Annotated in this window: 48 protein-coding genes (2 of these 48 cut by a window edge); 15 read left to right on the top strand and 33 right to left on the bottom strand. The window is 59.5% G+C overall.

Annotation, left to right across the window (positions count from 1 at the left end):
• The 19 genes from LOY67_RS08190 to mtnA form a co-directional block, all read right to left on the bottom strand.
• A protein-coding gene (locus tag LOY67_RS08190) for a hypothetical protein (protein ID WP_265066718.1) crosses the window boundary here: on the bottom strand, positions 1-557 show its 5' portion. 235 nt of this gene lie to the left of the window's left edge; 557 of the gene's 792 nt are visible here — the first part of the coding sequence; the start codon lies at positions 555-557; the stop codon falls past the left edge of the window.
• Entirely contained in the window at positions 503-1087 is a 585-nt protein-coding gene (locus tag LOY67_RS08185; RefSeq protein WP_265066717.1) for a hypothetical protein, read from the bottom strand. Before LOY67_RS08185 ends, LOY67_RS08190 begins: the two co-directional genes overlap by 55 nt.
• A gap of 4 nt (positions 1088-1091) precedes the next feature.
• Positions 1092-2174, bottom strand: a complete 1083-nt coding sequence (locus LOY67_RS08180) for a DegT/DnrJ/EryC1/StrS family aminotransferase (protein ID WP_265066716.1) — start codon at positions 2172-2174, stop codon at positions 1092-1094.
• 2 nt (positions 2175-2176) lie between these two features.
• Positions 2177-2752, bottom strand: coding sequence for a UDP-2-acetamido-3-amino-2,3-dideoxy-D-glucuronate N-acetyltransferase (gene wbpD / locus LOY67_RS08175; RefSeq protein ID WP_047701581.1), 576 nt, complete (start codon positions 2750-2752; stop codon positions 2177-2179).
• The gene (locus LOY67_RS08170) at positions 2749-4599 is read right to left on the bottom strand and encodes an acyltransferase family protein (RefSeq protein ID WP_265067721.1); all 1851 of its coding nucleotides are present in this window, start codon (positions 4597-4599) and stop codon (positions 2749-2751) included. Before LOY67_RS08170 ends, wbpD begins: the two co-directional genes overlap by 4 nt.
• A gap of 112 nt (positions 4600-4711) precedes the next feature.
• Entirely contained in the window at positions 4712-5662 is a 951-nt protein-coding gene (wbpB, locus tag LOY67_RS08165; protein ID WP_265066715.1) for a UDP-N-acetyl-2-amino-2-deoxy-D-glucuronate oxidase, read from the bottom strand.
• 73 nt (positions 5663-5735) lie between these two features.
• Positions 5736-7049, bottom strand: coding sequence for a UDP-N-acetyl-D-glucosamine 6-dehydrogenase (gene wbpA, locus LOY67_RS08160; RefSeq protein ID WP_265066714.1), 1314 nt, complete (start codon positions 7047-7049; stop codon positions 5736-5738).
• A 606-nt stretch (positions 7050-7655) separates the two neighbouring features.
• Complete coding sequence (locus LOY67_RS08155; RefSeq protein ID WP_265066713.1) at positions 7656-8717, bottom strand: LPS O-antigen chain length determinant protein WzzB; 1062 nt, start codon at positions 8715-8717, stop codon at positions 7656-7658.
• Positions 8718-8910: 193 nt separating this feature from the next.
• Entirely contained in the window at positions 8911-9135 is a 225-nt protein-coding gene (locus LOY67_RS08150; protein ID WP_265066712.1) for a LapA family protein, read from the bottom strand.
• Between the two features lie 26 nt (positions 9136-9161).
• Positions 9162-9458, bottom strand: a complete 297-nt coding sequence (gene ihfB, locus LOY67_RS08145) for an integration host factor subunit beta (RefSeq protein ID WP_003183877.1) — start codon at positions 9456-9458, stop codon at positions 9162-9164.
• A 134-nt stretch (positions 9459-9592) separates the two neighbouring features.
• On the bottom strand, positions 9593-9871 hold the full coding sequence (locus LOY67_RS08140) for a hypothetical protein (protein ID WP_265066711.1): 279 nt from the start codon (positions 9869-9871) through the stop codon (positions 9593-9595).
• Between the two features lie 223 nt (positions 9872-10094).
• Entirely contained in the window at positions 10095-11789 is a 1695-nt protein-coding gene (gene rpsA / locus LOY67_RS08135; protein ID WP_024778729.1) for a 30S ribosomal protein S1, read from the bottom strand.
• Positions 11790-11909: 120 nt separating this feature from the next.
• Entirely contained in the window at positions 11910-12599 is a 690-nt protein-coding gene (cmk, locus tag LOY67_RS08130) for a (d)CMP kinase (protein ID WP_265066710.1), read from the bottom strand.
• Entirely contained in the window at positions 12596-14803 is a 2208-nt protein-coding gene (locus tag LOY67_RS08125) for a bifunctional prephenate dehydrogenase/3-phosphoshikimate 1-carboxyvinyltransferase (protein ID WP_265067720.1), read from the bottom strand. Before LOY67_RS08125 ends, cmk begins: the two co-directional genes overlap by 4 nt.
• A 28-nt stretch (positions 14804-14831) precedes the next feature.
• Positions 14832-15944 (bottom strand): histidinol-phosphate transaminase, encoded by a 1113-nt coding sequence (gene hisC, locus LOY67_RS08120; protein WP_265066709.1) that lies wholly within the window; start codon positions 15942-15944, stop codon positions 14832-14834.
• Positions 15945-15958: 14 nt separating this feature from the next.
• On the bottom strand, positions 15959-17053 hold the full coding sequence (pheA, locus tag LOY67_RS08115; RefSeq protein ID WP_024778725.1) for a prephenate dehydratase: 1095 nt from the start codon (positions 17051-17053) through the stop codon (positions 15959-15961).
• A complete protein-coding gene (gene serC, locus LOY67_RS08110) occupies positions 17053-18138 on the bottom strand; it encodes a 3-phosphoserine/phosphohydroxythreonine transaminase (RefSeq protein WP_265066708.1) in 1086 nt (361 codons plus the stop codon). Before serC ends, pheA begins: the two co-directional genes overlap by 1 nt.
• Positions 18139-18366: 228 nt before the next feature.
• Positions 18367-21048 carry a DNA gyrase subunit A gene (gene gyrA / locus LOY67_RS08105; RefSeq protein WP_265066707.1) on the bottom strand — a complete coding sequence of 894 codons (2682 nt, stop codon included), beginning with the start codon at positions 21046-21048 and terminating at the stop codon, positions 18367-18369.
• Between the two features lie 446 nt (positions 21049-21494).
• Positions 21495-22571 carry an S-methyl-5-thioribose-1-phosphate isomerase gene (gene mtnA, locus LOY67_RS08100; RefSeq protein WP_265066706.1) on the bottom strand — a complete coding sequence of 359 codons (1077 nt, stop codon included), beginning with the start codon at positions 22569-22571 and terminating at the stop codon, positions 21495-21497.
• Positions 22572-22676: 105 nt separating this feature from the next.
• Here mtnA and LOY67_RS08095 point away from each other — a divergent pair, with 105 nt between their 5' ends.
• From LOY67_RS08095 to LOY67_RS08075, 5 genes are all read left to right on the top strand, one after another.
• Positions 22677-24008 carry a TRZ/ATZ family hydrolase gene (locus LOY67_RS08095; RefSeq protein WP_265066705.1) on the top strand — a complete coding sequence of 444 codons (1332 nt, stop codon included), beginning with the start codon at positions 22677-22679 and terminating at the stop codon, positions 24006-24008.
• A 62-nt stretch (positions 24009-24070) separates the two neighbouring features.
• Entirely contained in the window at positions 24071-24769 is a 699-nt protein-coding gene (gene ubiG, locus LOY67_RS08090; RefSeq protein WP_003183893.1) for a bifunctional 2-polyprenyl-6-hydroxyphenol methylase/3-demethylubiquinol 3-O-methyltransferase UbiG, read from the top strand.
• 4 nt (positions 24770-24773) lie between these two features.
• Positions 24774-25445, top strand: a complete 672-nt coding sequence (gene mupP, locus LOY67_RS08085; RefSeq protein ID WP_265066704.1) for an N-acetylmuramic acid 6-phosphate phosphatase MupP — start codon at positions 24774-24776, stop codon at positions 25443-25445.
• A 226-nt stretch (positions 25446-25671) separates the two neighbouring features.
• On the top strand, positions 25672-26412 hold the full coding sequence (locus LOY67_RS08080) for a YciK family oxidoreductase (RefSeq protein WP_265066703.1): 741 nt from the start codon (positions 25672-25674) through the stop codon (positions 26410-26412).
• 363 nt (positions 26413-26775) lie between these two features.
• Entirely contained in the window at positions 26776-27702 is a 927-nt protein-coding gene (locus LOY67_RS08075) for a GGDEF domain-containing protein (RefSeq protein ID WP_265066702.1), read from the top strand.
• A gap of 275 nt (positions 27703-27977) precedes the next feature.
• Here LOY67_RS08075 and LOY67_RS08070 read toward each other — a convergent pair whose 3' ends face one another.
• Together LOY67_RS08070 and LOY67_RS08065 are read right to left on the bottom strand one after the other, a co-directional pair.
• A complete protein-coding gene (locus LOY67_RS08070; RefSeq protein ID WP_413776167.1) occupies positions 27978-28748 on the bottom strand; it encodes a TenA family transcriptional regulator in 771 nt (256 codons plus the stop codon).
• A gap of 79 nt (positions 28749-28827) precedes the next feature.
• On the bottom strand, positions 28828-31287 hold the full coding sequence (locus tag LOY67_RS08065) for an EAL domain-containing protein (protein WP_265066700.1): 2460 nt from the start codon (positions 31285-31287) through the stop codon (positions 28828-28830).
• 293 nt (positions 31288-31580) lie between these two features.
• Here LOY67_RS08065 and LOY67_RS08060 point away from each other — a divergent pair, with 293 nt between their 5' ends.
• Positions 31581-33293: a hypothetical protein gene (locus tag LOY67_RS08060; protein WP_265066699.1), complete on the top strand. Its 1713-nt coding sequence runs from the start codon at positions 31581-31583 to the stop codon at positions 33291-33293.
• Positions 33290-36280 (top strand): deaminase domain-containing protein, encoded by a 2991-nt coding sequence (locus LOY67_RS08055; RefSeq protein WP_265066698.1) that lies wholly within the window; start codon positions 33290-33292, stop codon positions 36278-36280. The genes LOY67_RS08060 and LOY67_RS08055 overlap by 4 nt, the downstream gene beginning before the upstream one ends.
• A gap of 10 nt (positions 36281-36290) precedes the next feature.
• Here LOY67_RS08055 and LOY67_RS08050 read toward each other — a convergent pair whose 3' ends face one another.
• The 5 genes from LOY67_RS08050 to LOY67_RS08030 all read right to left on the bottom strand — a co-directional run bounded on the left by LOY67_RS08050 (position 36291) and on the right by LOY67_RS08030 (position 40815).
• A complete protein-coding gene (locus LOY67_RS08050) occupies positions 36291-38108 on the bottom strand; it encodes an ABC transporter ATP-binding protein (protein ID WP_265066697.1) in 1818 nt (605 codons plus the stop codon).
• The gene (locus LOY67_RS08045; RefSeq protein WP_265067719.1) at positions 38101-38703 is read right to left on the bottom strand and encodes a DsbA family protein; all 603 of its coding nucleotides are present in this window, start codon (positions 38701-38703) and stop codon (positions 38101-38103) included. Before LOY67_RS08045 ends, LOY67_RS08050 begins: the two co-directional genes overlap by 8 nt.
• A gap of 36 nt (positions 38704-38739) precedes the next feature.
• Positions 38740-39681 (bottom strand): rhodanese-related sulfurtransferase, encoded by a 942-nt coding sequence (locus LOY67_RS08040; protein WP_265066696.1) that lies wholly within the window; start codon positions 39679-39681, stop codon positions 38740-38742.
• Between the two features lie 294 nt (positions 39682-39975).
• The gene (locus LOY67_RS08035; RefSeq protein WP_041024552.1) at positions 39976-40275 is read right to left on the bottom strand and encodes a BolA family protein; all 300 of its coding nucleotides are present in this window, start codon (positions 40273-40275) and stop codon (positions 39976-39978) included.
• 12 nt (positions 40276-40287) lie between these two features.
• The gene (locus tag LOY67_RS08030) at positions 40288-40815 is read right to left on the bottom strand and encodes a DUF2059 domain-containing protein (RefSeq protein WP_265066695.1); all 528 of its coding nucleotides are present in this window, start codon (positions 40813-40815) and stop codon (positions 40288-40290) included.
• A 193-nt stretch (positions 40816-41008) separates the two neighbouring features.
• On the opposite strand from LOY67_RS08030, the gene LOY67_RS08025 reads away from it, so the two are divergent.
• Positions 41009-42403: a class II fumarate hydratase gene (locus LOY67_RS08025; RefSeq protein ID WP_265066694.1), complete on the top strand. Its 1395-nt coding sequence runs from the start codon at positions 41009-41011 to the stop codon at positions 42401-42403.
• Between the two features lie 109 nt (positions 42404-42512).
• Here the strand turns inward: LOY67_RS08025 and LOY67_RS08020 are convergent, their stop codons facing one another.
• Positions 42513-43475 carry a DMT family transporter gene (locus tag LOY67_RS08020; protein ID WP_265066693.1) on the bottom strand — a complete coding sequence of 321 codons (963 nt, stop codon included), beginning with the start codon at positions 43473-43475 and terminating at the stop codon, positions 42513-42515.
• A 202-nt stretch (positions 43476-43677) separates the two neighbouring features.
• Here LOY67_RS08020 and LOY67_RS08015 point away from each other — a divergent pair, with 202 nt between their 5' ends.
• Positions 43678-43875: a DUF6316 family protein gene (locus tag LOY67_RS08015; protein WP_258631903.1), complete on the top strand. Its 198-nt coding sequence runs from the start codon at positions 43678-43680 to the stop codon at positions 43873-43875.
• 160 nt (positions 43876-44035) lie between these two features.
• On the opposite strand, the gene LOY67_RS08010 is transcribed toward LOY67_RS08015, so the two are convergent.
• Together LOY67_RS08010 and pap are read right to left on the bottom strand one after the other, a co-directional pair.
• Complete coding sequence (locus tag LOY67_RS08010; RefSeq protein WP_265066692.1) at positions 44036-45220, bottom strand: thiolase family protein; 1185 nt, start codon at positions 45218-45220, stop codon at positions 44036-44038.
• A gap of 105 nt (positions 45221-45325) precedes the next feature.
• The gene (gene pap / locus LOY67_RS08005; RefSeq protein ID WP_265066691.1) at positions 45326-46834 is read right to left on the bottom strand and encodes a polyphosphate:AMP phosphotransferase; all 1509 of its coding nucleotides are present in this window, start codon (positions 46832-46834) and stop codon (positions 45326-45328) included.
• Positions 46835-46961: 127 nt separating this feature from the next.
• On the opposite strand from pap, the gene mnmC reads away from it, so the two are divergent.
• The 5 genes from mnmC (at position 46962) to LOY67_RS07980 (ending at position 54488) form a co-directional block, all read left to right on the top strand.
• The gene (mnmC, locus tag LOY67_RS08000; RefSeq protein WP_265066690.1) at positions 46962-48950 is read left to right on the top strand and encodes a bifunctional tRNA (5-methylaminomethyl-2-thiouridine)(34)-methyltransferase MnmD/FAD-dependent 5-carboxymethylaminomethyl-2-thiouridine(34) oxidoreductase MnmC; all 1989 of its coding nucleotides are present in this window, start codon (positions 46962-46964) and stop codon (positions 48948-48950) included.
• A 263-nt stretch (positions 48951-49213) separates the two neighbouring features.
• A complete protein-coding gene (locus LOY67_RS07995) occupies positions 49214-50986 on the top strand; it encodes an N-acetylglutaminylglutamine amidotransferase (RefSeq protein ID WP_265066689.1) in 1773 nt (590 codons plus the stop codon).
• A 3-nt stretch (positions 50987-50989) separates the two neighbouring features.
• Positions 50990-52735 carry an N-acetylglutaminylglutamine synthetase gene (gene ngg / locus LOY67_RS07990; protein WP_265066688.1) on the top strand — a complete coding sequence of 582 codons (1746 nt, stop codon included), beginning with the start codon at positions 50990-50992 and terminating at the stop codon, positions 52733-52735.
• Between the two features lie 147 nt (positions 52736-52882).
• A complete protein-coding gene (locus LOY67_RS07985; RefSeq protein WP_413776166.1) occupies positions 52883-54073 on the top strand; it encodes an osmoprotectant NAGGN system M42 family peptidase in 1191 nt (396 codons plus the stop codon).
• Between the two features lie 187 nt (positions 54074-54260).
• The gene (locus LOY67_RS07980) at positions 54261-54488 is read left to right on the top strand and encodes a YheU family protein (protein WP_047226285.1); all 228 of its coding nucleotides are present in this window, start codon (positions 54261-54263) and stop codon (positions 54486-54488) included.
• On the opposite strand, the gene csrA is transcribed toward LOY67_RS07980, so the two are convergent.
• The 3 genes from csrA to LOY67_RS07965 all read right to left on the bottom strand — a co-directional run bounded on the left by csrA (position 54477) and on the right by LOY67_RS07965 (position 56033).
• Positions 54477-54677 carry a carbon storage regulator CsrA gene (gene csrA / locus LOY67_RS07975; RefSeq protein WP_265066687.1) on the bottom strand — a complete coding sequence of 67 codons (201 nt, stop codon included), beginning with the start codon at positions 54675-54677 and terminating at the stop codon, positions 54477-54479. The genes LOY67_RS07980 and csrA overlap by 12 nt on opposite strands.
• Positions 54678-54826: 149 nt before the next feature.
• The gene (locus tag LOY67_RS07970) at positions 54827-55159 is read right to left on the bottom strand and encodes a YnfA family protein (protein WP_265067717.1); all 333 of its coding nucleotides are present in this window, start codon (positions 55157-55159) and stop codon (positions 54827-54829) included.
• A gap of 58 nt (positions 55160-55217) precedes the next feature.
• Positions 55218-56033 carry an SDR family oxidoreductase gene (locus LOY67_RS07965; protein WP_265066686.1) on the bottom strand — a complete coding sequence of 272 codons (816 nt, stop codon included), beginning with the start codon at positions 56031-56033 and terminating at the stop codon, positions 55218-55220.
• Between the two features lie 288 nt (positions 56034-56321).
• On the opposite strand from LOY67_RS07965, the gene LOY67_RS07960 reads away from it, so the two are divergent.
• Positions 56322-56474 (top strand): DUF3309 family protein, encoded by a 153-nt coding sequence (locus tag LOY67_RS07960; protein ID WP_018606531.1) that lies wholly within the window; start codon positions 56322-56324, stop codon positions 56472-56474.
• A 59-nt stretch (positions 56475-56533) separates the two neighbouring features.
• On the opposite strand, the gene LOY67_RS07955 is transcribed toward LOY67_RS07960, so the two are convergent.
• On the bottom strand, positions 56534-57671 hold the 3' portion of the coding sequence (locus tag LOY67_RS07955) for an LTA synthase family protein (RefSeq protein WP_265066685.1). It continues 956 nt past the right edge of the window; only the last 1138 of its 2094 coding nucleotides appear in the window; the start codon falls outside the window, past its right edge; the stop codon is at positions 56534-56536.

Raw genomic sequence — 57671 nt, 5'->3', positions numbered from 1 at the left:
ACATACTTAGCCTGCAAATAAGCGATAGCGAAAAAATTTACGTTGGCATTCAAGTTCGGATTATCGAAAATTTCTTGGCCAATTCGAAAAGTCAATGGTTCCGACTTCGCCACACCCATTATAGAACTAAGCAAGGTATCACTATAGAAATTATAACCAAACAATAAAACAAAATTATCCACAGCCCCTAACAACGTTGAGGGGACGATGAAAGCACGACGCACGAAATAGTCATTAAGATATGAATAGCCAAACAGCTCAAACTCAAGCGCCCCCGCCAACAAAAAAACGACTGCACCAGATAACAACCAAGAAATTTTTACATTTCCGTAGCGCCTAAAGTACTGCATCAGAAAATAGATAAGCAGTAGTACCATAAAAGGATATTTCTGGCCAAACGCCCCCCACAACACAAAGGCATTTGCCAAACCTAGTAGTATATATATATGCGATTTCCGGTAGACACCCCAAGCAAAAAGCACAGGGAAAAATGCCTGCGTGCCTATGGATGCGAGATAGCCACCCCCCGAGCCAGCTTGGAATACATCGCGCGCCAAGGCTCTTCGTACGTACTGATCAGGAAAACTAAAAGAAAAATAACTTGCGCTTTTAAAAAAAATAAAAAAAGCACCAAAATATTGGCAAACGCTAGAATCGCCAAACATTTTCGACTCAGTGCATCACTTTGCCTACTTTGACTTTCGTAAAATCTAATTTTATTCGCTAAAGCGATTATCACCACCCCAAACATTACACCCAGTGACACCCCTTCCCATGGCTTCGTATCGGGTGAAAAGTTGTTTGCGGCATTTAGAACAAGAGCATGGGGTACTACCACGAGAAAAAGTAGACAGACAATAAGATCTCCAGGCCTTTCCACGCGCCCCCCACACAGCAACGCACAAATCGAAGCCAGAACCGCCAGGTAAACTATCAGCCCGAAATCGATATGCTTTGCTGCCGCCCCCATGTACTCATGAAGTATATAAACATAGCTATTGTTCACCCATACTAAAGTCAGGAAATAGGCGAAAAACAGCAAAGCATTCAACAATACCGACCTATCGAGACGAGCTGATAAATACATAATATTATCCCGCGATAGCCGCGGCAATTTTCATTACAGACGTCTCATCCAAATAAGGATGCATAGGCAGGCTCATCACTTGCGTCGCGACTTCATCACCAACCGGCAGGGATACCGAAGAATCAGCTACTGCGGGTTGTTTGTTGAGCGGGATTGGATAGTGAACTACACTTGGAATACCTGCTGCTTTCAATTTTTCCTGAACAATGTCGCGATCTTGCACGCGAACCGTGTATTGAGCGTAAGCACTCACATTCTGCTCAGCGATGTATGGAATGCTGTTTAATCCTGCCGTACTCAACGCAACGTCATACCATTTAGCCACTTGCTGACGCAGCGCAATCTCCTCTTCGAAGATTTCAAGCTTGGGCAGTAGAATAGCTGCTTGCAGGGTATCCAGCCGGCTATTCACCCCAACCCGGATGTGATGATAACGGCGGTCCTGACCATGCCGGGCAATCTGGCGAATAACGGTGGCCAACGCTTCATCATTGGTAAAGATCGCGCCACCATCGCCATAGCAACCCAACGGCTTGCTAGGAAAGAAGCTGGTGCAGGAAACTGTTGTAAGGTTGCACGAGCGCTTGCCTTTGTACGAAGCGCCAAAGCTCTGCGCCGCGTCCTCGATCACAGGAATGCCGTATTTGGCAGCAATAGCGTTGATCGCATCAAAGTCAGCGCATTGCCCGTATAGTGATACTGGAATAATCGCCTTCGTACGCGGCGTAATCGCCGCTTCGAGCAACTGCGGATCAAGGTTGTAGGTACGTGGGTCGATGTCCACATATACAGGCTTGGCCCCCAGCAGAGCGACTGTTTCGGCAGTAGCAATGTAGGTGAAGCCCGGAGTGATCACCTCGTCGCCTGGGCCAATGCCCAGGGCCATCTGTACGATCTGCAGAGCATCGGTGCCGTTGGCGCAACTGATGCAGAACTTGGTGCCGGCGAAGGCGGCGAGGCGCTCCTCCAGTTCCTGTACTTCCGGGCCAAGAATGTACTGGCCGTGGCTCAAGACACGCTGGATGCCGGCATCTATCTTGTCCTTGATACGTGCTTGCTGGCTCTTCAGGTCAATGAATTCAATCATGCTCAGGCATCCATCTTGTTCAAAAATTTTCCGTTCAGCACATAACGCGCCCCCGTATGCGAGCAGAAGGCCTCGCCCTGCTCGTTCAACTGCAGTTGCTCGCCAAATTCGCTCATCCAGCCAATCTGCCGTGCGGGTACGCCCACCATCAATGCATAGGCCGGTACATCCTTGTTGATGACCGCGCCAGCACCGACGAAGGCATATTCACCAATGGTAACGCCGCAAACGATGGTGCAATTGGCGCCAAGCGTCGCGCCCTTCTTTACCAGCGTATCGAGGTACTGGTCCTTGCGCTCGATCAGCGAACGAGGGTTATAGACATTGGTGAAGACCATGCTGGGGCCACAGAACACGCCCTCTTCCAGCGTGACATTATCGTAGACTGATACATTGTTCTGGACCTTGCAGCGGTCGCCGATCACAACCTTGTTGCCTACAAACACATTCTGGCCGAGCGAAACGCCGGCACCGATCCGGGCCCCCCCGCAAACATGGACAAAGTGCCAGACACGGGAGTTTTCACCGATCTGTGCGCCCTCATCGACAATCGCGCTTGGGTGCTGATAGTAATTCATTGCTTCAGACTCACATTGGACTGAGGTTGATCGAAAGCACGTTGCAATTGCTCGGCAGCATAGTGCCCATAACGACTTGCACCTACCTCGTTGAGGTGGTGGCTGTCACGGTAGATGAGCAAGCCTTGCTGATAAGGCGCAGCGGCAAAGAAGCTGCTGTTGGAAAAGTCCAGGAAGCGCACGCCAGGCGTACGGTCGACAATGGCCTGAACTTGCTGGTTGGCAACCTGCCACTCGCTATTGAATGTCAATGGTGCCGGCAGGCCAATCTCGGTAAAGCGCCTTGCTCGCTGTACATCTGTTTCAAACATTGGTATCTGGGCAAGCACCACGATGTGTTTATGGGCTCCTGCAGCATCGACGAGAAACTCAGCAAACGCCTTGGCGAATGCTTGGCTCTGCATCTGGTACTGCCACATGCCTGCGATGATCACCCGCTCCACCTTAGGCAACTCACGGACGACGGCCTCAATCTGCGCGCGGCAAGGTTTTTGCGCCCAGGCTGGCAGGCGTTCAAAGTCGAAGCCGGGAATAGGCACGCAACTGCTGGCGGTGAGCACACGGTAAGCGACGCCCTTCTCTTCTCCCACCCGGTCGAAGAAGTAGTTCAACTGGGCAGCATGACTATCGCCAATTACCAGGACGGACACTTCGGCATCTGCCTTGCCTCGCTTGCACGCGCCCACCTGGGTGCCATGGCAAATCAGTTCTGGAGCAGCATAACGGGTGAGCTCCACAGGCAACGGAGCGACCAGCGAGGCGTTCACACGTTGCCCCCCCCACACCACCAGCACGACCACAGCACCGCCTACAGCCCACTTGGGCACCTGGCGCATCATACCGGAAGCGTTTCTGGCGGGTGTTTCGACCAAGCGATAGGAAAGCCATGCCAGCAGTACAGAGCTGACCACGAAAACCGGTAACCAAGCGTCCGTCAGCTCGTACTGCCCTGTGTAATAGCGAATGAACGCCAGCACCGGCCAGTGCCACAGATATAACGAATAGGAAATGCCGCCGAGCCAGACCATCGGCCGAGTGGCCAGCAACGCGCTGACCGGACCACGCCGGGCGGCGATGAGCAGCCCTGCCCCGACACAAGGCAGGCTGGACCAGAAGCCTGGGAAGTGTTGCTTATCGATAGCCAGCACTGCCCAAGCCAGCAGGGTTGCGCCCAGCCCACCGAATACGCTTGCAAGTAACATGGATAGCTCGCGCTGGCGCATCAGCAAGGCAACGATGGCACCGACCATGAACTCGGGAATCCGTGCCGACAGGGCAAAGTACAACCCTTCTTGCGATTCACCCAGTACACGGTAGCCGCTCCAGGCAAACAGGCTGACGGCTAGCAAGGCAAATGCCATGAGACGCCATTGCTTTGGCAAGCAAATGACCAGTACTGGGAAGAACAGGTAGAACTGCATCTCGATGGCCAAGGACCAGGTATGCAGAAGCGGCAGCTCATCGGCCCGCGGCGCGAAATAGCTACCGAAGTCAGCGAAGTACTGGTTGCTGGTAAACAGCGCCGAGGATTTCAGGCTGGCGAGAAAGAATGCGAAGTCATTAGGCAGAAACAAAATCGCGGATACTGCACATACCACCACCAGCATGACGAAATACGCCGGCAGAATACGTTTGATACGGCTGGCATAGAATGAAACGAGATCGATCTTATCGCTTCGCTCGGTCAACAATGCCGTTATGATGAAGCCAGAGATAACAAAAAAAATATCGACGCCAACATAGCCGGCTTTCAGCCAGCCACTATTGGCGTGATAAAGCATGACCGCCAGAACTGCGATTGCACGCAAGCCCTGAATATCGAAACGAATGCTGCGCGCGTGGCGCATCGCACCCGCTTCGTTTGGCTTGTTGAAATTATCGTTCGACACGCTGGTTCGAGATCCTGCTTGGGAAGTATGAAAACAGGTGGCGCAAGGCCACCCGTGCTGCCTCGCCCTGTCAGCGAGAAAGAGCTTGGACGAACGGATGCGCTTCGTTGTCCGCTGCCACGACGATGGCCGCACTGCGAATGGTATTGACAGTCTCCACGCAATGGCGAGCATCCTCGATGCCATAGCCACGACCAGCCAGGACTTCCTCGTAGCTGGTGGTGTGCAGGTCAGTGAAGCCTTCGGAGAACTCCATTTCCTCGCCGTTGACGGTAATCGAACGGTAAGTCGGCTTCTTGCCCTTCACCGATTCCGGCAGGTCATTGGCGTCGACCGACAGGAACCAGCGTACGCGTGCTTTCTCGTACTCCAGGTAACCAGCCGCCTTGTGTTCGGAAGTGAAGTGCACAACGTTACGCTGCAGCTTGCCGAAGATGAAATGCAGCATGTCGTAGAAGTGCACGCCGATGTTGGTGGCTACGCCGAACGACTTGCGCGGGTCCCCTTTCCAACTTTGCAGATACCACTTGCCGCGGGAGGTAATGTAGGTCAGGTCGACTTCGTACTTGTGCGGGTTGTTCTCGCGGGCAACCTTGTCCTTCAAGGAAATGATTGCCTGGTGATGGCGCAGTTGCAGGATGTTGAACAGGCGCTTGCCGGTTTCCTGCTCGATCAGGACCAATTGGTCCAGTTGCTGCGGTGTCGGTACGAGCGGTTTTTCGCAGATCACGTCACAGCCCAGGCGCAGGCCGGCGGCAATGTGCGGGTGGTGCAGGTAGTTGGGCGAACAGATCGACACGTAATCCAAGGCGGTCGCTGGGTCGCGCTTGAGGCCGTGGGCGTGATCAAGGAAGAATTCGAACTCGGTGAAGAATTCGCTTTGCGGCGAAATGCTGTCGATGATGCCTACCGAGTCATTGATATCGTAGGCAGAGATTAGGCGGTTGCCGGTATCTTTAATGGCGCGCATATGCCGAGGGGCGATATAGCCTGCGGCACCGATGAGAGCGAAGTTTTTCATGGGGCTTCCTTTGAAAACGAAGGAATCCGCCTGGCCTTGGGGCACAGGCGGATCGACGGGAGAGCGATGCTGATCAGGCTTTGACGATGTGCGTGGCCGGGGTGCGGTATTTACCACGGCTGTCAATGATCAGCTTGGCCTTGGACTCGATCAACGCATAGTCGAACTTGTCATGGTCGGTCGCCAGGACGACTGCATCGAAGCTTGCCAGGTTCTCGGCAGTCAGCGGCTCGCTGTCCAGTTCGAAGTGATGCTCGCGCATTTTCGGGAATTGCGGCACATGTGGGTCGCTGTACGCGACGACACCGCCCTTGGCCTCGATGAGTTCCATGATCTCCACGGAGGGCGATTCACGCATGTCGTCGACGTTTTTCTTGTAGGCAATGCCCAATATCAGGATCCGGCTGCCCTTGAGCGCCTTGCCCGATTCGTTCAGGCCATCCATCAGCTTGTTCAACACGTACTCAGGCATCGCCTGGTTGACTTCACCGGAGAGTTCGATAAAGCGGGTGTGCAGGCCATATTCGCGCGCCTTCCAAGTCAGGTAAAAGGGATCGATTGGAATGCAGTGGCCGCCCAGGCCAGGGCCAGGGTAGTAAGGGGTAAAACCGAACGGCTTGGTTGCCGCGGCATCGACCACTTCGAAGATGTCGATACCCATGCGATCAGCGACGATCTTCATTTCGTTGACCAGGCCGATGTTCACCGCTCGATGGATGTTTTCCAGCAGCTTGGTCATCTCGGCAGCTTTGGTGGAGCTGACCTGTACAACCTGGTCAATGGCTTGCTCGTACAGGGCAACACCGACCTCCAGGCATTTTGGCGTGTGACCACCGATGACCTTTGGAATGGTACGGGTTTCGAAGTTCGGATTGCCCGGGTCTTCGCGCTCTGGCGAGTAGACCAGGAAGATGTTCTCACCGACTACCAAGTCACCTTCCTGCATACGTGGCAGCAGCTCTTCTTCTGTCGTGCCAGGATAAGTGGTGCTTTCAAGAGAAACGACCTGCCCCGCTCTTAGGTAAGGTTTAATTGCATCAGTAGTATTTATCACGAAACTCATATCCGGCTCGCGATACTTATTTAACGGCGTAGGCACACAGAGAATCAGTGCATCACATTCAGGCACCCGAGTAAAATCGGTAGTCGCTTCAAACCCACTTTGGCAAGCGACCTCAATTTTTTCACCTGGAATGTGCTCAATGTAGCTCTTACCTGAGTTCAATAGACTGACTTTTGAACTATCGATGTCGAGTCCAATCACTTTAAACCCAATCGCATTGTAGCGTAGCATCAAAGGCAGGCCGACGTATCCAAGACCGACGATACCGATAACGGCCTTTTTTTCTTTGAATTTGGCGACGCTCGCCTGCTTTATGCTCGACATCCAACTCTCCATTTAACTTGTCAAAATCATCTAATTGTTAGAGGTCTGATCCAGGCCCAGCCTCTACCATAGCGGCAGCTAAAGCCCTTCCCTACCTACGAGACTGACGCTGAGCGCTGTCATTTCATTCCTTTCTCGTTCCAGACCTCGCAAATGGCACGACGCCCACGACCAAGCCTAATGCTCCCCCAACGCCGCACGGTTTGTCGCTGACAACCGCTAGCACATGCTCACCAAGTCATCACAGACCGCCATTATGCCCGCTACGTAAAAAAATGGCTTTCTCGGATTGTACCTTCATGAGCGTCCCACTTGCTTTCGCTGGTTTTTTCATTAGCTAGCTTTGTTTTTTGCCATCACTATAACATCAATCACTGAGCGCCAGTGCATCAAGCAACCACCCGCCCCCACCCTAGCGGTCTGCATGATAACTCTAATATCACTCAACTATCGTTGGCGGAGCAATAACCTCATCCTCGCTCCGATAGGGTTAGTTTCTTCTATCAACAAAAAGCCCATCTTTACAAAGATAACCTTCATAAAGACGGGCTTAAACACAGCTATTCGACGACGATCGGCGCAACAGGAATATCTAATCGTTACTAATCACCCTATGCCTGCGCCTCGTTGCTCTTTGTTTCGGTTTATAACAACTCGAATCAAGGCCATGAAACCACCTAACAATCCACCTGCAATGACACCCAACAATAAAGCCAACATTTTTCTTGGCTTAATCGGACTCTCCGGCACCTCGACACTGCCATCCTGCCGATAAACGGAAATACGCTCAGAATCAATATTCAACTTACGATAAAAGTTGTAGCGCATCTGCAACGCCCGAAGACCTGAAATAAATGCATCATCAGAGGCCCTCGACTCCAGCACATTGACTTCCGCCGCCAGCGCCTTGCTGCCTCGCTGGTAATCCATTTTGTTACCCGTATCTACAGTTATATCAACCGAAGCAGAAGAGTTTATAGTCGGAGTCGTCAAGCCGATCGCCTCAGCGATCTTCAGCGCCTCACGCAGCTGTTGAATCCGATCCTCGCGCAACCTCTGTGCGGTTTCACGCAAGCTTACGATCCGCTGCTCGATATTACGTGCTCTTACAGAAGCCTCAGTCGTAACGTTCTTGATAAGCTCCGACTCAGCAGCTTCACTGGCACGTTGCACATAGGCTTTGGCCCACTCTGTCGCCCGGACAGGGTCGCCACCTTGAACAGTTACCGAGAACCGATCAGGAGTGTCTTTACCTGGCCCCCTGACGACCAGCTCTCGAGAGAAACGCTCATACACACGATCAAGCGCTCCCTTTCGCTGGGATTCATCAAGCGAAGGAAGATAGACTTCGTTGAAGAATTTTTGACGAATAGACTCAGCCTGAAGATTCCGAGCAAACACATCGTAAACATGCTTGATGGAATACGCATCCAGCTCAGTGCTCTTCGCCCGCCCATAATTCAACTCGGCAATTCCATTCTGAGTTGGCGGCATAATAAAAAGTTTCGCTTCATAAACTGGCTTACTAAGAAATGCGTAGGCTGCCGCACCAATAGTGACCAACAACGTCACACCTATGATCAACCACTTCTGAGCCCAAAGCCCACGCACTAGCTCTATCAGATCAATTTCATCAGAACCACGCACTTCAGCACGATCATTTTGCATGTAGGGCCTCGCCTCCTTTGTTTGACATCACGCTTGCAAACAAACAGAACGCATTAAGAGGCAGGACAGCAGGCAAAGCCCCAGGAGATATTGAAGCAAACTGATTTAAATTAAGCACAAACTAAAATACCTGTAGTCATAAAAATTGTTGGCAGCGATCCTTACTCCAAGACTACCAGGCTCACACACTCCGTTATTTCAATCGTCGCCGCACCCCAATGAACCACGTCAGCAACGGACCAAAGATCATACCCGTCAGCAACGCCAGCAGCACGAAAACCGAAACCGGAAGCTGCGGGGCCGACCAACCCAGAAACAGCAGGGCGACAGGCTGATTATTTTCGAGCACGAACAGAACGATGGCTGCGGCAACGAGCAGCGCTAATACGACAAGCGCCAGACGCTTAAAGTTCCCCATGAATACCCCTTATTTTTGATGCGTTGTCAAAACTCGTCACCCTCCTCCTCATTTACCCGATCCCTGAGCTCTTTGCCCGGTTTGAAATGAGGTACGAATTTGCCATCCAGACTCACGGACTGACCGGTCTTGGGATTACGCCCTACCCGCGGAGCACGGTAGTGCAGGGAAAAGCTGCCAAAGCCACGGATCTCGATACGATCTCCGGTCGCCAGGCATTGAGACATTTGTTCAAGCATAGTCTTGATGGCCAGCTCCACATCCTTGGATGAGAGCAGCCCTTGATGGGTGACAATTCGTTCGATCAACTCCGACTTCGTCATATTTTTCCCTTCTTTTTCAAGCAGCTAGATCAGTGCTTCGAAAGGTTTTAGCATGCTCTGAGGAATTTGAACAGCCCACATATTGACAAATCTTCCGCGCTCCTTTTCGGGGCAAGCCGCAGAAACCTTCCGGGCTAACGACACATCACCAACATCGTCCGGGTCACATAACCTGCCGGATTGAAACCGAAGGGATACGGGCTTTCATCCTTTGCGTCGTCGGATCGGGTAATCACCTTATAACCGACCCCTTTGCACTCCCTGGCAGCCCGCTTGTGGCACTTCTCCCAGCCGGAGCCCAGCCCTGAGCAATCGATCTCGATGCCACTGACACCGTGCACTGCGTGGGTCCTGGCGCTTGTGGAGCAACCTGCGAGCATCAAGAGCACTAACACAAGAAAGAGTTTGTTCATTCAAGTCCTAAGGCATGAGGCCCATCCAAAATCGAAACAGCCTCTGGGCGCTATACAGATGGCTGATCCGCTTAATAAAAGAGACATCTCTATCAAAGAGTTGGTTTCATCGCAGCAATGCGCAAGAACGCTGACGGGCCTCACGCAGGACTTGAAAAATAATCGGAATCGCAGCCACAAAAAAGGGCGACCGAAGTCGCCCTTTTTTACAGAAAGTCAGAACTTAGTTCTGTTTTTCCGCTTGTGCAGCACGCAGCAGGTCACCCAGGGTGGTGGCTACTGGAGCATCCGAAGCAACTGGCTTGTCGCGCAGGCTCTGGATAGCTTCTTTCTCGTCTTCAACGTCTTTCGACTTGATCGAGAGCTGGATTACGCGGCTCTTGCGATCAACGCTGATGATCTTGGCTTCTACTTCTTCGCCTTCTTTCAGAACGTTACGTGCGTCTTCAACGCGGTCACGGCTGATTTCGGAGGCTTTCAGAGTCGCTTCGATATCGTCGGCCAGGGTGATGATGGCGCCTTTGGCGTCAACTTCTTTCACGATGCCCTTAACGATTGCGCCTTTGTCGTTCTCTTGGACGTACTCGGAGAACGGATCGCTTTCCAGTTGCTTGATACCCAGGGAGATGCGCTCGCGCTCTGGGTCAACCGACAGGATAACGGTATCCAGCTCGTCGCCCTTCTTGAAGCGGCGTACGGCTTCTTCGCCCACTTCGTTCCAGGAGATGTCGGACAGGTGAACCAGGCCGTCGATGCCGCCGTCCAGACCAATGAAGATACCGAAATCGGTGATCGACTTGATGGTGCCGGAGATCTTGTCGCCCTTGTTGAACTGGCCAGAGAAGTCTTCCCATGGGTTGGACTTGCACTGCTTGATGCCCAGGGAGATACGACGACGCTCTTCGTCGATGTCCAGAACCATGACTTCCACTTCGTCGCCGACTTGTACGACTTTCGAAGGGTGGATGTTCTTGTTGGTCCAGTCCATTTCGGAAACGTGCACCAGACCTTCAACGCCTTCTTCCAGCTCAGCGAAGCAGCCGTAGTCGGTGAGGTTGGTAACACGAGCGGTGACGCGAGTGCTTTCTGGGTAACGGGCTTTGATAGCGACCCATGGATCTTCGCCCAGTTGCTTGAGGCCCAGGGAAACACGGTTGCGCTCGCGATCGTACTTCAGAACCTTGACATCGATCTCGTCACCAACATTGACGATTTCCGAAGGATGCTTGATACGCTTCCAGGCCATGTCGGTGATGTGCAGCAGGCCATCGACGCCACCCAGATCGACGAATGCGCCGTAATCGGTGAGGTTCTTGACGATACCCTTGACCTGTTGGCCTTCCTGCAGCGATTCCAGCAGAGCTTCGCGCTCGGCGGAGTTTTCGGCTTCCAGGACACTGCGACGGGAAACAACAACGTTGTTGCGCTTCTGGTCCAGCTTGATGACCTTGAATTCCAGCTCTTTGCCTTCCAGGTGCGTGGTGTCACGCACTGGACGGACGTCAACCAGGGAACCTGGCAGGAACGCACGGATGCCGTTAACGTCGACAGTGAAGCCGCCTTTAACCTTACCGTTGATAACGCCCTTGACCACTTCCTCAGCTGCGAAAGCCGCTTCCAGAACGATCCAGCATTCAGCGCGCTTGGCTTTTTCACGGGACAGCTTGGTTTCACCAAAGCCATCTTCAACCGAGTCCAGAGCAACGTGAACTTCGTCACCGACGTTGATGTTCAGCTCGCCAGCATCGTTGTAGAACTGCTCAAGCGGGATGAGTGCTTCAGACTTCAGACCAGCGTGAACGGTTACCCAGCGAGCCTGGTAATCGATATCAACGATAACACCGGTGATGATGGAGCCTGCCTGAAGGTTCAGGGTTTTCAGGCTTTCTTCAAAGAGTTCCGCAAAGCTTTCGCTCATTTTAATTCCTGTTGATTGGGGCGAAGGATACGCCCGGCTCCACACCCCAGACGGTGTGGGTTGGTTTCATATAGAAGAAGCACCGCAGGACTATGACTGGTCCCCTGCGGAGCTTCCTGGTCACCCGGCGATATCGCGAATGGCGATCTCGCTCATGATGCGTTGCAACACCTGGTCGATGGACAACTCCGTGGAATCCAGTTGTATCGCGTCAGCCGCCGGCTTGAGCGGGGCTACTGCGCGCTGGGTGTCACGCTCGTCGCGTGCACGGATCTCATCTAGCAGACTCGACAGACTAACATCCTCGCCTTTGCCCTTCAACTGCAAATATCGGCGACGAGCCCGCTCCTCCGCGCTGGCGGTGAGGAAAATCTTCAATGGTGCGTCCGGAAATACCACCGTGCCCATGTCGCGACCATCGGCCACCAGCCCCGGCTGCTCCAGGAATGCGCGCTGACGCTGCAACAACGCCTCACGCACCGCCGGCAGCGCCGCGACCTGGGAAGCCCCGGCCCCAACGGCTTCGGTACGGATGACATCGCTGACTTCGTCGCCTTCCAGGATGATCCGCTGCAGTTGACCGTCGGTCGCTGCAATGAACTGCACATCCAGGTGCGCCGCCAGGGCCTTGAGCAACTCTTCGTTGGTCAGGTCCACGCCATGGTTACCGGCCGCAAATGCCAGCAGGCGGTACAGGGCCCCCGAATCGAGTAGGTTCCAGCCCAGTTGCCTGGCCAGGATCCCGGCGACGGTGCCCTTGCCCGAGCCGCTTGGGCCATCGATGGTGATGACCGGTGCCTTGATGTTCACGACTGTGCCTCTTGTGCCACTCGAATGCCAACCTGCGCGCACAGCGCCAGGAAGTTCGGGAACGACGTCGCGACGTTGGCGCAGTCATGGATGCGGATCGGTGCGCTCGCACGCAGGGACGCAACACTGAAGGCCATGGCGATGCGATGGTCGCCGTGGCCATGGACTTCGCCGCCACCGATCTGGCCGCCGTCGATGATGATACCGTCCGGCGTCGGCTCGCATTTGACGCCCAAGGCCAGCAAGCCATCCGCCATCACCTGGATACGGTCCGATTCCTTGACCCGCAGCTCTTCGGCGCCGGTCAGTACGGTCCGCCCTTCTGCGCAGGCCGCGGCCACGAACAGCACCGGGAACTCGTCGATCGCCAGCGGAACCAGCGCCTCGGGAATCTCGATACCCTTGAGTTTAGCTGCTCTTACGCGAAGATCTGCGACTGGCTCGCCGCCCACTTCACGCTGGTTCTCCAGGGTGATGTCGGCGCCCATCAGGCGCAGGATATCGATCACACCGGTACGGGTCGGGTTGATGCCGACGTGCTCGAGCACCAGGTCGGAACCTTCGGCAATAGACGCTGCCACCAGGAAGAACGCCGACGAGGAGATATCGCCCGGTACTTCGATGTGGGTCGCGGTCAATTTGTTGCCGGACTCGACGGAGGCCGTGGCCCCATTGACCGTGACCGGATAGCCGAAGCCGCGCAGCATGCGCTCGGTGTGGTCGCGGGTCGGTGCCGGCTCGGTAACGGTGGTCTTGCCTTCAGCATAGAGGCCGGCCAGCAGCAGGCAGGATTTCACCTGGGCACTGGCCATTGGCATGGTGTAGGTCAGGCCCTTGAGCTTGTTGCCACCGCGAATGGTCATCGGCGGACGACCTTCGGCGGCCGTCTCGATGACCGCGCCCATTTCCCGCAGCGGGTTGGCGACGCGGTTCATCGGCCGCTTGGACAGCGACGCGTCGCCGGTGAGGGTGCTATCGAAATCCTGTGCGGCCAGCAGGCCGGACAACAGGCGCATCGAAGTGCCGGAGTTACCCAGGTAGATCGGGCCTGGCGCAGGCTTGAGGCCGTGCAGGCCGACACCGTGGATCGTCACGCGACCGTGGTGCGGCCCTTCGATGACCACGCCCATGTCGCGAAACGCCTGCAGCGTCGCCAGGGCATCTTCGCCCTCGAGGAAACCTTCCACCTCGGTCACGCCTTCGGCCAGGGAGCCGAGCATGATCGAGCGGTGGGAAATCGATTTATCGCCCGGTACACGAATACGCCCGCTCAGGGAGCCACCAGGTTGTGCCAGGAAAATCAGATCGTTGGAATTCATAGCGTCCACATAGGCCCGACGGGCCAGGATTTTACTGAAATGCTCGCGGGCCACCCTGGCGCGTGTGAAAACGCCCAGCAATTGGTGCCCGTCCCCTGCATCGACCGCGTCGCGCAAGGCGTCGAGGTCGCTGCGAAATGTATCGAGTGTGCGCAGGACAGCTTCGCGGTTGGCGAGGAAGATGTCGTGCCACATGACCGGGTCGCTACCGGCGATTCTCGTGAAATCGCGGAAACCGCCGGCAGCGTAACGGAAGATCTCGAGATTTTCATTGCGTTTGGCCAATGAATCCACCAGACCGAACGCCAACAGGTGCGGCAAATGGCTGGTGGCGGCCAATACTTCATCGTGACGCTCGACCTGCATGTGCTCGACGTCGGCGCCCAGCTCGCACCACAGGAGATCCACCACTGCCAGAGAGGCCGGATCGGTCTGCTCCAACGGCGTCAGGATCACCTTGTGGCGGCGGAACAGTTCAGCGTTGGACGCTTCCACCCCACTCTGCTCAGAACCGGCAATCGGATGACCGGGTACGAAACGCGCCGGCATCCCGCCAAACGCCAAGGTGGCCGCGCGCACGACGTTGCCCTTGGCGCTGCCGACATCGGTCAGGATCGCCTGGCCCAGATCCATGGTCGCCAGTCGTGCCAGCAGTTTTTCCATGGCCAGGATCGGCACCGCCAACTGGATCACGTCAGCCCCCTGACACGCAGCAGCCAGGTCATCTTCGCAGCGGTCCACCACGCCCAACTCCACGGCCAGCTTGCGCGACTGCGGATCCAGATCCACGCCGACGACTTCGCGGCACAGGCCACTTTCGCGCAGTCCCTTGGCAAACGAACCGCCGATCAGCCCCAGGCCGACCACTACCAGGCGACCGATCATAGGTGCGGCAGGTTGCAGTGAAGTGACATCAACCACGAGCCAGGACCTTGCTCAACGCCTCGAGGAAACGGCTGTTTTCCGCTTGCAGGCCAACGGTGATGCGCAGGTGGTTCGGCATGCCGTAATTGGCCACCGGACGTACGATCACACCTTCACGCAACAGCCCCTGGAACACCGGTGCCGCAACGCGACCCAGGTCGACGCAGATGAAGTTGCCTTTTGACGGAATCCAGCCCAGGCCCAGTTCGCGGAAACCCGCCTCCAGCTGTTGCATACCGGCCTCGTTCAACTGGCGGCTCTGCGCCAGGTATTCCTCATCCTGCAGCGCAGCGCAGGCGGCGGCCAGGGCGAAGCTGTTGACGTTGAACGGCTGGCGCACGCGGTTCAGTACGTCGGCCACCACGGCGGTGGACAGGCCGTAGCCGACCCGCAGCGACGCCAGGCCATAGGCCTTGGAGAACGTGCGCGACACCAGCAGGTTCGGGTAGGCCGCGAGGAAGTCCAGGCCATCGGGCAGGTCGCTGCCTTCGGCGTATTCGATGTAGGCCTCGTCCAGCACCACCAGCACGTGCTCCGGGACGTCCTGCAGGAAGTCGTCCAGGGCCTGGGCGTCGAACCAGGTGCCGGTCGGGTTGTTCGGGTTGGCGATGAAGACGACACGGGTATTGGCATCGATGGCCGCCAACATGGCCGGCAGGTCGTGTCCCCACTCCTTGGCCGGAACCACGTGGGCGTCGGCACCTACGGCCTGGGTGGCAATCGGGTAGACCGCGAACGCGTGCTCGCTGAATACCGCGTTGAGGCCCGGCGCCAGGTAGGCACGCGCCACCAGCTCAAGGATGTCGTTGGAACCGTTGCCCAGGGTCACCTGGTTCAGTTCCACGCCACAGCGCTCGGCCAGCAGGCTCTTGAGCGAAAAACCGTTACCGTCGGGATAGCGGGTCAGTTCGGCCAGCTCGTCACGGATCGCCGCCAGCGCCTTGGGACCGGCACCCAGCGGGTTCTCGTTACTGGCCAGCTTGACGATGCTGGCCGGGTCCAGATCCAGCTCGCGAGCCAATTCGTCCACAGGCTTGCCCGGAACGTAAGGCGAAAGTTGTTGCACGCCTGGCTGTGCCAGGGCGAGGAAGTTGCTACTCATTTTGCTATCCGCCCTTAAAGAACTGCCTTGGGGTAGGAACCCAGCACCTTGAGTGCCACCGCTTCCTGACTGATTTTCTCCAGCACACCTTTTACCAGTGGGTCGCGGTGGTGGCCGACGAAATCGATGAAGAACACGTAGGTCCATTTACCGCTGCGCGACGGACGGGTCTCGATCCGGGTCAGGTCGATACCGTTGTCGTGGAACGGCACCAGCAGTTCATGGAGCGCACCGGGCTTGTTGCTCATGGAAACGATGATCGAGGTCTTGTCGTCGCCGGTCGGTGGCACTTCCTGGTTGCCGATCATCAGGAATCGCGTGGAGTTGTCCGGACGATCCTCGATTTTCTCGGCCAGGCGGGTCAGCCCGTAGAGGCCGGCCGCCATGTCGCCGGCAATCGCCGCCGAGTTCCACTCGCCCTTGACCCGCTTGGCCGCCTCGGCGTTGCTCGATACCGCCACGCGCTCGACATTCGGATAGTGGGCGTCCAGCCACTTGCGGCACTGGGCCAGGGACTGGGCGTGGGAATAGATCCGGCTGATGCTGTCGGTCTTGGTGTTCTCGCCCACCAGCAGGTGATGGTGGATGCGCAGCTCGACTTCGCCACAGATCACCATGTCATGCTCGAGGAAGCTATCCAGCGTGTGGTTGACTGCGCCTTCGGTGGAGTTTTCCACCGGGACCACGCCGAAATTCACCGCTCCGGCCGCGACTTCGCGGAAGACTTCGTCGATGGCCGCCATCGGCTTGCTGATCACCGCGTGCCCGAAATGCTTCATGGCTGCGGCCTGGGTGAAGGTGCCTTCAGGGCCCAGGTACGCCACTTTCAGCGGCTGCTCGAGGGCCAGGCACGACGACATGACTTCGCGGAACAGCCGCGCCATTTCTTCGTTGCTCAGCGGGCCCTTGTTGCGCTCCATGACGCGCTTGAGCACCTGAGCCTCACGCTCGGGGCGATAGAACACCGGCACTTCACCTTCAGCCAGGGAAGCCATTTTCACCCGGGCAACTTCCTGGGCGCAGCGCGCGCGCTCGCTGATCAGCTCCAGGACCTTTTCGTCCAGGGCATCGATGCGCAGGCGCAGCGCCTTGAGTTCTTGCTCTGACATCAGCCGTGTTCCTTCTCGAACTCTGCCATGTAGGCGATCAGTGCGTTGACGGCATTGATGTCCACGGCGTTGTAGATGGAGGCGCGCATGCCACCGACCGAGCGATGGCCCTTGAGGTTCAACAGCCCGCGCTCGTCAGCGCCCGCCAGGAACGGCTTGTCGAGACGGTCGTCGGCCAGGCGGAACGGTACGTTCATCCAGGAGCGGTCGGTCCTGTTGATCGGGTTGCTGTAAAGGCCGCTGGCGTCGATGAAGTCGTAGAGCGTGCGCTGCTTCACTTCGTTGAGCTTGCCGATGGCTTCGACACCGCCCTGCTCTTTCAGCCACTCGAACACCAGGCCGGACAGGTACCAGGCCAGTGTCGGCGGCGTGTTGTACATCGAACCGTTGTCGGCCGCGACCTTGTAGTTGAGCATGGTCGGGCACAGGGAACGGGCATGACCCAACAGGTCTTCACGGATGATGCTGACCAGGATACCGCTCGGGCCGATGTTCTTCTGGGCGCCGGCGTAGATCATGCCGAAACGGGAGATATCCACAGGGCGCGACAGGATGTCCGAAGACATGTCGGCCACCAATGGCACGTCGCCAGTTTCCGGGATCCAGTTGAATTCCAGGCCACCAATGGTCTCGTTCGGCGCGTAATGAACGTAGGCCGCGTCCTTGGACAGGTTCCACTCGTTCTGGCCGGGAATGGCGAAATAGTCGTAGGGCTTGGCGGTGGCGGCAACGTTGACGTGGCCGTAGCGCGAGGCTTCTTCAATGGCTTTCTGCGACCAGATGCCGGTGTCGATGTAGTCGGCCTTGCCGTTTTCCGGCAGCAGGTTCAATGGAATCTGGGCGAACTGCTGGCTCGCGCCCCCCTGCAGGAACAGCACCTTGTAGTTGGACGGGATGTTCAGCAGATCGCGCAGATCCTGCTCGGCCTTGGTGGCAATGGACACGAACTCATCGCTGCGATGGCTCATTTCCATGACGGACAGGCCCTTGCCATGCCAGTCGAGAAGTTCACCCTGGGCGCGCTTCAGGACCGCTTCAGGAAGCGCCGCCGGGCCGGCACAGAAGTTATAGGCTCTCTTGCTCACATCCAATCTCGCTCTGATCTGGTGGTCACATAAATCTTGTGCTCTGCACATACCCAATGTGGGAGCGAGCCTGCTCGCGATAGCGATGAAACAGTCAGCATTGATGTTGAATGTCAGTCCGTCATCGCGAGCAGGCTCGCTCCCACAGGGGTTATGTGCAGTGTCGCAAATTTTCAAAAGGGACAAACAACAAGGGGGCGAATCTTCATCCGCCCCCTGCGTGTCCGCTTATTCCTGCGGTTCTTCTTCGTCTGCGGCAGCGTCGAGCGATTGATCGTCGCCAGTCATGTCGTCGACATCGGCACCCAGGGTACCGTCGAACGCCACGTCTTCCTCGCCTTCCAGCTCCTCGCCTTCCAGCTCCTCGCCTTCGACTTCCGACGGCTCCTGGACCCGCTCAAGCCCCACCAGCGTTTCATCGCTGGCCAGCTTGATCAGCGTCACGCCCTGGGTGTTACGGCCCAGGCTCGACACTTCGTCGACCCGGGTACGCACCAGGGTGCCCTGGTCGGAGATCAGCATGATCTCTTCGCCATCGAGCACCTGGACCGCACCGACCAGACGGCCGTTACGCTCGTTGCTGACCATGGCGATCACGCCCTGGCCGCCGCGCTTGTACTCGGGGAATTCGCTGATGGCGGTACGTTTGCCATAACCACGCGCCGAAGCGGTAAGGATCTGGCTGCCTTCTTCGGGGATCAGCATGGAAATCAGCTTCTGGCCTTCCGGCAGACGCATGCCGCGCACACCGCGGGCGGTACGGCCCATGGCGCGAACGTCGGATTCCTTGAAGCGGGTGACCTTGCCACCGTCGGAGAACAGCATGACCTCACGCTCGCCGTCGGTGATGGCGGCGGAAATCAGCACGTCGCCTTCATCCAGCTCCAGGGCGATCAGGCCCACGCTGCGCTGGCGGCTGAAGGATTCCAGCGGAGTCTTCTTGACAGTGCCGTTGGCGGTTGCCATGAAGATGTAGTGGCCTTCGGTGTATTCCTCGACCGGCAGCATGGTGGTGATGTACTCACCATCGTCCAGCGGCAGCAGGTTGACCAGCGGACGACCACGGGCAGCGCGGGATGCTTCGGGGATTTCGTAGGTCTTGAGCCAGTACACCTTACCCTTGCTGGAGAACAGCAGCAGCGTGGTGTGGCTGTTGGCAACCAGCAGGTGGGCGATGTAGTCCTCGTCCTTGACGCCGGTGGCCGACTTGCCTTTGCCGCCGCGACGCTGGGCCTGGTAGGCGGCCAGCGGCTGGGTCTTGGCGTAGCCGCCGTGGGAGATAGTCACCACGCGGTCTTCTTCCGGGATCATGTCACCCAGGGTCAGGTCCAGGCGCGCATCGAGGATCTCGGTGCGGCGCACGTCGCCGTATTCGGCGCGGATCACTTCCAGCTCTTCGCGGATCACTTCCATCAGGCGCGTGGCGCTGTTGAGGATGCGGATCAGCTCGCCGATCTGGTTGAGGATCTCCTGGTACTCGGCCAGCAGCTTCTCGTGCTCCAGGCCGGTCAGGCGGTGCAGGCGCAGTTCCAGGATGGCTTGCGCCTGTTCCGGGGACAGGAAGTACTTGCCGTCGCGCAGACCGTATTGCGGGTCGAGGTTCTCCGGGCGGCAGGAGTCGGCGCCGGCGCGCTCGACCATGGTCATCACCGCACTGGATTCCCAAGGCGTGCTGACCAGCGCTTCCTTGGCTTCCGACGGCGTCGGCGAGGCCTTGATCAGGGCGATGACCGGGTCGATGTTCGACAGAGCAACGGCCTGACCTTCAAGGATATGACCACGCTCGCGGGCCTTGCGCAGTTCGAACACGGTGCGGCGGGTGACCACTTCGCGACGGTGACGCACGAAGGCTTCCAGCAGGTCCTTGAGGTTCAGGATCCGCGGACGGCCGTCGATCAGCGCGACGATGTTGATACCGAACACGCTTTGCAGTTGGGTCTGGGCATAGAGGTTGTTGAGGATCACCTCAGGCACTTCGCCACGACGCAGCTCGATCACGACGCGCATGCCGTCCTTGTCGGACTCGTCCCGCAGCTCGGTAATGCCTTCGAGCTTCTTCTCCTTCACCAGCTCGGCGATCTTCTCGATCAGGCGGGCCTTGTTCAACTGGTACGGGAGTTCGGTGATGACGATCTGCTGGCGGCCACCGACCTTGTCGATGTCCTCGACCGTCGAGCGGGCGCGCATGTAGATACGGCCGCGACCGGTGCGATAGGCCTCGATGATGCCGGCGCGACCGTTGATGATCGCCGCAGTCGGAAAATCGGGACCCGGGATGTATTGCATCAGCTCATCGACAGTCAGCTCGGGGTTGTCGATGAGGGCCAGGCAACCGTCGATGACTTCACCGAGGTTGTGCGGCGGGATGTTGGTCGCCATGCCCACGGCGATACCGCTGGAGCCGTTGACCAGCAGGTTCGGGATACGGGTCGGCATGACCGCCGGGATCATTTCGGTGCCGTCGTAGTTCGGCACCCAATCCACGGTTTCCTTGTGCAGGTCGGCCAGCAGCTCGTGGGCCAGCTTGGTCATGCGCACTTCGGTGTATCGCATGGCCGCGGCGTTGTCGCCGTCCACGGAACCGAAGTTGCCCTGGCCGTCTACCAGCAGGTAGCGCAGGGAAAATGGCTGCGCCATCCGGACGATGGTGTCGTACACCGCAGTGTCACCGTGAGGGTGATACTTACCGATCACGTCACCGACGACACGGGCGGATTTCTTGTACGGCTTGTTGAAGTCGTTGCCCAGCTCGCTCATCGCGAACAACACGCGCCGGTGCACGGGCTTCAAGCCATCGCGCGCATCCGGCAGCGCCCGCCCGACGATCACGCTCATTGCGTAGTCGAGGTAGGACTGTTTCAGCTCGTCTTCGATATTGACCGGGAGGATTTCTTTGGCCAGTTCGCCCATGAGAAGCCTGATTCCTTTTTCTGGTGAAACCTCGTCACATCCAGACGGGACGAACGAAGCTCGCCGCTGCAGGACAAGAGCCGTGCAGCGACTTACGACAAATCAACGAGTTATGCCATGGATCTGCGCAGTAAAGACCGCTTGGTGAAGCGGCCCTGGAAACCGCCGGATGTTATCACAAGAGCCGCCACGCACCTATCCCCCAGATGCGCATGGAGCATAGTTAGTTGACCGGTGACAGGCTGGTAGGGGACGAGAGGGGCTTAGAGGCGCTGCGACCGAAGAATTTGCGCTCGAATGCAAGAAGATTTATAGGTTTCAAGGGCCTCATCGCGAGCGGGCTCGCTCCCACAGGGATCTCTGTATGCCTGAGATCCTGGATACAACACGATCCAATGTGGGAGCGAGCCTGCTCGCGATGGCGACTGATCAAGCGTCAAAAAACCTCAATGCAACCGCTTGCGACACATCAACTGCGCCATCTTCGCGGTATCCGGACGCTCGACGATACCCTTCTCAGTGACGATGGCGTCGATCAGGTCCGCCGGGGTGACGTCGAACACCGGGTTGAACGCCTCCACATCCGCGCCGACCCGCTTGCCGCCGACTTCCAGCAGTTCGCGCCCGTCGCGCTCTTCGATCGGGATGTCTTCGCCGCTGGCCAGGTTCATGTCGATGGTCGAACTCGGCGCCACCACCATGAAGCGTACACCGTGGTGCATGGCGCAGACTGCCAGTTGATAGGTGCCGATCTTGTTCGCCACGTCACCGTTGGCGGTGATGCGGTCGGCGCCAACGATCACCCAGGTCACACCCTTGGCCTTCATGATATGGGCGGCAGCGGAGTCGGCGTTGAGGGTCACAGGAATGCCCTCGTTGGCCAGCTCCCAGGCCGTCAGGCGCGAACCCTGCAGCCATGGACGGGTTTCGTCGGCGTAGACCCGCTCGACCATCCCCTCGATGAATGCACCACGAATCACCCCCAGGGCCGTGCCGAAGCCGCCGGTGGCCAGGGCGCCGGTATTGCAATGGGTCAGGATGGCCTGGGCATTGCCCTGATGCTTGCGGATCAGGTCGACGCCGAGCTGGGCCATGGTCAGGTTGGCTTCACGATCGCTTTCATGAATGGCGACGGCCTCGGCCTCGAGGGCGGCCAACGGCTCGGCATGCTTCTTCAAGCGCGCCAGCCGGTCGCGCATCCGATCCAGGGCCCAGAACAGGTTCACTGCCGTCGGCCGGGACTCGGCCAACAAAGCGAAATCGGCTTCCAGCGCCGCTTCCCAGTCGCCGCCCTCGGCCATCCGCGTCCGCGCGGCCAACACCACGCCGTAAGCCGCACTGATGCCGATGGCCGGCGCGCCACGCACCACCATCGCCCGAATGGCTTCGGCCACGCCGGCCGCGCTGGTGTAGGCAATCCAGTTTTCCTCGAACGGCAAGACACGCTGATCCAGCAGGTACAGGGCGCCATCCCGCCAATCGATGGCCTTCACCTTCTCCGCAGCCAACAGTTGATCGCGCATCCCACACTCCGCACTCTTGAACAAAGCCGCCGATTATAGCGATCCCAGCGTGATGACGCTCGGGTATACTTCGCCATCCTTTATAACCCATGGAACCGATCCACGATGCCCAAGCCTGTCGTTGCGCTCGACTTACTATTGCTGCCGACCTGGTTGGTGCCTGTCGAACCCGCCGGCGTGGTACTCAAGGATCATGGCCTGGGCATTCGCGACGGCTGCATCGTGTTCATCGGCCCGCGGGCCGAAGCCCTGGAATGCGAAGCCGCCCAGGTCCGCGAACTGCCGGGCATGCTGCTCAGCCCGGGGCTGGTCAACGCCCACGGCCACGCGGCGATGACGCTGTTCCGCGGCCTGGCCGACGACCTGCCCCTGATGACCTGGCTCGAACGGCACATCTGGCCGGCCGAGGGCAAATGGGTCGATGAAGACTTCGTGCGCGATGGCACCGACCTGGCGATCGCCGAGCAGATCAAGGGCGGCATCACCTGTTTCTCTGACATGTACTTCTACCCCAAGGTTGCCAGCGAACGCGTCCATAACAGCGGCATCCGTGCGCAAATCGCCATTCCGATCCTCGATTTCCCGATCCCAGGCGCCGCCAGCGCCGACGATGCCATTCGTCAGGGCATCGAATTGTTTGGCGACCTCAAGCACCATCCGCGGATCAAAGTCGCATTCGGCCCGCATGCGCCTTACACCGTGGGCGACGAGAACCTGGAGAAAATCCGCGTGATTGCCGAAGAGCTGGACGCGGCCATTCATATGCATGTTCACGAAACCGCCTTTGAAGTGCAGCAGGCTGTGGATAACACCGCCGAGCGGCCGATGGCTCGCCTGGGGCGACTTGGCCTTCTGGGGCCACGTTTCCAGGCCGTGCACATGACTCAGATCAGCGATGAAGACCTGGCCTTGCTGGTAGAAAGCAACTGCAGCGTGATCCATTGCCCGGAATCGAACCTGAAGCTGGCCAGTGGTTTCTGCCCGGTGGAGCGCTTGTGGCAGGCCGGCGTCAACGTGGCGGTCGGCACCGACGGCGCGGCCAGCAACAACGACCTGGACCTGCTGGGGGAAACCCGCACCGCAGCGCTGCTGGCCAAGGCTGTCGCCGGTTCGGCCACGGCCCTGGATGCCCATCGGGCGTTACGCATGGCCACGCTCAATGGCGCCCGGGCGCTGGGCATCGAGGCAACGGTTGGCTCGCTGGAAGTCGGCAAGGCTGCCGACCTGGTGGCCTTCGACCTGTCGGGGCTGGCGCAGCAACCGATCTACGACCCGGTGTCGCAACTGATCTACGCCACCGGCCGCGATTGCGTGAAACACCTGTGGGTGGCCGGCAAACCGTTGCTTGAAGACGGCCGGCTGACCCGCCTGGACGAACAACAACTGACCGCCACGGCCCAGGCCTGGGGTCGCCGCATCAGCGGTCACGACGAATAAGCATGCCTCTGGAGCCACGGCTCGGGGCCACTGATTTTTTCAAGTTTTTCGAGGATCTGCATATGAGCAACGTCGACCACGCCGAAATCGCCAAATTCGAAGCCCTGGCTCACCGCTGGTGGGACCGCGAAAGCGAATTCAAACCGCTGCACGATATCAACCCACTGCGGGTCAACTGGATCGACGAGCGGGTCAACCTGGCCGGCAAGAAGGTGCTCGACGTCGGCTGTGGCGGCGGCATCCTCAGCGAAGCCATGGCCCAACGCGGCGCAACGGTGATGGGCATCGACATGGGCGAAGCGCCGCTGGCGGTGGCGCAACTGCACCAGCTGGAGTCCGGCGTCAGTGTGGAATACCGGCAGATCACCGCCGAAGCCCTGGCCGAGGAAATGCCCGCTCAGTTCGACGTGGTCACCTGCCTGGAAATGCTCGAGCACGTGCCGGACCCGTCCTCGGTCATCCGCGCCTGCTTCCGCATGGTCAAGCCCGGCGGCCAGGTGTTCTTCTCCACCATCAACCGCAACCCGAAGGCGTACCTGTTCGCCATCATCGGCGCGGAATACATCATGAAGCTGCTGCCCCGCGGCACCCACGACTTCAAGAAGTTCATCCGTCCTTCTGAGCTGGGCGCCTGGAGCCGCATGGCCGGGCTGACCGTCAAGGACATCATCGGCCTGACCTACAACCCGCTGACCAAGCACTACAAGCTGGCCGCCGACGTTGACGTCAACTACATGATCCAGACCCTGCGCGAGGAGTAAAGCGATGCGTCTCAAAGCGGTTCTCTTCGACATGGACGGCACGCTGCTCGACACCGCGCCGGACTTCATCGCCATCTGCCAGGCCATGCGTGCCGACCGCGGCTTGCCACCGATCAACACGCAGTACATTCGTGACGAAATTTCCGGCGGCGCCCGCGCGATGGTCGCGGTGACCTTTTCCATGGACCCGGAATCTCCAGGGTTCGAGGAGCTGCGCCAGGAATTCCTCGATCGCTACCTCAAGGGTTGCGCCGTCCATAGCCATCTGTTCGACGGCATGGCCGAGGTGCTGGCCGACATTGAAGCCGCCAACCTGATCTGGGGCGTGGTCACCAACAAACCGGTGCGCTTCGCCGAGCCGATCATGCAGCAACTGGGCCTGGCCGAACGCTCGAAAGTGCTGATCTGTCCGGACCATGTGAAAAACAGCAAGCCGGATCCGGAGCCGCTGACCCTGGCGTGCAAGATGCTCGACCTGGACCCGGCCAGCGTACTGTTCGTGGGCGACGACCTGCGGGACATCGAGTCCGGACGCAGCGCCGGCACCAAGACCTGCGCGGTGACCTACGGCTACATCCACCCGGACGACAATCCCAAGCATTGGGGGGCGGACGTGGTGATCGATCACCCGTTGGCGCTGCGCGAAGTGCTGGATAACGCGTTGTGCAGTTGCTGAGCTGACTACTCCGTGTGGTAAGGCAATATAAGTAGATTTTTTGTGGCGAGGGGATTTATCCCCGCTGAGGTGCGAAGCGCCTCCACGAAATATCCATCACCGCGGTGTATCAAGTAATACGCAGGGGGTCGCTTCGCGACCCAGCGGGGATAAATCCCCTCGCCACAGATAAGTCCCGTCGCCACACCGTGCATCACCACGCATCGTTATGTTTCGTGAGGTTTTTATGTTTGATTATTCCGCCCGCCCCGACCTGCTCGCTGGCCGGGTCATCCTGGTGACCGGCGCCGGTCGTGGCATCGGCGCCGCTGCCGCCAAGGCTTACGCCGCCCACGGTGCCACCGTGCTGCTGCTGGGCAAGACCGAAGCCAACCTGACCCAGGTCTACGATGAGATCGAAGCGGCCGGCCATCCACAGCCGGCGGTGATTCCGTTCAATCTCGAAACCGCCCTGCCCCATCAGTACGACGAACTGGCGGCCATGATCGAAACCGAGTTCGGTCACCTGGACGGCCTGTTGCACAACGCCTCGATCATCGGCCCGCGCACGCCGCTGGAACAATTGTCCGGCGAAAACTTCATGCGGGTGATGCACGTGAACGTCAACGCCATGTTCATGCTCACCAGTACCTTGCTGCCCCTGCTCAAGCTGTCCACGGATGCGTCCGTGGTGTTCACCTCCAGCAGCGTCGGCCGCAAGGGCCGGGCGTACTGGGGCGCTTATGGCGTGTCCAAGTTTGCCACCGAAGGGCTGATGCAGACCCTCGCCGACGAAGTCGATACCGTTGCGCCGGTACGCTCCAACAGCATCAACCCCGGCGCAACCCGTACCAGCATGCGCGCCCAGGCCTATCCGGGGGAAAACCCGCTCAACAACCCGACGCCGGAAGCGATCATGCCGGTCTATCTGTACCTGATGGGGCCGGACAGCAAAGACGTCAATGGCCAGGCCTTCAACGCACAGTAAGCGCTCGCCCCCCCCCACGTTGCGACGGTTTACCGTCGCAACGCTGGAATCCGTCGATACCAAGCCAGGCGAACCGCCAAAGCCATGTCACGCAACCCAGGCGTGATGTTCGCCACATTATTTCACCGCATTGATTTGCAATGAATTTTCCTGAAGTGAACGGACTGGCACGAGTTTCGCTCTGACCTTGTCAAACACGCCATGTCTGGCGGGTAACGGAGGTTGATACGAGCCTGCGTCAGCCAAGGAAAGCAGACTAGACTCAAATCAGCGTCCTACGGGACTGATGGGCCAGTACGACACGTAGCCCAAGCCATCTCACCCAGCCTGCCAGGACAGATTCTGCCTAGGGGCCTACGCCAAATGAAAACGCCCATCCAGACCAACGCGATTGATTTCGACAGCGCCAAATTGCAGCGCCTGGGCTTCGGTCAACCGTCACCGCTCGTGGCACGGTCCGTCAATCTTTCGCAATTGCGTCAGCAACTGGGTCAGCAATTGCAGACCAGCCTGGAGCCGCAGCGGATTCTGGGCCTGTTTTTCCGTGAAGTTCAGCGACTGGTACCGCTGGATGCGCTGGCCTATCAGCACAAGCCCAGCGATCTGCGGCTGGAGTTCGGTCAACGCGGGCATCATCTGCTCAGCTACAGCCTCAGCCATGAAGGCGAACAGCTGGGCGAATTGGTGTTCCGCCGCAACCAGCGCTTCAACGACGCCGAGCAGAGCGATCTCGAGTCAGTGATGTCCACCCTGCTGTTTCCACTGCGCAACGCCCTGCTCTACCGCGCCGCCACCCAGAGCGCCCTGCGCGATCCGCTGACCGGAACCGGCAACCGCATCGCCATGGACCAGGTGATGGAGCGGGAAATCGACATGGCCCGGCGTCATATGCAGCCATTATCGCTGCTGATGCTCGATATCGATCACTTCAAGCGCATCAACGACACCTACGGCCATGGCGCCGGCGACGAGGTGCTCAAGACCGTTGCCGAGTCGGTCAAGGAGCAACTGCGCAATGTGGACATGGTGTTCAGGTTCGGCGGCGAGGAGTTTCTGATCCTGCTTTCCAATACCAGCCGGGAAGCCGCTGCCACGATCGGCGAGCGACTGCGCTATGCCGCCCAACTGCAGGATTATTTCGCTGCCGGCGTCAGGATTGAACTGACGGTCAGCCTCGGCTGCGCAACGCTGCTGCCGGGTGAATCGATGGAAAGCCTGCTGCGAAGGGTCGACAGCGCACTGTATGTGGCCAAGCGCGAAGGGCGGAACCGGTTGGCGATGGCGGGTTGAAAGAAGGTGAGCGCAATCGGATATTAACCGCCCTTCTGTGGGAGCGAGCTTGCTCGCGATAGCGGAGGGTCAGCTTGCATTGATGCTGGATGTACCGACGCTATCGCGAGCAGGCTCGCTCCCACAGGGGATTTGAGGCGGATCAGAGTTGAGTAGTCACTCAAACCAAATGTGGGAGCGAGCCTGCTCGCGATAGCGATCCGACAGCCAACCTCCCCGTTGACGGTCCGAGCACTTCGCGGAGCAGACTCGCTCCCACATCAGTCAGCTAGGCATCAGCTCCCGGCCAGCGCCAGGCGCTCACGGGGGGATACTGACTTTCCGGCAGACTCCGATTGTTCCAGTTGCATGCAGCGCTCCAGGAACAGGTACATGTAGTCGTAGCTCTTGCACACGGCCTGGCGCAGTTCGGCCTGCAAGGCCTTGCTCGGATTCATGCCCGCCAGCGTGCAGATGATTTCCAGCGCTTCCCACGGGTGGGCGTCGTCGTACTGGGCATGCATCTTCAGCCATTTCATGGCGCGCTTGCGATCTTCCTCAGCGAAGGCCGCTGCGTAGATGCCGCTGGAACACACCACCGCCGACCACTCCCCGGTCGCGCCTTCAATGGCATAGTTGGTCGCCGCGATTGCCACGATCAACGAGTCCGAAGAGCTGGTATGCCAGCACCAATGGCTCAATGCGTGGAGTTCGGGCGGTACCTGCTGCGCCTGCAGATCCTCCAGCGTCACCCCATGGGCGGCGCTCCAGTTCACCCAGTAGTCGGCGTGATTGAGTTCGACACGAATGTTGCGCATCAGCCAGCGACGGGCCATGTCCTCGCCGGGATGGCGGGCAAAGCGGGTCTTGGTGAGGTTCTGTGCCATGTATAAGGCGAACTGTTCAACGACCGGCCAACCACCAATGAGGTAGTGGCGCATGGTCTTGGCGCTGAGCTTGTTGTCGCGCATGCGTTGATACAGCTCGTGTTCGACAACCCGGCGCTTGCTCTCGCCACAGTCGGCAATGAGCTGTTGTGCCCATTGCGGATAGCTTGTGGCGTCCATGAGCGGGCCTGTTCGGTTGAATGTGTCGATCACTGTCGGGCTCCTTTTGATTGTGATTTTTTTCGGATCAACAAGAGGTTCAGCGGAACGTGCCGGGGGCCTTGAATAACAACGGCTGGGGCCGGGCCGGCCTGCATTGCAACGTGTCACAGGTAAACAATTGCGGGCGCTCGATGACATACCCCTGAGCGTAATCCACTCCAATCTCCAGCAATGCCTGCTCGATCTGGGCAGTTTCCACAAACTCGGCAATGGTGCGCTTACCCATGACGTGGCCGATGTGGTTGATCACTTCGACCATTGCACGGTTAATCGGGTCGTCCAGCATATCCTTTACGAAACTCCCGTCGATCTTCAGGAAGTCTACAGGTAAATGTTTCAGGTAAGCGAATGAAGACATTCCGGCGCAAAAGTCATCCAGCGAGAAATAACAACCCAAGCTCTTGAGTTCATTGATAAAGCGAATGGCGCTGCCCAGATTCGAAATAGCGCTGGTTTCTGTAATTTCAAAACAAATCATTTCCGGCGGAATCGAATACGCCGCGAACTGTTTACGCAGGAAGTCGAGGAATGCCTGGTCTCCGATAGTCGTGCCTGACAGATTGATCGCACACATGGCCAGCGGGCCCTGTCGCGACTCGTTCAGGCACTGGCGGATGATCTTGAAGACATTCTCCACCACCCAGCGGTCCAGCGACGTCATCAGGCCATAGCGCTCCGCCGCAGGAATGAAACTGTCCGGCAGGATCATCCGCCCGGCTTCATCATGCAGGCGCAACAGGATTTCAATGTGCCCACCCCCATGGTCACCCGGCCCCAGGGCGGCAATTTCCTGGGCATAGAGGCAGAAGCGGTTTTCCTCCAGGGCCATGTGCAAGCGCTGAACCCAGGCCATTTCGCCGAAACGCAGGGATAACTCCGAATCGTCGGCATGATAGACCTGGACCCGGTTGCGACCTTTCTCCTTGGCCATGTAGCAGGCCATGTCGGCGGCGCGCAGGGATGCCTCCAGGGTCGTCGGATTCTGGGCGATGTGCACCAAACCGATGCTCACGGTGGTCACGAACGGCCGGCCCTTCCAGACAAAGTGCAGGTTCTGCACGGTCTGGCGCAGCCCTTCGGCGATCTTCTCCGCCGCCTCCGGCGAACAGTTCTCCAACAAGATACCGAACTCATCCCCACCCAATCGGGCCAGGGTGTCGTTCTCCCGCAGGCCCGATTGCAGCAACGCGCAGATATGCCGCAACAGCTCATCACCCGCCGCGTGGCCGCAGGTATCGTTGACCAGCTTGAACTGGTCCAGGTCGAGGAACATCAGGGCATGGCGTCCGGCCTGGCGCGTCAGGTTATGCAAGGCCTGCTCGAGCCGGTATTCGAACTCCCGGCGGTTCGCCAGGCCGGTCAGCGCATCATGGGTGGCCTGCCATGACAGGTTGGCAATGTACTGGCGCTCCTGGGTCATGTCATGCAGTACCAGTACGGCACCGCTGACCTTGCCGGCGTGGCGGATCGGCGCGCCCACCAGGGTCACCGACACCGTGCTGCCGTCCAGGCGCTGGATCAGCTTGGAATGTTCACTGCCGCCACCGAGTCGGCCGCTGAGGATGTGTTCGATCAACGTCAGGCCTTCGGTCTGGGCATTGTCGTCAAGCAGATTGAACAGCGCGGCCAGGGGCAGTCCGATGGCATGCTCGGCCTTCCAGTGGGTCATCGCCTCCGCAGCCGGATTCATATAGGCAATGGCGCCTTCGACGTCGGTGGTGATGACCCCGTCGCCGATGGACTGCAAGGTGATCTGCGCCCGCTCCTTCTCCAGTTGCAGGGCATTGGCGAACACCTGCCGCTGGGCCAGCAGTTTGTGGGTACGCAACAAGGCCAGGACGATCAGCCCCAGCGCAGTGGCGAAATTGGTCACCAGCAACAGCCGCAGGATAAACCGCGAGCCCTCACCCAGCGCGTCGCTGAAAGCCTTGGCCGCCGGGGTGACGGAGTCGTTGATGGCAAAGATCCGCGCCTTCCAGCTGCGAATATCAGTCTCTGAGGCCGTCCCTTCGGAAATACTGTCGTGCATCTGTCGGGCGACGTTATCCAGTTCGATCAGATAACCGTCGCCCACCGTCCAGAGATCGATGGCTTCTTCCAGGTAACTGAAGTGACGGAAATTCAGGTAGAGCCAGATCAGGCTGGACACGTCGTCCGGATGGTTTCCCCCTTGGAGGATGCCGGCCCGTGCCGCCTCCAGGTCAGGCGGCTGGCGATCCAGCGCTACCCGCAGATCATGACCGCCCTCGGGCACGGCAATGGCTTGCTGGTATTTGCGGAAAATGGCCTCATCGCGGCTGTCGGTGTAGAGATTGAGGTAATAAATGGCGTCCTTCTGCCCCTTGGACCAGAGGCTTTCTCCCGCGACATAACCGCGAACCGCCGACAGTACGTAAAGGCTGACGCCTCCCAACAATGCCTGAAACAGGACGACGGCGATAAAAGGCCACACGATGCCCAACAACCGGGGGGTTCCGAGAGTCCGCGTTTGATTCATGAGGTCCCTGTATAGGCTCGTCGACCAGCCTTCAGACCGATCATTCCAGCAAGACTAGGAGCAGCAGCAATTCCTCGCAAGAGGTAGGCCACTATTTAACGCTCCCCTTACCCGCCCCACCTGAAGCTTCACCGACGACAAGCCACGACAATTGCCAGAAAAGCTACAACTCTCCTGAATGCCATACATATCTACCGCCCCCGACTTTCCCTGGAGTGATTGGATACGGATCGTCTTCCGCGCACTTTTTGAAGCGGATAGAGCACGTTCCTCAATTACCAGAGAACCTCACCATGCCGTCTTTATCCACTCTTGACCTTTCAGCTCATCCTTCACAGGCCCCACGGCCTTCCCATACCCAAGCGCATCAGGGTCTTCTCGATGAATACGATGTACTGCTGGCGTTGATTCGAAACAACGAAACACCCTCGGACAAGTTCGTCGACAGGCTGGTCAAACCCAGACCTTACGCTCCCATGGCCCTGGAAAATGAGATCGGGCAGCGTGCATTACGGGCGCTGATGGAAAACAAGGCTTATCAAGCACTGTGCGGCACGCTGAATGCGTTATACGACACACTGACGGTCACGCTGAAAGAGGGCAAAGTCTTTTACTCGACACGCCAGAAGAACGGCCCAGACATTGTCCAGCTTGAACTCGACAAGAATCCTGGCTGGCGTGAGTTATTGGCAGACATTGAGAAATCCGTCCTGAGACTGGGTGGAAAGATCCGCTTCGACGGCCAGTTCTCACTGATCGGAATGACCCGATTCTATGGGATCGCCCCTTGGGATCCGCAAGACGCCGCACAACGCGAAGCCACGATCGATGCGTTGGAGGAACAACGTGCTCGCCATTCGCTGGGACTGTGGCATGGCATAAATCTCGACGAGCCGAGCCAAGAGCCAACGGCCGCGCAGGCCCTGGTCGACAGTCAGATCATTGGCACGGTGCGCCAATTCCTGCCCCCATCGCAGACGTCCTTGCTGGCCTACCTCGACCCCGTCGATATCGGCAACCTGTCAGCGACAAAAGTCCGCGCGAAACCGTCGATGTACCTCGAAACGATCCTGCGATCTGCAAAAGCCCAGGCGTTGGCAAACAAACTGCTGCAAGCCCTGGGTTGGTACGGCGGCCAGGCCGGCGAAGAAACCGCTCCGGGAATACGCTACCAGTTGCTGATCAAGACCCTTCGCCTGTGGATCACCTCGACAGGAACCGAAAACCCGGACGGCATAGCCGGCTACCGCTGGCAAAAGTCGTCCAATTGGGGGAAAAGCTACCAGCAGATCCTGACCGCGTTCGAAGCCCACCTGGTCACGTCAAAACGCGCCGCGTCCGCGAATGAATCCGTTCTGATTGCAGGCCTTTTCCAACCGTTGTTCCCGGCAGAGTTCCAGGTTCGCGATATACCGCCGCAACTGCCCTACCGAAGCTCCACCGTCTGGGTGAATTTTGTCCACGGGGTTCATCTCGCCAAGGCCATTGATCCGCTGTTGCTGCAACGACTGAATTTTCAACAATTGGTCGATCTCCCTATCAGGCAGGCCGCAGAAGCAACGGCTGAAGATTTGAAGCTGATCACGCTGACCCGATTGAAACCGATGCAGGAATGGGCGGTGACAAATGGCGTGCTTGCCTACAAAGCCGACGCCAACTATACGACGCAAGACATGCAGGACGCCGCGCAGAAGCTCGACGCTGAAATCGACAGCCTGAACAGCGCTATCCGCTGGCTCGATAGTCCCCCGCCCGAAAGACTGAACATTGCCAAACTCAGAATGGCCCGACTTTTTGGTGAAGGCCGTTTCGTGTCGGACGGTATGAAGCTACTCAAGGAAGCAGATGCCGCTTACATCGGTACACAGTTACGCCTCATGGCCCCTATTGGCAAACGTGCACCTGACGCCTATTCGTTCGTGGATGTCTATGCCTCCGGGCAGCTCTATGAAAAAAATGGTTTTTTACTGGCCCGGATGGGAAATCTCCAACCGATCTCTGGTTGAAAATCGACAGTAATCGAACCGTACAGACGAATCTGTCGTGGCCGGAGTTATCTGCAATCCCTCTTGAGCGCAGAACATTGCCAGATATCGAGCAAACGTTTACGACTCACTTCAAGATCCACATCAATTGGATCAGGAGCGCCTATAGAACGCTGATCACTCATCTACTCGCGTCCCTCCCCTTGGCTGGTCGCCACCCCTTGGAATATGGGTCGGTCAAGGTCTATACGTTAAGAAAGGCAACTACGGGCATTGAGGCGGCGAACGAAACGCAAGACAACACGCTCCCCCTGCGGGCGCGTAATGGTTTCATCCTGGCAGCGACCCGGGACAATGAAACCTCCTACTTTGAACTCCTGCCCAAGGCGGGAATCATTCGATGCCGAACAGATATCACCCCCCAGCATATTGGCGGAGAACCAAAGACAGAGAGGTGGAGAATCAGTCACGGTTCGTCCGTGACCGTGACCGTGGCAGGTCATAAAAACCTCCCTTTCGACTGGGATGCCCATGAGAAAGGAACCGCTCCCCGCGCTGACGCAGAATGCCTCGCCATCATGGACCAATTAGGCGACACACTTGAGCCGGTTGATAGGAGCGACATCAAAGCCCTGCCGTACACATTGGAATCGAAGACCACCCAAAAAATCACCCGGCATATCGCCCAGCATCTGCTGTTCCTGGATGAGAAAGCACTGCACGACAGCTGCTATGGGGAGACTGAATTCGATCGTGAAGAAGCCAGACGCAAAAAAGTCCTCGAAGTGACGAAGATGGTTGTGCCTTTCTGGAGCAGCATCGAAGACCTGAGTTCAGGAAGTCGTGAGCGACTGGCCAGGGGTGCGTTTGGTCTGTTCATTGATTTCGCCTCCTTCGTCCTTCCCATCGGAAAGTTTGCCTCAGGCTCACTGAAGCTGGTCAAGACAGTAGGCAAATGGACCATCCGCGAAACACTTCCCGCCTTCGCGAAACTCACGGGCGCCTTGCTCAATGCCACCCTGAACCCCCTCGATGGCATTCCAGGCTTGTTACGTGCTGGTAGCCAAAGCGCGTACCGGCTCGGTAAGATCGGTTATCTGAATCTCAAGACCTTGACCGGCAGAGCGGGACACTATGACTTTGTAAAGGGCATGAGCCAAGTCACTGATCCGGGGCGATGGCGACCTTTGCTGCCAAATGACCAGCTCGGTGCAGTACGGGGGGTTGATGATGTTCCGGTACGCAATATCGGCTCCTCGGATAAGGCCGACTACCGCTTGATTGACCCGCTTTCGTCCAGACCTTACGGCCCATCATTGACCGACGACTCGGTCGAACTGTCGTTAGGACGCTCCTACTACAACCCGCTGGCCAGGACCGACACCGATGTCATCGTCGAAGTATCTGAAACAACGCGCGTGCGTGAACGGCTTGAAATCGATGGCACCCGCACTTTTTACCTGGATGATGTTCCTTACCGGTTGAACGAGGGAGTCCTGCGCCGCGCCAGCCACCTGGATGCCAGTGAAAAACTCAAGAAACTCCCATGCCGGGTACGCCGCGCACCCGGTGAGGTGTGCAAGACTCAATATGTATTGCCGGGCAAGCCGGCCAAACGACCGCCTGCCGGGGAGTTCGAAACCGAACTGAGCTGGGCCCCCTGGTTTGGCGATACGACGCTCTATCCTTCCGTGCCGAAAACTGCCGACGAGCGTGCCCTGCTGGCGTTTGAGGGAAAAATCTATGAACTCAAGGACGGTAAGCTCAACACCTACAAAGGTCGACCCGAATGGATTGGCCTGAAGAGCAAAATCCCCGTCCCCAGGGAAACGATCTCCGCGACAGTGGAATTCCAGACCGGTCTGTATGGGGGAATCAAAGTCACCGGCACAGCAGAAAAAATCGACGATATACACGAGACGGGCGCGCTTATCATCCGCTCTATCGATGAAAAACATACGTACGTTTTCACGCGATTGAATTTCGACGACTACTACATGACGAAGTTGTCGTCCACAGACAGCATCGAGTCCCCGCTCACGCTGAAGAAGCTGGGCCCCGACGACCTGGTGCCAGGCTCTGTGGGTGAGGAACTGCATCGGGTGTACATCGGCTCACTGAATGCAAACAACGCCGCGAGGATTTACGGAAGAGAGCAGGTCGAACTGGCGCTGGACAAGATCGATGAAATTTCAATCCCCATCGGCGCACCGGACCACCCGCCTTCAAACATGAAGTGGGTGAAGGTCAATACCTACCCCGCCGAAGCAGTGCTGTTTGATCGCAGAACTCGAATGATTGTCTCTGACTTGCCTAACGGCGCCGCCGTATGGAAGCCCTCCAGGCAGGCGCCCGAAGCACTGCAAACGTCAACAGCGGACATTTTCAATGCGCTTTTTACAACTCCGTCCGGCGGCGCTTCCTCGCGATCGACCGCTCGAGCAGTCACCATCCATGACGCCATGCTGGAGTTGCAAAAAATCCTCCCAACCCAGAATCAGAAGAACATTGCGTTCGCCAGCGTCACCACCACGTCGGGGCACAAGGAAATTTACGTCAGTGTCTCCGGCATCGAGGACTACACCCGGCATCTGCCACTGTTCAAGTCCAATAGCGGACTGACCGAGATTTCAGTGGGTGATGTCACTTACTTTAATGTCGACGGGCTCAGAAACCCCATCGACCCGGCCGCCCTTAGCCTGAGCCCCGACGGCAAGCTGCTGGCAATCCCCCACCTCATGGATACTCCTGGCAGCTTGGACAGGTTGAGTCGGATCACTTCCGGGGACAGTGAAAGCAAGTTGATTGGCTACCTCAGTGAAAAATATCCAGATCCCAAAGACATCAAGTCAATCACCGTGGCTACTACCTTGCCGCCTTGTGAATCCTGCTCGATTGTCATGAAGGAGTTTGGCCATGAGCGCGGCGCCGATGCGCTGAACGTCCTCTGGGGACAGCGACGAAAGCGTCCGGCCGCTGAGATAAGTACGTCAACCGATTCGGATTGAACCCAGGCTGTCAGTGCTGTTGCAGGTGACCGTAGAGTCTGGCGTAGAGGCCGCCATCAGCCATCAACTGCTGGTGGTCGCCGTCCTCGGCGATCCGGCCGCCGTCGAACACCAGCACCCGATCGGCCTGTTTTACGGCCGACAACCGGTGAGCAATGATCAAGGTGGTACGGTTGCTCAGGAACCGGGTCAGCGCTTGGTGCAGGTTGTATTCGGTGGCGGCGTCCAGGGCGGACGTCGCCTCGTCAAGAATCACCACCTTGGGATCGGCCAGCACCATGCGCGCAATTGCCAGGCGCTGACGCTGCCCCCCGGACAGGCGCACACCGGAACGCCCGACGATGCTGTCCAGCCCATTGGGCAATTCCCGGATCGTACTGTGCAACTGCGCAATTTCCAGCGCCCGCCAGCAGGCCTCGTCACTACAGTCGCGGCCCATGGAGAGATTGGCCCGTACCGTGTCATTGAACAAGGCAGGATGCTGCAACACCACCGCGACATTTTCCCGGATGGTTTCCAGGCCGATCTCCTGCTGCGTGGCGCCGCCAAACCGGATGCTGCCCGACTGTGGCGTATACAGGCCCAACAACAGCTGCACCAAGGTGCTCTTGCCGCCACCGCTGGCGCCAACGATGGCGACCTTTTCGCCGGGCGAGATGGACAGGTTCAACTGGTCGAGCACCAGCTCCTCGCCATAACCGAAGCTCAAACCCTGGATGTCGATGCCCACGGTATCGCGGCCCTTGAACGGGTCGACACCGCCGTTGTACTGCGGCTCGTCGGCCCGGGCCAGGAGTTCGTTGATCCGACTCAGGGCCCCGCCGGCCGCGTAATAGGCATATTGCAGGTTCAATAGCTGTTCCACCGGACCGATCATGAACCAGAGGTAGCTGAACACCGCCAGCATCTGGCCGATGGACAGGTCGGAAAACAGCACGGTGAGCATCGCCGCCGCACGGAAAATGTCGATGCCGAACTGGAACAGCAAGCCACTGGCGCGGCCCGACGCATCGCTTTTCCACTGGGAATTGACCGCATAATCGCGCACCTCCCGGGCGCGCTGGCCCAGGCGCCCGAGGAAAAAACCCTGGCGGTTACCGGCGCGCACCTCCTGGATCGCGTCCAGGGTTTCGGTCAAGGCCTGGGTGAAGCGCGAGGTGCTGTCGTTCTCCAGCTTCTTGAGGTGCTTGACCCGCTTGCCCAACTGCACCGTGGCATAGATCACCAGCGGATTGAACAACAGGATCAGCAGCGCCAGTTTCCAGTGCATCCACATCAGGATGCCGGCGGTGCCCACCAGCGTCAGCATCGCCACCAGGAAACGGCTGAGGGTTTCGCCGACGAATTTATCGAGGGTGTCCAGGTCGATGACCAGGTGAGCGGCCACGGTGCCGCTGCCCAGGCTTTCGTACTCACCCAGGGAAATACGCTTGAGGCGCTCGATCAGGCGGATACGGATGCGATAGACGATGTCCTTGGCAAGCCTGGCGAACAAGCGTGCCTGCAACACGTTGAACAGCAACGCGCCACAGCGCAGCGCCAGAGTCGCCAGCAGCATCAATCCGATGTAGCCGGCCGCAGTTTGCCAACCCGTCGGCAAGGCGTGGTTCATCACCTTCAAGGCGGCGTCGCCACGCCCCAGCAGTACTTCGTCCACCAACAACGGCAACAGCAACGGGATCGGCACGCTGCACAGCGTCGCCAGCACGGCCACACCGTTGGCAATCCACAGGGCTTTCTTGTGTTTGAGGGCCAGGCGCCGGATTTCCGCCCAGCTCAATCGGTCGACGCGCTGTGGCTCCGAGGCGCCATCCGGCAGGTCAGGCACAGGCCGCACGCTCCAACCAGCGGCCAAGCAATGGAGACAGCTGGCTGAGGGGCTGGTAACCGTTGGTGAGCAGAGCCAGTTGGCCGTCGCGCTCGGCCAGCAACGTGGGGAAGCCGGCAATACCGAGGTCCTGCACCCAGGTGAAATCCGCGGCAGTGGCCGCCTGTTGTTCGGCGCTGTCGAACGCCGCGGCAAACTCGATGCGTGGCAGCCCGGCCTGTTCGGCCAGTTCCACCAGGACGCTGGCATGGGTCACGTCGCGGCCTTGCACGTAAAAAGCCTGCTGGATCAGCTTCAGCAGCTTCCAGGCCAAATCCGGCGCCAGGCTACGAGCCGTCACCAAGGCGCGGCAGGCCGGCTCGGTGTCATAGACGAAACCGTCCGGCAACGCGCCTTCCAGCCTGAACGGCTGGTCGGTGGCCTGGGTGACCGCCTGCCAGTGCTCAAGGATGTAACGCCGGGTGGTGGGCTCCAGGGCCGAACCGCTGCCCGTGCGCAAACCGCCCACCACCAGGTGCAGTTCCACGCCCTGGGCCTGCGCCTGCTCGACCAATGCTTCGGCCACCGGAGCGAAGCCCCAGCACCAGGAACACATCGGGTCCATGACATACAGCAGGCGTGGCGGCATGGTTCAAGCCTCGGAGGATGTTTGCTTGTAGTTGTAGCCGATTGGATGCGGCATGTTGCGAGCCTTGGCCAATTCGATCTGCTTTTGCCGGTCGATGGCGCTGCGACGGGTCTTCTCGCTCAGTTTGTCCCAGCAATGCGGACAACTGATGCCAGGCACGTAGTGCTCCGAAGCGCGATCTTCCAGGCTCACCGGTGTACGGCAGGCATGACATTGATCGTAGTCGCCTTCGCTGAGATCGTGGCGAACGGTCACGCGGTTATCGAACACGAAGCAGTCGCCGCGCCACTTGGTTTCTTCCTGGGGCACCTCTTCGAGGTATTTCAGGATGCCGCCCTTGAGGTGGAAGACTTCGTCGAAACCCTGGCTGAGCATGTAGCTGGAGGCTTTCTCACAACGGATGCCACCGGTGCAGAACATCGCGACTTTCTTGTGCCTGGACGGGTCGAAGTTGGCCTTGATGTAGTCGGGAAACTCGCGAAAGCTGGTGGTCTTGGGGTCGATGGCGCCCTCAAAGGTGCCGATGGACACTTCGTAATCGTTACGGGTGTCGATCAGCAGCACTTGCGGATCACTGATCAGCGCGTTCCAGTCCTGGGGTTCGACATAGGTGCCGACCTGCTTGTTCGGGTCCACGCCCTCGACGCCGAGGGTGACGATTTCTTTCTTGAGCTTGACCTTGGTGCGATAGAACGGCTGCTCGTCGCAGTACGATTCCTTGTGATCGATGTCGATCATGCGCGGGTCGTTCCTGAGCCAGGCCAGCAAACCGTCGATCCCTTCGCGGGTGCCGGAAACCGTGCCGTTGATGCCTTCTTCGGCGATCAGCAGGGTGCCCTTGATGCCGTTGTCGAGCATCGCATTGAGCAAGGGCTCACGCAGCTCGACGTAATCCTGCAGGGTGACGAACTTATACAGTGCCGCCACGACAATGGCTTGTGTCATGGGTATTTCTCCAGGTGGCTACCCTCGTAAGGGGTGAACCGGATGCGAAAAAAAACGCGCCGGGTCAGCGGCGCGTTGCGGATTCTAGCAAAAAACTTATGGGTTGCAGGACTACGAAACCGAGGCTTTACGCAAATCCCTGTGGCGAGGGGATTTATCCCCGCTGGGTTGCGAAGCGACCCCATTCCAATGGACTCGATCAGTCTGACACATTCGGTTGCCTGGTTTTTAGGGTCGCTTCGCAACCCAGCGGGGATGAATCCCCTCGCCACAAAAGCACACGACTCCCGTCAATCAGTGCTTGCTACCACCGGCACAGGTTGGCGAAGCCGGGGCAGCGTCGATCTGTGCCCATTCTTCAGGGGTGTAGGTGTGCAGCGCCAACGCATGGAATTCGCCCATCAGCTCGCCCAGGGTGCCGTAGACCTTCTGATGGCGCTTGACCCGATTGAGCCCCTCGAACTGCCGGCTCACCACCACCGCCTTGAAATGGGTCTGTAGCCCACGGCTGTGCATGTGGCTTTCATCCAGCACTTGCAAGTGCTCGGGCTGCAGGAGGCCGAGTGTCGATTCGATGCGTTGTTGCATGCTCATACCGGGCTCCGCTTACGGCTTTTTCTTGGCTGGGGCAGGCGCAGCCGCTTTCGGCTCAAGCTCGGCGGTCATGTCTGCTAGCAGCTTGTTGACCACCGGCACCGCGCTTTCAAGCTTGGCCTGGGTCAGTTGGGCCGACTGCTGGGTCAGCTGGGGCATTTTTTCCAAGACTTTCTTGCCCAGCGGCGACTGGTAGAAGGCGACCAGGTCCTTGAGCTCCGACTCGCTGAAGTTGGTGGTGTAGAGCTTGACCATGTCCGGCTTGAGCTTGTTCCAGCCGATGGCCTGGTCCAGCGCGGCGTTGGCCTTGGCCTGGTAGGTTTCCAGGGTGGCTTTTTTCGACTCGGGGGCCTTGGTCTGTTCGAAGCGCTGGGCAAACATCTGCTGCACTTGCATGTACACCGGGGTGCCGAGTTTGTCAGCGTGCGCCAGGGTCAGGAACGCTTCGGCACTGGCGTTGTGGCTGGCGGTATCGGCGAGAACAGGGCCGCTGGCACACACCAGAGCAACTGCGGTACAGATGGCGCGAAGACGGGTCATCGAGTTTCCTTAATCTAACTGGCGAGGTAAAACCCCAAGGGCGACCATTCTGCGCCTAAAAAACGCCGGGCCTCAACCCCGACGCTTGCCGGCTCCGATTGACGGACCGAACCGACCGCCCCTAGATTGACGGAACCGGTGCCGCCCGACAGGGCCTAAACTGCGCATTCAGACCTATCAGGAGTTTGACCCAATGAGCCGTATCGAAACCGACAGCCTTGGCCAGGTTGAAGTCCCGGAGGACGCCTATTGGGGCGCCCAGACACAGCGTTCCATGATCAACTTCGCCATCGGTAACGAACGCATGCCGCTGTCGGTGCTGCACGCCCTGGCGCTGATCAAGAAAGCCGCCGCGCGGGTCAACGACCGCAACGGCGACTTGCCCGCCGACATCGCCCGGCTGATCGAACAGGCCGCCGATGAAGTACTGGCCGGCCAGCACGACGATCAATTCCCGCTGGTCGTCTGGCAGACCGGCAGCGGCACCCAGAGCAACATGAACGCCAACGAGGTGATCGCCGGGCGCGCCAACGAACTGGCGGGCAACCCCCGTGGCGGCAAGACCCCGGTGCATCCCAACGATCACGTCAACCGCTCCCAGAGCTCCAACGACTGCTTCCCCACGGCCATGCACATCGCTGCCGCCCAGGCCGTTCATCAGCAATTATTGCCGGCCATCGGCGAATTATCCGGTGGGCTGGCAGAACTGGCGGCCCGCCACATGAAACTGGTCAAGACCGGCCGCACCCACATGATGGATGCCACGCCGATCACCTTCGGCCAGGAACTGTCGGCCTTCATTGCTCAGCTCGACTATGCCGAACGGGCAATCCGTGCCGCGCTGCCGGCGGTCTGCGAACTGGCCCAGGGCGGCACGGCGGTAGGCACCGGGCTCAATTCGCCCCACGGTTTCGGCGAAGCGATTGCCGCTGAACTGGCGGCGCTGTCCGGCTTGCCGTTCGTCACCGCGCCGAACAAGTTCGCGGCCTTGGCCGGGCACGAGCCCCTGACCACGCTTTCCGGCGCGCTGAAAACCCTGGCCGTGACCCTGATGAAAATCGCCAACGACCTGCGCCTGCTGGGCTCCGGGCCTCGGGCCGGCTTCGCCGAAGTGAAATTGCCGGCCAACGAACCGGGCAGTTCCATCATGCCCGGCAAGGTCAACCCGACCCAGTGCGAAGCCTTGTCGATGCTGGCCTGCCAGGTCATGGGCAACGACGTGACCATCGGTTTTGCCGCCAGCCAGGGCCATTTGCAACTGAACGTGTTCAAGCCGGTGATCATCCACAACCTGCTGCAATCGATCCGCCTGCTGGCCGACGGCTGCAGCAACTTCCAGCAACACTGCATCGCCGGGCTCGAGCCCGATGGCGAGCAGATGGCGGCACACCTGGAACGTGGATTGATGCTGGTGACGGCGCTGAACCCGCACATCGGCTACGACAAATCCGCCGAGATCGCCAAGAAAGCCTACAGCGAAGGACTGACCCTGCGCGAGGCAGCGTTGCAACTGGGCTACCTGACGGATGAGGAGTTCGATGCCTGGGTGCGGCCGGAGAATATGCTGGAGGCCGGTAGCCAGGGCTGAATTGAAATTCCATTGTGGGAGCGAGCTTGCTCGCGATGAGGCCGGTCGGCTCAACATCACCATCGCCTGCCAGACCGCTATCGCGAGCAAGCTCGCTCCCACATGTGATCTATCGCCCTACCGCCAACCGCTCCCGCCGGGCCCTCAGCCCGGCAATCAGCGAAGGCCCCAACGCCACCAGCGCCGACCCCAACACCACCAGTACCGCCCCGCCATACCCCAACAGATTGATCTGCTCGGCATGCACATAATCGGGCCACCACCAGGCGGCCACGGCCACCGCGGCAAAGGTCACCAACGGCGTGATCGCCAGGGTTGCGCTGACCCGTGAAGCCTCCCAGTGCGCCAGGGCCTCGGCAAATGCGCCGTAGGCAATCAGCGTATTGAGGCAGCAGGCAAACAATAGCCAGCCTTGCAGAGGGCCCAGCTGCAGCGCTTCCAGCGGATGTACCCACGGCGTGAGCAGCAACGCGCAGAACAGGTAGATCACCATCATCACCTGCAACGAATTCCATACCGTCAACAATTGCTTCTGGCCCAGGGCGTAGAACGTCCAGACCGCCGACGCCAGCAACACCATCAAGACCCCGGCGGTGTATTCGCTCAGGGAGGTCAGCAATTCGGCGAGGCGCTGGTTGAAAAACAGCGCGAAGCCGACCAGCAGCACCAGCAGGCCAATCCCCTGCCCCAGGCTGAAACGTTCCTTGAATACAAACAGGCTGGCGATCAGCAGCAGGATCGGTCCCATCTGCACCACCAGTTGCGCCGTGCCGGGGCTCAAGCGATTCAGCCCCATCAGGTACAGCACATAATTACCCACCAGCCCCAGCACCGCCATCACCACCAACCAGCCGCCACGCGGACCCAGCACCTTGCGGCTGGGCAGGCGTCGGGTGGCCGCCAGATAAATGAACAGCAAGCCGCCGGACACCAGCAAGCGAAACCAGGTCACGGTGACCGGATCCATCACCTGCAACACCTGCTTGAGCTTGATCGGCAGGATTCCCCACAACAGGGCGGTCAACAAGGCGAGGAACAGGCCATAGACCCAGCGACCGGACGAAATGTGCATGCAATCCCCGAGGCTCAAGAAAAGAGCGACTATTCTAGTGGGAGATGGCTTGGCGACACAGGGACAGTTGGGCACTAACAGTTCAAGGATTTGTTCACAGGAAGAGGGATGGCACATTGCCGCCTATCGGCTGGCCAAGCGCCAGCTGGCGCCAACGAATAAACTTCACTCAACCGATTTCTACACCTCTTGGAGCCCCCCCATGCTTGGCAAACGCGCCCAGGACCTCGCCCCGGCGATGGTCTTTCCCAGTGACCGGATCTGCCGGATAAACGGTGAATTCTATTTCAGTACCCGGGAAGGCACCCAGGAAGGTCCATTTGCCAATCGTGAGGCAGCCGAACAAGAGGTAGCGGCGTATATCGAGCGGATGCAGAAAGCGCTTGAGATTGCCAGCTGACAAGGATCCGCAAACCTGTGGCGAGGGGATTTATCCCCGCTGGGGCGCGAAGCGCCCCCAAAACCAGGCAACTCGTTGGATCAGATTGCTTGAGTCAACGGCGGTGGGGCTGCTACGCAGCCCAGCGGGGATAAATCCCCTCGCCACAGAAGCCCTCAGGTCATCTGACCGCCTCGAACAACCCCGTCGCCCCCATCCCGCCGCCCACGCACATGGTCACGATGCCGTAACGCAGACTGCGCCGTTGCAACTCACGCACCAGATGCCCGACCTGCCGTGAGCCAGTCATGCCGAACGGATGGCCGATGGCGATCGAGCCGCCGTTGACGTTGTATCTTTCATTGTCGATTTCCAGGCGATCACGGCTGTACAGGCACTGGGACGCGAACGCCTCGTTGAGCTCCCACAAGTCGATGTCGGCGATCCGCAGCCCCTTGGCCTTGAGCAGTTTCGGCACCGAGAACACTGGGCCAATACCCATTTCGTCCGGCGCGCAGCCAGCCACGGTGAAGCCGCGGAAAAACGCCTTGGGCTTGAGCCCCAGCGCCAGGGCTTTTTCCAGGCTCATCACCAGGGTCATCGAGGCACCGTCGGACAGCTGCGACGAGTTGCCCGCCGTCACCGAACCGTCTTCGGCGAACACCGGCTTCAGCCCGGCCAGGCTTTCGTAAGTGGTGTCCGGGCGATTGCAATCGTCGTGGTCGACCACGCCGTCAAGAATCTGCACCGCACCGGTGTTCTTATCCTCCACCTTGTACTTGACCGCCATCGGCACGATTTCGTCATGGAACAGCCCGGCCGCCTGGGCCTGGGCAGTACGTTGCTGGCTCTGCAAGGCGTAGCGGTCCTGTGCTTCGCGGCTGACCTGGTAACGGCGGGCGACGATCTCGGCGGTCTGGCCCATGGGGAAATAAATCCCCGGCACCTGTTCCTTGAGCAACGGGTTGATCAGGTTGTCGGTGTTGACGCTTTTCATCGTCAGGCTGATGGACTCCACGCCACCGGCGACGATGATCTCGCTGCAGCCGGAGGCGATCTGGTTCGCGGCAATGGCGATGGCTTGCAGGCCCGAGGAACAGAAACGGTTGAGGGTCATGCCGCCGGTGCCGATGCCCAGGTGGGAGAGCACCGCCACGTTACGGCCGATGTTATAGCCCTGGGCGCCCTCGTTGGAGCCGGCACCGACGATGCAATCTTCAACGCTGGCCGGGTCGATGTCATTGCGCGTCAACAGCGCATTGACGCAATGGGCCGCCATGTCGTCCGGACGAGTCATGTTGAACTTGCCGCGAAACGACTTGGCCAGGCCGGTCCGTACGCTGTCGACGATCACTACTTCACGCATGGCTGTTCCTCATTGTTGTAGGCGGTCAAGAATGGATCGAGCATAAATCCACCCCATAACCGACTGCGACAATCATTCACCCCGCATATGCGACCTCATGGCCTGCTACTTCTTGCGAGTCTGTTTCCCGCTGCGTTTGAAAGCCGCTTCCAGCGCCTCGTTGAGGGTGCGCAACACCTTGACCCGGGCCCAGCGCTTGTCATTGGCCTCTACCAGGGTCCAGGGTGATATTTCGGTACTGGTGCGGTCGACCATGTCACACACCGCCGCCCGGTAAGCGTCCCACTTGTCACGGTTGCGCCAGTCGTCTTCGGTGATCTTGAAGCGTTTGAAAGGGATTTCCTCGCGTTCCTGGAAGCGCTCGAGCTGAGTCTCCTTGTCGATGGCGAGCCAGAACTTGACCACCACCACGCCGGCGTCGGCAATCTGCTCTTCGAAATCATTGATTTCACCATAGGCCCGCAGCCAGTCGGCCCGACTGCAAAAGCCTTCGACCCGCTCCACCAGTACCCGGCCATACCAGGAACGGTCGAATACAGTGAACTTGCCCCGCGCCGGAATATGCCGCCAGAACCGCCACATGTAGGGATGGGCGCGCTCTTCCTCGGTGGGTGCGGCAATCGGCACGATGCTGTACTGGCGCGGATCGAGTGCCGCCGCGACCCGCCGGATCGCGCCACCCTTGCCCGCCGCATCGTTGCCTTCGAACACGGCCACCAGAGCGTGCCGGCGCATGCGTTTGTCCCGCAGCAAGCCGGCAAACCGGGCCTGCTCGGTGATCAGTTGTTCCTCGTAGTCGTCCTTGTCCAGGCGCAGGGTCATGTCCAGGCTGTCGATCAGGGTCACCTGATCATCCAGTGCCGGTAGCGGTGCCGCGCTGACCTTTTCCGGCTTGATCCTCGGACGGTCCAGCGCCTGGCGCATGCCTTCGAGCAGGAGCCTGCCTACCGTGAGGCTACGGTAATAGGTGTCCACGCCTTCGATCACATGCCATGGCGCGTAATCGCGACTGGTCCGGCGCAGCACCCGCTCGCCGTATTTGACGAACTTGTCGTAGGTCTGGGATTGCTGCCAGTCCAGCGGGCTGATGCGCCAGCTGTGCAACGGATCATCCTTGAGTCCCTTGAGCCGGGCTTTCATCTGTTTCTTGGACAGATGGAACCAGAACTTGAAGATCAGCGCGCCTTCATCGCAAAGCATCTTTTCCAGGCGCTCGGCGGCGTTGATCGCCTGGTCGAGCCGAGGGTCCTTGAACTCGCCGTGGACCCGGCCCTGGAGCATCTGGCTGTACCAGTTGCCGAAGAATATCCCCATGCGCCCCTTGGCCGGCAGCATCCGCCAGTAACGCCAGGCGGGTGGCCGCGCCAGTTCTTCGTCGGTCTGCTGATCGAACGTGCGCACTTCGATCAGCCGCGGGTCCATCCACTCGTTGAGCAACTTCACCGTCTCGCCCTTGCCCGCGCCCTCGATACCGTTGATCAGCACGATGACCGGAAAGCGGCGCTGCTGATGCAACTCAAACTGGGCTTCGAGCAATGCTTCACGCAATGCCGGCACTTCGGCCTCAAAGGTGTCTTTATCGATGGCGTGACCGATTTCGGCGGATTCGAACATAGGCAGCTCCTTCCAGGGAATGGGGCAAGACTAACGGATTGGATATGACCGTGTTTGGATATGACAGCTCCTACGCAGTTACCCGGCCTCGGTCTAGAATAGCGTCCCCGATTTCACCGAGCCCGCCATGACACCCGTACAACACCACGCCCAACTCGACTGGGATGACCAGGGTCTGCCCCGTTCGCGGGTGTTCGACGATGTGTACTTCTCCGACCAGTCGGGGCTGGAGGAAACCCGCTATGTGTTCCTTGAACAGAACAACCTGGCCGAGCGCTTCGCCGCGTTGCCGGACCAGGGACGGCTGGTGATCGGTGAGACCGGATTCGGCACCGGGTTGAATTTCCTGTGTGCCTGGCAGTTGTTCGAGCAGTGCGCACCCGCCGGCGCTCGCCTGCACTTTGTCAGTGTCGAAAAATACCCCCTGAGCCCCCAAGACCTGCATCGGGCCCTGGCCCTGTGGCCGTCCCTCAAGCTTCAGGCCGATCAGTTGCTGGGGCAGTACGTGGCGATCCATCAAGGTTTCCAGCGCCTGACGCTGGCGGGCGGACGGGTGACGCTGACGTTGATGATCGGAGATGCCCTGGAGCAGTTGCCGCAATTGGATGGACAGATCGACGCGTGGTTCCTGGATGGTTTTGCACCGGCCAAGAACCCCGACATGTGGACCGCCGAGCTGTTCGCCGAACTGGCCCGGCTGGCGGCGCCCGGCGCCACCCTGAGCACCTTCACCAGCACCGGCTGGGTGCGCCGATTGCTCAACGCGGCGGGCTTCAAGATGAAGCGCACGCCGGGCATCGGGCATAAATGGGAGATCCTGCGTGGCGTGTTCCTCGGCTGGCCGGAATCACAGGAGCAGGCCGCGCCCAGCCAGGCAAAACCCTGGTACACCCGCCCCGCTCCACTCACCGGCGAGCGTCGCGCCCTGGTGATCGGCGGCGGCCTGGCCGGTTGCGCCAGCGCGGCGAGCCTCGCGGCCCGTGGCTGGCAGGTGACGTTGTTGGAACGGCATGCCGGGTTGGCCGAGGAAGCCTCCGGCAACCCTCAAGGGGTGTTGTACCTCAAGCTTTCAGCCCACGGCACGGCGTTGTCACAGATGATCCTCAGCGGTTTCGGCTACACCCGACGCTTGTTGGAACATCTGCAACGGGGTGTGGACTGGGACGACTGCGGTGTCCTGCAACTGGCATTCAACCCCAAGGAAGCCGAGCGCCAGGCGCAACTGGCCGCAGCGTTCCCGGCTGATCTGCTGCATACCCTCGGGCAGACTGAAGCCGAGGCGCTGTCCGGAGTCGGCCTGGCCTGTGGCGGTCTGTTCTATCCCGAAGGGGGTTGGGTCCATCCGCCGGCGCTGTGCCGCTGGCAGGCGTCGGGCTCGTCAATCGAGGTGTTGCCTCATCATGAAGTGCTGGATCTGCGCCGCGTCGATGGCCAGTGGCAAGCCTGGGATGGCGAACGATGCCTGGCCAGCGCGCCGGTGGCGATCCTTGCCAGCGCCGCCGAGATCAAGCGTTTCGAAGCGGCCTCCGACCTGCCGCTCAAGCGCATACGCGGGCAAATCACCCGTCTGCCGCAGACCGACCGCAGCCAGGTCCTGCGCACGGTGGTCTGCGCCGAGGGCTATGTGGCCCCGCCGCGAATGGGCGAACACACCCTGGGCGCGAGTTTCGACTTCAAGAACGATGACCTGACCCCCACCGCCGCCGAACACGTGGGCAACCTGCAGATGCTGGAAGAAATTTCCCTGGACCTGAAGGATCGCCTGAACGCCGACATCCTGGATCCAGGCCAGCTCGAAGGCCGCGCCGCCTTCCGCTGCACCAGCCCGGACTACCTGCCGATTGTCGGGCCGTTGGCGGACAGCCGGGCGTTTACCGAGACGTATCACGCCCTGGGCAAAGATGCCCGCCAGGTCCCGGACAGCCCCTGCCCCTGGCTCGATGGCCTGTACATCAACAGCGGCCACGGCTCTCGCGGCCTGATCACCGCGCCGCTGTCCGGCGAACTGATCGCCGCCTGGCTGGACAACGAACCCCTGCCACTGCCCCGGAGCGTGGCCGAAGCCTGCCATCCGAACCGGTTTGCCTTGCGGGCATTGATTCGCGGCAAGGCCTGACGCAGCTTAAACACCCACCGCCAACCCTGTGGGAGCGAGCCTGCTCGCGATAGCGGTGGATCAGCTTGCATCCATGTTATCCGTGCCGCCGCCATCGCGAGCAGGCTCGCTCCCACAAAGGGCCCTGCCATCCTTGCCAAGCCGCGCCCGCCGGTCGGCTTATAACGCATCGATCTAAAACTCACGGCAATCCCACCGGTCAGTTTCAGAGTGCCCGCCATTTCGGCGCCCCCCCTCCCCAACGGAAAAACCGGTAAGGACTTATGTGCGGATTAGCTGGAGAGTTACGTTTCGATCAACAACCTGCGGACCTTGCGGCCGTAGAGCGAATGACCCATCACCTGGCCCCTCGTGGCCCCGACGCATGGGGTTTTCATAGCCAGGGCCCGATTGCCCTGGGCCATCGGCGCCTGAAGATCATGGACTTGTCCGACGCTTCGGCCCAGCCGATGATCGACAATCAACTCGGCCTGTCCCTGGCCTTCAACGGCGCGATCTACAACTACCCGGAACTGCGAGCCGAGCTGGAAGCACTGGGCTACGCCTTTCATTCGGGTGGCGACACCGAAGTGTTGCTCAAGGGCTACCACGCCTGGGGCGAAGCGCTGCTGCCCAAGCTCAACGGCATGTTCGCCTTCGCCATCTGGGAACGCGACGCCAAGCGCCTGTTCATCGCCCGCGACCGTCTCGGCGTCAAGCCTTTGTATCTCTCCCGCACCGGCCAGCGCCTGCGCTTTGCCTCGGCGTTGCCGGCGCTGCTCAAGGGCGGCGACATCAGCCCGATGCTCGACCCGGTCGCCCTCAATCACTATCTGAATTTCCATGCCGTGGTCCCGGCGCCCCGCACCCTGCTGGCGGGCATTGAAAAACTGCCGCCAGCCACCTGGATGCGGGTTGAAGCCGATGGCAGCATCGAGCAGAGAACCTGGTGGACCTTGCCCTACGGCCCGCGGCCCGATGAGCAGGACCTGAACCTGGAAGACTGGATCGACCGCGTGCTCGACAGCACCCGAGAAGCCGTTGCCATCCGCCAGCGGGCCGCCGTGGACGTAGGCGTGCTGCTTTCCGGTGGTGTGGACTCGAGCATGCTGGTGGGGCTTCTGCGGGAAGTCGGCGTGGAAGACCTGTCCACGTTCTCCATCGGTTTCCAGGATGCCGGCGGTGAACGCGGTGACGAGTTCCAGTATTCGGACCTGATCGCCAGGCACTACGGCACTCGCCATCACCAACTGCGCATCGACGAAAAAGAAATCATCGAACAACTGCCAGCGGCCTTTCGTGCCATGAGCGAACCGATGGTCAGCCACGACTGCATCGCCTTTTACCTGCTGTCGCGGGAAGTGGCCAAGCATTGCAAAGTGGTGCAAAGCGGCCAGGGCGCCGACGAACTGTTTGCCGGTTACCACTGGTATCCACAGGTGGATGGCGCCAGCGATCCCTATGCGGCCTATCGCGCCGCGTTCTTCGACCGCAGCTACGAGGAATACGCCGCCACCGTGCAGCCGAAATGGCTGACCGCCAACGACGCCGCCGGCGACTTCGTCAAGGAGCATTTCGCTCAACCGGGCGCCGATGCCGCCGTCGACAAGGCCCTGCGCCTGGACAGCACCGTGATGCTGGTGGACGACCCGGTCAAGCGGGTCGACAACATGACCATGGCCTGGGGCCTGGAAGCGCGCACACCGTTCCTCGATTACCGGCTGGTGGAACTCTCGGCACGGGTTCCAGCGAAATTCAAGTTGCCAGACGGCGGCAAGCAGGTGCTCAAGGAAGCCGCCCGGCGGGTGATTCCCGGTGAAGTGATCGATCGCAAGAAAGGCTATTTCCCGGTGCCGGGCCTCAAGCACCTGGAGGGTAATACCCTGGCCTGGGTCCGCGAACTGCTGCTGGACCCGAGCCAGGATCGCGGCCTGTTCAACCCGGCCATGCTCGACCGCCTGCTCACCGACCCCAACGGTCAGTTGACCCCGCTGCGCGGCTCCCGCCTGTGGCAACTGGCGGCGCTGAACCTGTGGCTCAGCGAGCAAGGAATCTGATCGATGAAACCCCACACAACGCTTCACAATCAACGGCTGCTGCGTGGCCAGGCGCCTTCCTACGAACGCTTGCAGGCGCGGCTGGCCGTAGACGGCAGTGAATTGGGCGCCGACCCGATTGCGGTGCATTGCGGCTGGGGCCGACTGCTGATCGGCCACACCTTCCCGGACCCGGCGACCCTGGGCCGGGAACTGCTCAACGAACAACCCGGCGAACGTGACATTGCCCTGTATGTCGCTGCCCCGCAGCAAGTGCTGGGGCTGGAGCCGGCGCAGTTGTTCCTCGACCCTTCCGACACGCTGCGCCTGTGGTTCAGCGACTACCGGCAAGCCACCCGGGTGTTTCGCGGTTTCCGGATTCGCCGGGCCCAGAACGACACCGATTGGCAGGCCATCAACCAGCTCTACCAGGCTCGCGGCATGCTGCCGGTCGATCCCCTGCGCTTGACCCCGCGGCATCAGGGCGGGCCGGTCTACTGGCTGGCCGAAGACGAGGACACCGGCGCGGTGATCGGCAGCGTCATGGGCCTCAATCACCAGAAAGCCTTCAACGACCCGGAAAACGGCAGCAGCCTCTGGTGCCTGGCCGTGGACCCGCAGTGTTCACGGCCGGGGGTCGGCGAAGTGCTGGTGCGTCATCTCATCGAGCATTTCATGAGCCGCGGCTTGAGTTACCTCGACCTGTCGGTGCTGCATGACAATCGCCTGGCCAAGAACCTTTACGCCAAGCTCGGCTTTCGCAACCTGTCGACCTTCGCCATCAAGCGCAAGAATGGCATCAACCAGCCACTGTTCCTGGGGCCTGGGCCCGAAGCGCAGTTCAATCCCTATGCACGGATCATTGTCGAGGAGGCGCACCGCCGGGGCATCGAAGTGCAGGTGGACGACGTCGAAGGTGGGTTGTTTACCTTGATCCACGGCAGTCGCCGGGTCCGTTGCCGCGAATCCCTGAGCGACCTGACCAGCGCCATCAGCATGACCTTGTGCCAGAACAAAAGCCTGACCCATAAAATGCTGAAGAACGCCGGACTCAACCTCCCGGCGCAACAATTGGCCGGCAATGCCGACGACAACCTGGCATTTCTCGATGAACACGAGCGGGTGGTGGTCAAGCCGCTGGACGGTGAGCAGGGCCAGGGCGTGGCGGTAGACCTGCGCACCATCGAAGAAGTGCAGAGCGCCATCGAAGCCGCCCGGCAGTTCGATAGCCGGGTGCTGCTGGAAAGCTTTCACGAAGGGCTGGACCTGCGCATCCTGGCGATCAACTTTGAAGTGGTGGCGGCGGCGATCCGGCGTCCGGCGGAAGTCATCGGCGACGGCCAGCACACCATCGGTGCCTTGATCGAAGCCCAGAGCCGTCGACGGCAGGCGGCCACCGGGGGTGAAAGCAAGATTCCGATGGACGCCGAAACCCAGCGCACGCTGAATGCCGCAGGGTATGACTACGACAGCGTGCTGCCGGCCGGCGAGCACTTGTTCGTACGACGCACGGCGAACCTTCATACAGGCGGCGTCCTGGAAGACGTCACCGGTATCCTTCATCCGACCTTGGCCGATGCGGCGGTACGTGCGGCACGCGCCCTGGACATCCCCATGGTCGGCCTGGACCTGCTGGTGCCGGCTGCCGATCAAGCCGAATACGTGTTCATCGAAGCCAACGAGCGCGCCGGCCTGGCCAACCACGAACCACAACCCACTGCCGAACGCTTTGTGGACCTGTTGTTTCCCCATAGCCAGGGGGTGGTCTGACGCCCCTCAGTAGTGACTGATCGTTCCCACGCTCCGCGTGGGAATGCCTCAAGGGACGCTCCGCGTCCAGATGACGCAGAGCGTCAGCGGCTGCATTCCCACGCAGAGCGTGGGAACGATCGGATACTCAACCGTTCAGGAGTTTCCATGATCAGCAAAATCCCCGAACCGAATCTCGAATACCTGCAGAAAGTCCTGCTGGAAATGCTCGCCATCCCCAGTCCGACCGGCTTTACCGACACCATCGTGCGCTATGTGGCCGAACGCCTGGAAGAGTTGGGTATTGATTTTGAAATGACCCGCCGCGGTACGATCCGCGCCACCCTCAAGGGTCGCAAGAACAGCCCCGACCGCGCGGTTTCAGCCCACCTGGACACCATCGGCGCCACGGTGCGGGCCATCAAGGACAACGGTCGCCTGACCCTGGCGCCAGTGGGTTGCTGGTCCAGCCGGTTTGCCGAAGGCAGCCGGGTCAGCCTGTTCACCGACACCGGCGTGATCCGTGGCAGCGTGCTGCCCTTGATGGCGTCCGGGCACGCCTTCAACACCGCCGTGGATGAAATGCCCATCAGTTGGGATCACATCGAGTTGCGCCTGGACGCGTACTGCGCCACCCGCGCCGATTGCGAAACCCTGGGGGTCGGCGTCGGCGATTACGTCGCCTTCGATCCCCTGCCGGAATTCACCGAGAGCGGCCACATCAGTGCCCGCCACCTGGACGACAAGGCCGGGGTCGCGGCGTTGCTGGCGGCGCTCAAGGCGATTGTCGACAGCGGCGAAGAGCTGCTGATCGACTGTCACCCGCTGTTCACCATCACCGAGGAAACCGGCAGTGGCGCGGCCGCCGCGCTGCCTTGGGATGTCAGCGAATTCGTCGGCATCGACATCGCCCCGGTCGCCCCCGGCCAGCATTCCAGCGAACACGCCGTGAGCGTGGCGATGCAGGACTCCGGTGGCCCCTACGACTATCACCTGTCACGCCATCTGTTGAAGCTGGCCAAGGAGAACGAGCTGCCAGCACGCCGTGACCTGTTCCGCTACTACTTCAGCGACGCCCATTCGGCCGTCACTGCCGGCCATGACATCCGCACCGCCCTGCTCGCCTTCGGCTGCGACGCCACCCATGGCTACGAGCGCACCCACATCGACAGCCTGGCCGCCCTCAGCCGCCTGCTCGGTGCCTACATCCTCAGCCCACCGGTGTTTGCCAGCGATGCGCAACCGGCCCAGGGCTCCCTGGACCGCTTCAGCCACCAGCTCGAACACGATGCGCAGATGGAAAGCGATACCCGGGTGCCTTCGGTGGACAGCCTGGTGGGGCAGCGCTCGGATAACTGATAGAGGATTTTCACTGCCTGGAAGATTGCCATCGCGAGCAAGCTCGCTCCCACAATGGCCCTGCGCCACGCCCCCTGTGGGAGCGAGCTTGCTCGCGATGAGGCCAGAACAGGCACAACAGAACCCAAGGCTAGCCGCAAAGCCCCATTGGCCGTAGCATCGCGACATTGTCCAGCCGAGGTACCCCATGCTGATCCCCTACGACCAACTCGAAGTCGACACGCTCACCCGCCTGATCGAAGACTTCGTGACCCGCGACGGCACCGACAACGGCGACGACACGCCCCTGGAAACCCGTGTACTGCGCGTCAGGCAAGCCTTGACCAAGGGCCAGGCAATGATCGTCTTCGACCCGGAGAGCGAGCAATGTCAGCTGATGCTCAAGCACGATGTGCCCAAACACCTATTTGACTGAACAGGCCTTGCGGGCGACCTGATTCTTCTTTCTCTGGATCTTTTCGTATATTTCGAAGCGATGAACCTCGATGTGCCGCGGCGCTTCCACGCCAAACCGCACGGTGGTGCCGCTGACCGACAGCACACGAACGGAAATATCATCACCGATGGAAATCAGTTCACCCACAGCACGGCTGAGTACGAGCATGGTTCTTGTCCTTAAGAATATCTGGACCTTGACCATGCCCGGCCTGTTTGCTGTTCACAAGACACCGGCAAGAATTCAGTAACCCCCTACAAACAAGGCTCCGAAAACTGAAGGAAACGTCCTGCAAAAACTTGTCGGACCGCAATTCTTCAAGGGGCCGAGAAACGCGGGCCGAACAGGATCACACTGGCGCCCAGCACGCAGAGCGCCACGCCGATCCAGTCGGAACCCAGTGGTCGGACTCGCTCCACCACAGCCAGCCAGGCGATAGAGGCGATGATGTAGATACCGCCATAGGCGGCGTAGGCACGACCGGCATAGGTCGCTTCAACACGGGTCAGCAACAAGGCGAACACCGTAAGGCAGAGCAACGCCGGTGCGATCCACCAGGCGCTCTTGCCCTGGCGCAGCCACATCCAGAACCCGTAGCAGCCGGCGATTTCGAACAACGCGGCGAGAAAGAACCACACATAATTGAGCATGCAGATGTCCATCAGGAAGGCCGGAATGGCGCCATCCTGAGGACACTGCATAGCCAGGTCAAGTTGGGTTCTGTCTGGCCTTGGCGCGCATCTTGTCGGCCATGACGGTCATTTCGTCGTACAGCAGTTGCGGGTTCTTCTGCTTCATCGCCCAGGCCATGCGTCCCTGTTCGTGGGGCAGGATCATGAACTCACCCTGGGCCACTTGCTCAAAGATGTAGTCAGCAATGTCAGCGGCGGTGATGGGCGAACTTTCCAGCAACTTGCCCACCTGGGCCTTCATGGCCGGGGTCGGGCCACGGAAAGAGTCCAGCAGGTTGGTCTGGAAGAACGACGGACAGACCACGTGCACGCCGATTTCCTGCTGCGCCAGTTCCACCAGCAGGCTTTCCGACAACGCCAGCACGCCAGCCTTGGCCACGTTGTAGTTACTCATGGCCGGTCCCTGCATCAGGGCTGCCATGGAGGCGATGTTGATGATCTTGCCCTGGCTTTTTTCCAGCAACGGCAGGAACGCCTTGCAGCCCTTGACCACCCCCATCAGGTTGATCGCGATCTGCCAATCCCAGTCTTCCAGGGACAATTCACTGAAAAATCCACCCGAGGCCACGCCGGCGTTGTTGACGATGATGTCGATACCGCCGAATTTCTCTTCGCAGGCCTGGGCGAACGCCGTCAGCTGACTGTAATCGCGCACATCGCAGCGTTGGACGAAGCCGTCGCCGCCAGCATCGCGTACCAGCCTGAGGGTTTCCTGAAGACCTGGCTCACTGACATCCGACAAGGCCAGGCGCCAGCCTTCGCGGGCCCAGCGCAGCGCGATTTCGCGGCCCAGGCCCGAGCCGGCACCGGTGATCATCATGCGATTTTGCATAGGAAACAGCCTTGTTGTTCCGGGAGAGATGGGCCGAGTGTAGCGAAGGACCCCGCCGGACCCACGCTCCATCAGATTGCTGAATGGCGGGGGCAAACCGTAATAGGTTGTGGAGGCCTGTGGCAGTGGTTCCTGCCCCAGGGTTTTCCGTATACCCGACTGGTACTCAAAAACTTTGAATTTTTTACAGGACGTTATGGTCGGACTTATTAAGCCGCCCGGATTTATGCAGCGCGCTGGCAGTTGAAAGTTGTATCACTCCATAACTGACCAATAAGGAAATCAACAATGGGCACGATACTCATCATTATCCTGATCCTCCTGCTGATCGGCGGCCTGCCGGTCTTCCCGCACTCCAGAAGTTGGGGTTACGGCCCGTCCGGTATCATCGGCGTAGTGTTAGTGGTGCTGTTGATCCTGCTGTTACTGGGCAAGATATAAATCAATAGCAAAAAAAAGAGGCCTTTTTTCAAAGGCCTCTTTTTTATGCATCGTTGTTATCAGTCCGGCTTTCCGTCCACCACGCCAGCGGTGTTATCCAGCAGGCTCTTGGTGGCGGTTTGCAGGAACGATTCAAGCCTGAGCTTCATTTGAGAGGTGTCCGGTGCATCCGTGATGACTTCGGCATGCGGACTGGCCCCTAGTTCGTAGCGGAACATCTTCGGTCCCATTTCTTTTTCCTTTGGCAGTACCAGAATACGGTCGCCTTGGATAATCGCAGTAGTCTGATCACTGCCTGACGGCTTGATGACACCAAACCCCGTGTCGCCTTCGGGCAGGTTCAACAGGTCGCGGCCCCAGCACTGGTTGCGCACCTCCCCGCCGATCCGCCCCATGATGGTGGGGACGATGTCGACCTGGGTGCCCACGGTGTGGTTGCGCTGGCCGAATTTTTCCTGGATGCCCGGACCGATCAACAGCATCGGCACGTTGAAGCGGCCCAGGTCCATCTCGGTGATCTGGCGCTCGTTACCGAAACCATGGTCGCCGACCACGACGAACAGCGTCTCCTTGAAGTAAGGCTCCTTGCGCGCCTTCTCGAAGAACTGACCCAGCGCCCAGTCGGCGTAGCGCATGGCGGTCAGGTGTTCGTTCAGGCTGCCGCGGTCGGTGACCCGCTCCACCGGCAACGGCGTCGGCAGCGCATACGGCGTGTGGTTGGACAGGGTCTGCAGCAGGGCATAGAACGGCTTGCCGTTTTCCCGCGCCTTGAGCTCGATCAGGCCACGGTCGAACATGTCCTGGTCGGACACGCCCCAGGTCGGATCGGAGAACACCGGGTTGACGAAGTCGTTACGTCCGATGAAGTTGGTCATGCCCTGGTTGCTGAAGAACCCCGACTGGTTATCCCAGGCGAAATCGCCGTTGTAGACATACACATCGTCGTAGTCACGGGCGCTGAGCAGTTGTGGCAGGCCCGACAACTTGTGGCTGCCTTCCGGCGTCTGCATCAGGTATTCGAAGCCCGGCAGGTTCGGGAAGCACGCCATGGTGGCGAACATACCCTGGTGGGTATGGGTGCCGTTGGAGAAGAAGCGGTCGAACAACAGGCCTTCCTTGGACAACTTGTCCAGGTACGGCGTGATGTTGCCCGGTGCGCCCAGGGCGCCTACCGAGTGACCGGCCATGCTTTCCATG

It is taken from the genome of Pseudomonas sp. B21-056, from assembly GCF_026016325.1.
Lineage (GTDB): Bacteria > Pseudomonadota > Gammaproteobacteria > Pseudomonadales > Pseudomonadaceae > Aquipseudomonas.
The sequence above is the reverse complement of the archived record's forward strand: the minus strand, read 5'-3'. Positions and strand labels throughout refer to the sequence as shown.

What these genes read in the sequence shown, in the direction of transcription:
- LOY67_RS08185 (WP_265066717.1), bottom strand. Translation starts at nt 1,087, where the DNA reads ATGTATTTATCAGCTCGTCTCGATAGGTCGGTATTGTTGAATGCTTTG.
- LOY67_RS08180 (WP_265066716.1), bottom strand. Translation starts at nt 2,174, where the DNA reads ATGATTGAATTCATTGACCTGAAGAGCCAGCAAGCACGTATCAAGGAC.
- wbpD (WP_047701581.1), bottom strand. Translation starts at nt 2,752, where the DNA reads ATGAATTACTATCAGCACCCAAGCGCGATTGTCGATGAGGGCGCACAG.
- LOY67_RS08170 (WP_265067721.1), bottom strand. Translation starts at nt 4,599, where the DNA reads ATGCGCCACGCGCGCAGCATTCGTTTCGATATTCAGGGCTTGCGTGCA.
- wbpB (WP_265066715.1), bottom strand. Translation starts at nt 5,662, where the DNA reads ATGAAAAACTTCGCTCTCATCGGTGCCGCAGGCTATATCGCCCCTCGG.
- wbpA (WP_265066714.1), bottom strand. Translation starts at nt 7,049, where the DNA reads ATGTCGAGCATAAAGCAGGCGAGCGTCGCCAAATTCAAAGAAAAAAAG.
- LOY67_RS08155 (WP_265066713.1), bottom strand. Translation starts at nt 8,717, where the DNA reads ATGCAAAATGATCGTGCTGAAGTGCGTGGTTCTGATGAAATTGATCTG.
- LOY67_RS08150 (WP_265066712.1), bottom strand. Translation starts at nt 9,135, where the DNA reads ATGGGGAACTTTAAGCGTCTGGCGCTTGTCGTATTAGCGCTGCTCGTT.
- ihfB (WP_003183877.1), bottom strand. Translation starts at nt 9,458, where the DNA reads ATGACGAAGTCGGAGTTGATCGAACGAATTGTCACCCATCAAGGGCTG.
- LOY67_RS08140 (WP_265066711.1), bottom strand. Translation starts at nt 9,871, where the DNA reads ATGAACAAACTCTTTCTTGTGTTAGTGCTCTTGATGCTCGCAGGTTGC.
- rpsA (WP_024778729.1), bottom strand. Translation starts at nt 11,789, where the DNA reads ATGAGCGAAAGCTTTGCGGAACTCTTTGAAGAAAGCCTGAAAACCCTG.
- LOY67_RS08125 (WP_265067720.1), bottom strand. Translation starts at nt 14,803, where the DNA reads ATGATCGGTCGCCTGGTAGTGGTCGGCCTGGGGCTGATCGGCGGTTCG.
- hisC (WP_265066709.1), bottom strand. Translation starts at nt 15,944, where the DNA reads ATGAGTAGCAACTTCCTCGCCCTGGCACAGCCAGGCGTGCAACAACTT.
- pheA (WP_024778725.1), bottom strand. Translation starts at nt 17,053, where the DNA reads ATGTCAGAGCAAGAACTCAAGGCGCTGCGCCTGCGCATCGATGCCCTG.
- gyrA (WP_265066707.1), bottom strand. Translation starts at nt 21,048, where the DNA reads ATGGGCGAACTGGCCAAAGAAATCCTCCCGGTCAATATCGAAGACGAG.
- mtnA (WP_265066706.1), bottom strand. Translation starts at nt 22,571, where the DNA reads ATGCGCGATCAACTGTTGGCTGCGGAGAAGGTGAAGGCCATCGATTGG.
- LOY67_RS08095 (WP_265066705.1), top strand. Translation starts at nt 22,677, where the DNA reads ATGCCCAAGCCTGTCGTTGCGCTCGACTTACTATTGCTGCCGACCTGG.
- ubiG (WP_003183893.1), top strand. Translation starts at nt 24,071, where the DNA reads ATGAGCAACGTCGACCACGCCGAAATCGCCAAATTCGAAGCCCTGGCT.
- mupP (WP_265066704.1), top strand. Translation starts at nt 24,774, where the DNA reads ATGCGTCTCAAAGCGGTTCTCTTCGACATGGACGGCACGCTGCTCGAC.
- LOY67_RS08080 (WP_265066703.1), top strand. Translation starts at nt 25,672, where the DNA reads ATGTTTGATTATTCCGCCCGCCCCGACCTGCTCGCTGGCCGGGTCATC.
- LOY67_RS08075 (WP_265066702.1), top strand. Translation starts at nt 26,776, where the DNA reads ATGAAAACGCCCATCCAGACCAACGCGATTGATTTCGACAGCGCCAAA.
- LOY67_RS08070 (WP_413776167.1), bottom strand. Translation starts at nt 28,748, where the DNA reads ATGGACGCCACAAGCTATCCGCAATGGGCACAACAGCTCATTGCCGAC.
- LOY67_RS08065 (WP_265066700.1), bottom strand. Translation starts at nt 31,287, where the DNA reads ATGAATCAAACGCGGACTCTCGGAACCCCCCGGTTGTTGGGCATCGTG.
- LOY67_RS08060 (WP_265066699.1), top strand. Translation starts at nt 31,581, where the DNA reads ATGCCGTCTTTATCCACTCTTGACCTTTCAGCTCATCCTTCACAGGCC.
- LOY67_RS08045 (WP_265067719.1), bottom strand. Translation starts at nt 38,703, where the DNA reads ATGTGTTCCTGGTGCTGGGGCTTCGCTCCGGTGGCCGAAGCATTGGTC.
- LOY67_RS08040 (WP_265066696.1), bottom strand. Translation starts at nt 39,681, where the DNA reads ATGACACAAGCCATTGTCGTGGCGGCACTGTATAAGTTCGTCACCCTG.
- LOY67_RS08035 (WP_041024552.1), bottom strand. Translation starts at nt 40,275, where the DNA reads ATGAGCATGCAACAACGCATCGAATCGACACTCGGCCTCCTGCAGCCC.
- LOY67_RS08030 (WP_265066695.1), bottom strand. Translation starts at nt 40,815, where the DNA reads ATGACCCGTCTTCGCGCCATCTGTACCGCAGTTGCTCTGGTGTGTGCC.
- LOY67_RS08025 (WP_265066694.1), top strand. Translation starts at nt 41,009, where the DNA reads ATGAGCCGTATCGAAACCGACAGCCTTGGCCAGGTTGAAGTCCCGGAG.
- LOY67_RS08020 (WP_265066693.1), bottom strand. Translation starts at nt 43,475, where the DNA reads ATGCACATTTCGTCCGGTCGCTGGGTCTATGGCCTGTTCCTCGCCTTG.
- LOY67_RS08015 (WP_258631903.1), top strand. Translation starts at nt 43,678, where the DNA reads ATGCTTGGCAAACGCGCCCAGGACCTCGCCCCGGCGATGGTCTTTCCC.
- LOY67_RS08010 (WP_265066692.1), bottom strand. Translation starts at nt 45,220, where the DNA reads ATGCGTGAAGTAGTGATCGTCGACAGCGTACGGACCGGCCTGGCCAAG.
- pap (WP_265066691.1), bottom strand. Translation starts at nt 46,834, where the DNA reads ATGTTCGAATCCGCCGAAATCGGTCACGCCATCGATAAAGACACCTTT.
- mnmC (WP_265066690.1), top strand. Translation starts at nt 46,962, where the DNA reads ATGACACCCGTACAACACCACGCCCAACTCGACTGGGATGACCAGGGT.
- LOY67_RS07995 (WP_265066689.1), top strand. Translation starts at nt 49,214, where the DNA reads ATGTGCGGATTAGCTGGAGAGTTACGTTTCGATCAACAACCTGCGGAC.
- ngg (WP_265066688.1), top strand. Translation starts at nt 50,990, where the DNA reads ATGAAACCCCACACAACGCTTCACAATCAACGGCTGCTGCGTGGCCAG.
- LOY67_RS07985 (WP_413776166.1), top strand. Translation starts at nt 52,883, where the DNA reads ATGATCAGCAAAATCCCCGAACCGAATCTCGAATACCTGCAGAAAGTC.
- LOY67_RS07980 (WP_047226285.1), top strand. Translation starts at nt 54,261, where the DNA reads ATGCTGATCCCCTACGACCAACTCGAAGTCGACACGCTCACCCGCCTG.
- csrA (WP_265066687.1), bottom strand. Translation starts at nt 54,677, where the DNA reads ATGCTCGTACTCAGCCGTGCTGTGGGTGAACTGATTTCCATCGGTGAT.
- LOY67_RS07970 (WP_265067717.1), bottom strand. Translation starts at nt 55,159, where the DNA reads ATGCTCAATTATGTGTGGTTCTTTCTCGCCGCGTTGTTCGAAATCGCC.
- LOY67_RS07965 (WP_265066686.1), bottom strand. Translation starts at nt 56,033, where the DNA reads ATGCAAAATCGCATGATGATCACCGGTGCCGGCTCGGGCCTGGGCCGC.
- LOY67_RS07960 (WP_018606531.1), top strand. Translation starts at nt 56,322, where the DNA reads ATGGGCACGATACTCATCATTATCCTGATCCTCCTGCTGATCGGCGGC.